The 55,511-nt window shown below is 71.1% G+C and carries 58 protein-coding genes, 1 tRNA gene and 1 riboswitch (2 of these 60 running past the window's edge); of the genes, 25 read left to right on the forward strand and 34 right to left on the reverse strand.

What is annotated here, in order from left to right; translation table 11 throughout:
• The 10 genes from AC1DX8_RS02830 to AC1DX8_RS02875 form a co-directional block, all read left to right on the forward strand.
• A protein-coding gene (locus tag AC1DX8_RS02830; protein WP_477628385.1) for a phosphoketolase family protein crosses the window boundary here: on the forward strand, window positions 1-356 show its end. It extends 2,092 nt beyond the left edge of the window; the window shows 356 of its 2,448 coding nt (coding positions 2,093-2,448); its start codon lies beyond the left edge, outside the window; the stop codon is at window positions 354-356.
• 9 nt (window positions 357-365) lie between these two features.
• Complete coding sequence (pta, locus tag AC1DX8_RS02835) at window positions 366-2,423, forward strand: phosphate acetyltransferase (RefSeq protein ID WP_477628386.1); 2,058 nt, start codon at window positions 366-368, stop codon at window positions 2,421-2,423.
• Entirely contained in the window at window positions 2,423-3,628 is a 1,206-nt protein-coding gene (locus tag AC1DX8_RS02840) for an acetate/propionate family kinase (protein WP_477628387.1), read from the forward strand. The genes pta and AC1DX8_RS02840 overlap by 1 nt, the downstream gene beginning before the upstream one ends.
• Before the next feature lie 10 nt (window positions 3,629-3,638).
• Entirely contained in the window at window positions 3,639-5,282 is a 1,644-nt protein-coding gene (locus AC1DX8_RS02845; RefSeq protein ID WP_477628388.1) for an amidohydrolase, read from the forward strand.
• A 78-nt stretch (window positions 5,283-5,360) separates the two neighbouring features.
• Window positions 5,361-6,950 (forward strand): lysine 5,6-aminomutase subunit alpha, encoded by a 1,590-nt coding sequence (gene kamD, locus AC1DX8_RS02850; protein ID WP_477628389.1) that lies wholly within the window; start codon window positions 5,361-5,363, stop codon window positions 6,948-6,950.
• Complete coding sequence (kamE, locus tag AC1DX8_RS02855) at window positions 6,947-7,702, forward strand: lysine 5,6-aminomutase subunit beta (RefSeq protein WP_477628390.1); 756 nt, start codon at window positions 6,947-6,949, stop codon at window positions 7,700-7,702. The genes kamD and kamE overlap by 4 nt, the downstream gene beginning before the upstream one ends.
• A complete protein-coding gene (gene kal / locus AC1DX8_RS02860) occupies window positions 7,702-8,112 on the forward strand; it encodes a 3-aminobutyryl-CoA ammonia lyase (RefSeq protein ID WP_477628391.1) in 411 nt (136 codons plus the stop codon). Before kamE ends, kal begins: the two co-directional genes overlap by 1 nt.
• 417 nt (window positions 8,113-8,529) lie before the next feature.
• The gene (gene lnt, locus AC1DX8_RS02865; RefSeq protein WP_477628392.1) at window positions 8,530-10,200 is read left to right on the forward strand and encodes an apolipoprotein N-acyltransferase; all 1,671 of its coding nucleotides are present in this window, start codon (window positions 8,530-8,532) and stop codon (window positions 10,198-10,200) included.
• A 25-nt stretch (window positions 10,201-10,225) separates the two neighbouring features.
• Window positions 10,226-10,996: a polyprenol monophosphomannose synthase gene (locus tag AC1DX8_RS02870; protein WP_477628393.1), complete on the forward strand. Its 771-nt coding sequence runs from the start codon at window positions 10,226-10,228 to the stop codon at window positions 10,994-10,996.
• The gene (locus AC1DX8_RS02875; RefSeq protein WP_477628394.1) at window positions 10,981-11,493 is read left to right on the forward strand and encodes an FxsA family protein; all 513 of its coding nucleotides are present in this window, start codon (window positions 10,981-10,983) and stop codon (window positions 11,491-11,493) included. The genes AC1DX8_RS02870 and AC1DX8_RS02875 overlap by 16 nt, the downstream gene beginning before the upstream one ends.
• Before the next feature lie 74 nt (window positions 11,494-11,567).
• Here the strand turns inward: AC1DX8_RS02875 and AC1DX8_RS02880 are convergent, their stop codons facing one another.
• The 4 genes from AC1DX8_RS02880 to AC1DX8_RS02895 form a co-directional block, all read right to left on the reverse strand.
• Entirely contained in the window at window positions 11,568-11,927 is a 360-nt protein-coding gene (locus AC1DX8_RS02880) for an RNA polymerase-binding protein RbpA (protein WP_056885115.1), read from the reverse strand.
• Window positions 11,928-12,098: 171 nt separating this feature from the next.
• Complete coding sequence (locus AC1DX8_RS02885) at window positions 12,099-13,661, reverse strand: MFS transporter (RefSeq protein WP_477628395.1); 1,563 nt, start codon at window positions 13,659-13,661, stop codon at window positions 12,099-12,101.
• 81 nt (window positions 13,662-13,742) lie between these two features.
• Window positions 13,743-15,089 carry a M15 family metallopeptidase gene (locus AC1DX8_RS02890; RefSeq protein WP_477628396.1) on the reverse strand — a complete coding sequence of 449 codons (1,347 nt, stop codon included), beginning with the start codon at window positions 15,087-15,089 and terminating at the stop codon, window positions 13,743-13,745.
• A gap of 77 nt (window positions 15,090-15,166) precedes the next feature.
• Complete coding sequence (locus tag AC1DX8_RS02895; RefSeq protein ID WP_477628397.1) at window positions 15,167-15,703, reverse strand: GNAT family N-acetyltransferase; 537 nt, start codon at window positions 15,701-15,703, stop codon at window positions 15,167-15,169.
• A gap of 64 nt (window positions 15,704-15,767) precedes the next feature.
• Here AC1DX8_RS02895 and cax point away from each other — a divergent pair, with 64 nt between their 5' ends.
• The 4 genes from cax (at window position 15,768) to AC1DX8_RS02915 (ending at window position 18,266) form a co-directional block, all read left to right on the forward strand.
• Complete coding sequence (cax, locus tag AC1DX8_RS02900; protein WP_477628398.1) at window positions 15,768-16,886, forward strand: calcium/proton exchanger; 1,119 nt, start codon at window positions 15,768-15,770, stop codon at window positions 16,884-16,886.
• A 108-nt stretch (window positions 16,887-16,994) separates the two neighbouring features.
• Window positions 16,995-17,354 (forward strand): single-stranded DNA-binding protein, encoded by a 360-nt coding sequence (locus AC1DX8_RS02905; protein ID WP_477628399.1) that lies wholly within the window; start codon window positions 16,995-16,997, stop codon window positions 17,352-17,354.
• Window positions 17,355-17,400: 46 nt separating this feature from the next.
• Window positions 17,401-17,850, forward strand: a complete 450-nt coding sequence (locus tag AC1DX8_RS02910) for a helix-turn-helix transcriptional regulator (protein ID WP_477628400.1) — start codon at window positions 17,401-17,403, stop codon at window positions 17,848-17,850.
• Window positions 17,851-17,855: 5 nt separating this feature from the next.
• Window positions 17,856-18,266: a VOC family protein gene (locus tag AC1DX8_RS02915; RefSeq protein WP_477628401.1), complete on the forward strand. Its 411-nt coding sequence runs from the start codon at window positions 17,856-17,858 to the stop codon at window positions 18,264-18,266.
• Between the two features lie 4 nt (window positions 18,267-18,270).
• Here the strand turns inward: AC1DX8_RS02915 and AC1DX8_RS02920 are convergent, their stop codons facing one another.
• Window positions 18,271-18,834, reverse strand: coding sequence for a dihydrofolate reductase family protein (locus AC1DX8_RS02920; RefSeq protein WP_477628402.1), 564 nt, complete (start codon window positions 18,832-18,834; stop codon window positions 18,271-18,273).
• Window positions 18,835-18,981: 147 nt separating this feature from the next.
• On the opposite strand from AC1DX8_RS02920, the gene AC1DX8_RS02925 reads away from it, so the two are divergent.
• Window positions 18,982-19,842, forward strand: a complete 861-nt coding sequence (locus AC1DX8_RS02925) for an aldo/keto reductase (RefSeq protein WP_477628403.1) — start codon at window positions 18,982-18,984, stop codon at window positions 19,840-19,842.
• A gap of 3 nt (window positions 19,843-19,845) precedes the next feature.
• On the opposite strand, the gene AC1DX8_RS02930 is transcribed toward AC1DX8_RS02925, so the two are convergent.
• Window positions 19,846-20,466 (reverse strand): L-threonylcarbamoyladenylate synthase, encoded by a 621-nt coding sequence (locus AC1DX8_RS02930; protein ID WP_477628404.1) that lies wholly within the window; start codon window positions 20,464-20,466, stop codon window positions 19,846-19,848.
• Between the two features lie 118 nt (window positions 20,467-20,584).
• Here AC1DX8_RS02930 and tdh point away from each other — a divergent pair, with 118 nt between their 5' ends.
• The 3 genes from tdh to AC1DX8_RS02945 are packed head-to-tail and all read left to right on the forward strand — an operon-like array spanning window position 20,585 to window position 23,407.
• Complete coding sequence (tdh, locus tag AC1DX8_RS02935; protein ID WP_477628405.1) at window positions 20,585-21,622, forward strand: L-threonine 3-dehydrogenase; 1,038 nt, start codon at window positions 20,585-20,587, stop codon at window positions 21,620-21,622.
• Window positions 21,623-21,625: 3 nt separating this feature from the next.
• Window positions 21,626-22,834 (forward strand): glycine C-acetyltransferase, encoded by a 1,209-nt coding sequence (locus AC1DX8_RS02940; RefSeq protein WP_477628406.1) that lies wholly within the window; start codon window positions 21,626-21,628, stop codon window positions 22,832-22,834.
• Window positions 22,835-22,843: 9 nt separating this feature from the next.
• Window positions 22,844-23,407, forward strand: coding sequence for a dihydrofolate reductase family protein (locus AC1DX8_RS02945; RefSeq protein WP_477628407.1), 564 nt, complete (start codon window positions 22,844-22,846; stop codon window positions 23,405-23,407).
• Here AC1DX8_RS02945 and AC1DX8_RS02950 read toward each other — a convergent pair.
• Genes AC1DX8_RS02950 through AC1DX8_RS02960 form a run of 3 tightly spaced genes read right to left on the reverse strand, consistent with a single transcriptional unit; the run spans window position 23,404 to window position 25,237 of the window.
• Window positions 23,404-23,853, reverse strand: coding sequence for an OsmC family protein (locus tag AC1DX8_RS02950; RefSeq protein ID WP_477628408.1), 450 nt, complete (start codon window positions 23,851-23,853; stop codon window positions 23,404-23,406). The genes AC1DX8_RS02945 and AC1DX8_RS02950 overlap by 4 nt on opposite strands.
• Window positions 23,853-24,392 carry a DUF1697 domain-containing protein gene (locus tag AC1DX8_RS02955; protein ID WP_477628409.1) on the reverse strand — a complete coding sequence of 180 codons (540 nt, stop codon included), beginning with the start codon at window positions 24,390-24,392 and terminating at the stop codon, window positions 23,853-23,855. Before AC1DX8_RS02955 ends, AC1DX8_RS02950 begins: the two co-directional genes overlap by 1 nt.
• Entirely contained in the window at window positions 24,392-25,237 is an 846-nt protein-coding gene (locus AC1DX8_RS02960; protein WP_477628410.1) for a PhzF family phenazine biosynthesis protein, read from the reverse strand. The genes AC1DX8_RS02955 and AC1DX8_RS02960 overlap by 1 nt, the downstream gene beginning before the upstream one ends.
• Window positions 25,238-25,262: 25 nt before the next feature.
• Between AC1DX8_RS02960 and AC1DX8_RS02965 the strand changes: the two genes are divergently transcribed.
• The gene (locus tag AC1DX8_RS02965) at window positions 25,263-25,895 is read left to right on the forward strand and encodes a histidine phosphatase family protein (protein WP_477628411.1); all 633 of its coding nucleotides are present in this window, start codon (window positions 25,263-25,265) and stop codon (window positions 25,893-25,895) included.
• A gap of 12 nt (window positions 25,896-25,907) precedes the next feature.
• On the opposite strand, the gene AC1DX8_RS02970 is transcribed toward AC1DX8_RS02965, so the two are convergent.
• From AC1DX8_RS02970 to AC1DX8_RS02980, 3 genes are all read right to left on the reverse strand, one after another.
• Complete coding sequence (locus AC1DX8_RS02970; RefSeq protein WP_477628412.1) at window positions 25,908-26,543, reverse strand: RES family NAD+ phosphorylase; 636 nt, start codon at window positions 26,541-26,543, stop codon at window positions 25,908-25,910.
• Entirely contained in the window at window positions 26,540-27,103 is a 564-nt protein-coding gene (locus AC1DX8_RS02975) for a hypothetical protein (RefSeq protein ID WP_477628413.1), read from the reverse strand. Before AC1DX8_RS02975 ends, AC1DX8_RS02970 begins: the two co-directional genes overlap by 4 nt.
• A gap of 101 nt (window positions 27,104-27,204) precedes the next feature.
• The gene (locus AC1DX8_RS02980) at window positions 27,205-28,686 is read right to left on the reverse strand and encodes a glutamate-cysteine ligase family protein (protein WP_477628414.1); all 1,482 of its coding nucleotides are present in this window, start codon (window positions 28,684-28,686) and stop codon (window positions 27,205-27,207) included.
• Between the two features lie 136 nt (window positions 28,687-28,822).
• Here AC1DX8_RS02980 and AC1DX8_RS02985 point away from each other — a divergent pair, with 136 nt between their 5' ends.
• Together AC1DX8_RS02985 and AC1DX8_RS02990 are read left to right on the forward strand one after the other, a co-directional pair.
• Window positions 28,823-30,007 (forward strand): exonuclease SbcCD subunit D, encoded by a 1,185-nt coding sequence (locus tag AC1DX8_RS02985; protein WP_477628415.1) that lies wholly within the window; start codon window positions 28,823-28,825, stop codon window positions 30,005-30,007.
• Window positions 30,004-33,093 carry an AAA family ATPase gene (locus AC1DX8_RS02990; RefSeq protein WP_477628416.1) on the forward strand — a complete coding sequence of 1,030 codons (3,090 nt, stop codon included), beginning with the start codon at window positions 30,004-30,006 and terminating at the stop codon, window positions 33,091-33,093. Before AC1DX8_RS02985 ends, AC1DX8_RS02990 begins: the two co-directional genes overlap by 4 nt.
• Before the next feature lie 3 nt (window positions 33,094-33,096).
• Here AC1DX8_RS02990 and gcvP read toward each other — a convergent pair whose 3' ends face one another.
• From gcvP to clsA, 10 genes are all read right to left on the reverse strand, one after another.
• Entirely contained in the window at window positions 33,097-35,979 is a 2,883-nt protein-coding gene (gcvP, locus tag AC1DX8_RS02995; protein ID WP_477628417.1) for an aminomethyl-transferring glycine dehydrogenase, read from the reverse strand.
• A gap of 72 nt (window positions 35,980-36,051) precedes the next feature.
• Window positions 36,052-36,158, reverse strand: a riboswitch (glycine riboswitch).
• A 74-nt stretch (window positions 36,159-36,232) separates the two neighbouring features.
• Complete coding sequence (locus tag AC1DX8_RS03000; RefSeq protein WP_477628478.1) at window positions 36,233-36,814, reverse strand: MerR family transcriptional regulator; 582 nt, start codon at window positions 36,812-36,814, stop codon at window positions 36,233-36,235.
• A gap of 172 nt (window positions 36,815-36,986) precedes the next feature.
• On the reverse strand, window positions 36,987-37,484 hold the full coding sequence (locus AC1DX8_RS03005) for a bifunctional nuclease family protein (RefSeq protein WP_477628418.1): 498 nt from the start codon (window positions 37,482-37,484) through the stop codon (window positions 36,987-36,989).
• 19 nt (window positions 37,485-37,503) lie between these two features.
• Window positions 37,504-38,205 carry a transcriptional regulator FtsR gene (gene ftsR / locus AC1DX8_RS03010; protein WP_477628419.1) on the reverse strand — a complete coding sequence of 234 codons (702 nt, stop codon included), beginning with the start codon at window positions 38,203-38,205 and terminating at the stop codon, window positions 37,504-37,506.
• A gap of 51 nt (window positions 38,206-38,256) precedes the next feature.
• Complete coding sequence (locus AC1DX8_RS03015; protein ID WP_477628420.1) at window positions 38,257-38,712, reverse strand: FHA domain-containing protein; 456 nt, start codon at window positions 38,710-38,712, stop codon at window positions 38,257-38,259.
• A 110-nt stretch (window positions 38,713-38,822) separates the two neighbouring features.
• The gene (gcvH, locus tag AC1DX8_RS03020; protein ID WP_477628421.1) at window positions 38,823-39,212 is read right to left on the reverse strand and encodes a glycine cleavage system protein GcvH; all 390 of its coding nucleotides are present in this window, start codon (window positions 39,210-39,212) and stop codon (window positions 38,823-38,825) included.
• A 53-nt stretch (window positions 39,213-39,265) separates the two neighbouring features.
• Window positions 39,266-40,048, reverse strand: a complete 783-nt coding sequence (locus AC1DX8_RS03025; RefSeq protein ID WP_477628422.1) for a DUF881 domain-containing protein — start codon at window positions 40,046-40,048, stop codon at window positions 39,266-39,268.
• Window positions 40,045-40,377 (reverse strand): small basic family protein, encoded by a 333-nt coding sequence (locus AC1DX8_RS03030; protein WP_056920954.1) that lies wholly within the window; start codon window positions 40,375-40,377, stop codon window positions 40,045-40,047. Before AC1DX8_RS03030 ends, AC1DX8_RS03025 begins: the two co-directional genes overlap by 4 nt.
• A complete protein-coding gene (locus AC1DX8_RS03035) occupies window positions 40,374-41,360 on the reverse strand; it encodes a DUF881 domain-containing protein (protein WP_477628423.1) in 987 nt (328 codons plus the stop codon). Before AC1DX8_RS03035 ends, AC1DX8_RS03030 begins: the two co-directional genes overlap by 4 nt.
• A complete protein-coding gene (clsA, locus tag AC1DX8_RS03040) occupies window positions 41,357-41,971 on the reverse strand; it encodes a cardiolipin synthase ClsA (RefSeq protein WP_477628424.1) in 615 nt (204 codons plus the stop codon). The genes AC1DX8_RS03035 and clsA overlap by 4 nt, the downstream gene beginning before the upstream one ends.
• A gap of 41 nt (window positions 41,972-42,012) precedes the next feature.
• Here clsA and AC1DX8_RS03045 point away from each other — a divergent pair, with 41 nt between their 5' ends.
• Window positions 42,013-43,155: a MalY/PatB family protein gene (locus tag AC1DX8_RS03045; protein WP_477628425.1), complete on the forward strand. Its 1,143-nt coding sequence runs from the start codon at window positions 42,013-42,015 to the stop codon at window positions 43,153-43,155.
• Window positions 43,156-43,166: 11 nt separating this feature from the next.
• Here AC1DX8_RS03045 and AC1DX8_RS03050 read toward each other — a convergent pair whose 3' ends face one another.
• Window positions 43,167-43,616 (reverse strand): YdeI/OmpD-associated family protein, encoded by a 450-nt coding sequence (locus AC1DX8_RS03050; RefSeq protein ID WP_477628426.1) that lies wholly within the window; start codon window positions 43,614-43,616, stop codon window positions 43,167-43,169.
• Window positions 43,617-43,649: 33 nt separating this feature from the next.
• On the opposite strand from AC1DX8_RS03050, the gene AC1DX8_RS03055 reads away from it, so the two are divergent.
• Entirely contained in the window at window positions 43,650-44,294 is a 645-nt protein-coding gene (locus AC1DX8_RS03055; protein ID WP_477628427.1) for a DUF2461 domain-containing protein, read from the forward strand.
• Window positions 44,295-44,303: 9 nt separating this feature from the next.
• Window positions 44,304-45,065, forward strand: a complete 762-nt coding sequence (locus tag AC1DX8_RS03060) for a class I SAM-dependent methyltransferase (protein ID WP_477628428.1) — start codon at window positions 44,304-44,306, stop codon at window positions 45,063-45,065.
• Window positions 45,066-45,200: 135 nt separating this feature from the next.
• On the opposite strand, the gene AC1DX8_RS03065 is transcribed toward AC1DX8_RS03060, so the two are convergent.
• From AC1DX8_RS03065 to xerD, 10 genes are all read right to left on the reverse strand, one after another.
• Window positions 45,201-45,274: transfer RNA gene (locus tag AC1DX8_RS03065), tRNA-Pro, on the reverse strand.
• A gap of 102 nt (window positions 45,275-45,376) precedes the next feature.
• Window positions 45,377-46,909 carry a ribosome biogenesis GTPase Der gene (gene der, locus AC1DX8_RS03070; RefSeq protein ID WP_477628429.1) on the reverse strand — a complete coding sequence of 511 codons (1,533 nt, stop codon included), beginning with the start codon at window positions 46,907-46,909 and terminating at the stop codon, window positions 45,377-45,379.
• Window positions 46,910-46,933: 24 nt separating this feature from the next.
• Window positions 46,934-47,659, reverse strand: coding sequence for a lysophospholipid acyltransferase family protein (locus tag AC1DX8_RS03075; protein WP_477628430.1), 726 nt, complete (start codon window positions 47,657-47,659; stop codon window positions 46,934-46,936).
• Window positions 47,656-48,360, reverse strand: a complete 705-nt coding sequence (gene cmk, locus AC1DX8_RS03080) for a (d)CMP kinase (protein ID WP_477628431.1) — start codon at window positions 48,358-48,360, stop codon at window positions 47,656-47,658. Before cmk ends, AC1DX8_RS03075 begins: the two co-directional genes overlap by 4 nt.
• A 28-nt stretch (window positions 48,361-48,388) precedes the next feature.
• Entirely contained in the window at window positions 48,389-49,471 is a 1,083-nt protein-coding gene (locus AC1DX8_RS03085) for a prephenate dehydrogenase (RefSeq protein WP_477628432.1), read from the reverse strand.
• 36 nt (window positions 49,472-49,507) lie between these two features.
• The gene (locus AC1DX8_RS03090) at window positions 49,508-50,461 is read right to left on the reverse strand and encodes a pseudouridine synthase (protein ID WP_477628433.1); all 954 of its coding nucleotides are present in this window, start codon (window positions 50,459-50,461) and stop codon (window positions 49,508-49,510) included.
• Entirely contained in the window at window positions 50,458-51,159 is a 702-nt protein-coding gene (gene scpB / locus AC1DX8_RS03095) for an SMC-Scp complex subunit ScpB (protein ID WP_477628434.1), read from the reverse strand. Before scpB ends, AC1DX8_RS03090 begins: the two co-directional genes overlap by 4 nt.
• Entirely contained in the window at window positions 51,152-52,132 is a 981-nt protein-coding gene (locus AC1DX8_RS03100; protein WP_477628479.1) for a segregation and condensation protein A, read from the reverse strand. Before AC1DX8_RS03100 ends, scpB begins: the two co-directional genes overlap by 8 nt.
• A 19-nt stretch (window positions 52,133-52,151) precedes the next feature.
• Entirely contained in the window at window positions 52,152-53,021 is an 870-nt protein-coding gene (locus tag AC1DX8_RS03105; protein ID WP_477628480.1) for a ParA family protein, read from the reverse strand.
• 163 nt (window positions 53,022-53,184) lie between these two features.
• Window positions 53,185-54,135: a site-specific tyrosine recombinase XerD gene (gene xerD, locus AC1DX8_RS03110; protein ID WP_477628435.1), complete on the reverse strand. Its 951-nt coding sequence runs from the start codon at window positions 54,133-54,135 to the stop codon at window positions 53,185-53,187.
• Here xerD and AC1DX8_RS03115 point away from each other — a divergent pair.
• Complete coding sequence (locus AC1DX8_RS03115) at window positions 54,134-54,757, forward strand: hypothetical protein (RefSeq protein ID WP_477628436.1); 624 nt, start codon at window positions 54,134-54,136, stop codon at window positions 54,755-54,757. The genes xerD and AC1DX8_RS03115 overlap by 2 nt on opposite strands.
• A gap of 120 nt (window positions 54,758-54,877) precedes the next feature.
• Here the strand turns inward: AC1DX8_RS03115 and AC1DX8_RS03120 are convergent, their stop codons facing one another.
• Window positions 54,878-55,511 carry the 3' portion of a 4-alpha-glucanotransferase gene (locus AC1DX8_RS03120; protein ID WP_477628437.1) on the reverse strand. Its footprint extends 614 nt past the window's final position, so only the last 634 of its 1,248 coding nucleotides appear in the window; its start codon lies beyond the right edge, outside the window; it ends in the stop codon at window positions 54,878-54,880.

A 55,511-nucleotide genomic window follows, 5' to 3' on the forward strand; every position in this document is an offset into this window, starting at 1 on the left:
ACAAGCACGTGGTCTTCGCGTTCCACGGTTACCCCCGCGCCGTGCACCAGCTGATCCACGGCCGCAGCAACCCCGGGCGGTTCCACGTGCGCGGGTTCAACGAGCAGGGCACGACGACGACACCGTTCGACATGGTCGTGCTCAACCGGATGAGCCGCTTCCACCTCGCCCTGGAGGTGCTGCGCAGAGCCGACCGACGGGTGGCCGGCTGGGATCGTCTCACCGAGCTGTGCGAGCGCCGGCTGGCCGAGCACCGGCCCTACATCGAGGAGCACCTCGAGGACCTGCCCGACATCGCGGAGTGGACGTGGCGTGGTCTGGACCGTCACGGCGCGACCACCGGGCCGGGCCGGTAGTTTCGACCCGTGGCCACCAGCATCTACATCGCCGGCACCGAGGCACAGTCCGGCAAGTCGGCGGTGGCCGTCGGGTTGCTCGACCAGCTGTCGCGCCGGGCCGGGCGGGTGGGCGTCTACCGACCCATCGTGCGCTCGGGCGTCGACGACGAGCTGGTGCAGACGCTGTTGTCGCAGCTGCCCGGCGACCTGACCGTCGCCCAGGCCTGTGGCGTCACCTACGACGAGCTGCACGCCGACCCCGAGGGGGCGATGGGGGTGATCGTGGACCGGTTCCACGACATCGCGCGCGCCCACGACGTGGTGCTGGTGGTGGGGTCCGACTTCACCGACGTCGCCGCTCCGACCGAGTTCTCGGTCAACGCGGCGGTGGCCGCCAACCTGGGATCCCGGCTGCTGCTCGTGGTCCCGGCCCAGGGCCGCGACGCGGTCGACGTCGCCACGACCGCCGAGATGGGCGTGCAGGCCGCGCGAGAGGCCCACGCACACGTGACGGGAGTGGTGGCCAACCAGGTCTCGCCCGATCGGCTGGACGAGACGCAGCGCGAGGTGTCGGAGCGGGTGCACGTGCCCGTCCAGGCCCTGCCCGAGACGCCCCTCCTCAGGGCGCCCACGGTCAAGGACCTCCTCGACGCGTGCGGGGGACGGCTCGTCCACGGCGACCCCCGATGGCTCGACCGTGAGTGCATGGGCCTCGTCGTCGGCGCGATGACGATGCCGCACGTGCTCGACCGGCTGATCGACGGCGGGGTGGTCATCGTCCCCGGCGACCGCGAGGACGTGGTGCTCGGCGTTCTGCTCGCGCACCGGTCCAAGACGTTCCCGAACCTCGCCGGGATCGTCCTCAACGGAGGCTTCCCCCTGCCACCCCAGGTGGAGCGGCTCATCGAGGGACTCGACGTCGTGCTGCCCGTGATCGCCACCGACGGCGGCACGATGACCACCGCATCGCGCCTCGGCGCCGCCCGGGGCCGGCTCACCCCCGACTCCACCCGCAAGCTGGAGGCCGCGGTCGCCATGGTCGAGCGCGGCCTCGACGCGGAGGCCCTCCTGGGCCCGGTGGCCACGGCAGGTGGCGGCGCGGTGACGCCGCTGATGTTCGAGCACCGGCTGGTCGAGGAAGCCCGCGCGTCCGGGGCCCACATCGTGCTGCCCGAAGGGGCCGAGGACCGCATCCTCCTGGCCGCCGACACGGTGCTCGCCCGGGGCATCGCCACGCTCACCCTCCTGGGGGTGGAGGAGACGATCCGCGCGAACGCCGCACGACTCGGCGTGGACATCTCGAAGGCGACGGTCATCGACCCCGCCACCAGCAGGCTGCGGGAGTCCTTCGCCAGCGAGTACGCCACCCTGCGCGCGCACAAGGGGGTCACCCTCGACCAGGCCCGCGACCGCGTGGTCGACCCGTCGTACTTCGGCACCATGATGGTGCACCAGGGCCTCGCCGACGGCATGGTGTCGGGCTGCATCACGACGACGGCACACACGGTCCGCCCGGCCCTCGAGATCGTGCGCACCGCCCCCGACGTGTCGGTGGTCTCCAGCGTCTTCCTGATGTGCCTTGCCGACCGGGTGCTCGTCTACGGGGACTGCGCCGTCAACCCTGACCCCACCGCCGAGCAGCTGGCCGACATCGCGATTTCCTCGGCTCGCACGGCCCAGCGGTTCGGGATCGAGCCGCGGGTGGCGATGCTGTCGTACTCGACGGGGGAGTCGGGGAGCGGGGCAGACGTCGACAAGGTGCGGGCCGCCACGGCGCTGGTCCACCAACGGGCGCCTGAGCTGCTCGTCGAGGGCCCGATCCAGTACGACGCCGCGGTCGACCCCCACGTGGCTGCGACCAAGCTCAAGGACAGCCCGGTCGCCGGACGCGCCACCGTGCTGGTGTTCCCCGACCTCAACACCGGCAACAACACCTACAAGGCGGTGCAGCGCAGCGCCTCCGCCGTGGCCATCGGACCAGTGCTCCAGGGCCTCAACCGGCCCGTGAACGACCTGTCCCGAGGGGCCCTGGTGCGCGACATCGTCAACACGATCGCGATCACCGCCGTGCAGGCCGGCGCCTGATGGCGGCCGCGCGCACGGTCCTGGTCGTCAACGCCGGCTCCTCGTCGCTGAAGTACCAGGTGCTCGACGCGGAGACGGGCGAGACCGCGGCGTCCGGGATCGTCGAGCAGATCGGGGGCGCGGGGCGCCTGCGCCACACGAGTGGCGGCCGCACCCACGAGTCCGACGTCACGTGCACCGACCACCGGGCGGCGCTGGAAGCAGCACGGTCAGCGCTGCGCGAGCATGGCCCCGACCTCGTGGGCACGCCGCCGTTCGCGGTCGGCCACCGTGTCGTGCACGGCGGGCCCCGGTTCACCGAGCCGGTCCTCATCGACGACGGCGTGGTCGCCGCGATCCGCGAGCTCGTGCCGCTGGCGCCCCTGCACAACCCAGCCAACCTCGAGGGCATCCTCAGCGCCCGGGAGTCCTTCCCCGGCGTGCCGCAGGTGGCGGTCTTCGACACCGCCTTCCACCAGAGCCTGCCCGCGCACGCCCACACGTATGCCGTCCCGATCGACTGGCGCGAACGCCACCAGGTCAGGCGCTACGGCTTCCACGGCACGTCGCACCGGTTCGTGTCGCGGCGCACGGCCCAGCTCCTGGGCCACAGCCCGGTCGACTGCAACGTCATCGTGCTCCACCTCGGCAACGGCGCGAGCGCCTGTGCGGTGCAGGGTGGCGTCAGCGTCGACACCTCGATGGGTCTGTCACCCCTCGAGGGCCTCGTCATGGGCACCCGGTCGGGCGACGTCGACCCTGCGCTGGGCGCGTACCTCGCCCGCGTCGCCGACCTGGATGCCACGGCATACGACGAGGCACTCAACAAGGCCAGCGGCCTCCTGGGCCTGGCCGGCGTCTCCGACCTGCGCGAGCTCGAACGCCGCCGCTGCGACGGTGACGCCGGCGCCGTGCTGGCGTTCGACGTGATGGTCTACCGGTTGCGCAAGTACGTCGGTGCATACGCCGTGGCGCTGGGACGCGTGGACGCCATCGCCTTCACCGGCGGCATCGGGGAGAACAGCGTCGCGGTGCGCGCAGCCGTGCTGTCGGGTCTGGAAGCACTCGGGGTCGCCCTGGACGACGAGGCCAATGCGCAGGGGCCCCCTGAACGGCTCGTCACCGCGGAGGACAGCCGCATCCCGGCCTACGTCGTGCCGACCAACGAGGAGCTGGAGATCGCCCGGGCCTGCCTCGCCGTGCTGGGGGAGGACGAGCCCGTCTAGGGTGCTGGGCGTGAGCACCCTCTACCGCGGCGGCTTCGTCTACAGCCCGATCGACCCGTTCGCGAACGCGATGGTCGTCGACGAGGCGACCGGCACCATCGCCTGGATCGGTGGCGACGACGCCGCCGCCGTGCACGTGGATGCGGTGGACCACGTGGTCGAGCTCGACGGTGCCCTGGTCGCGCCGGCCTTCGTCGACGCCCATGCGCACGTGTCGCAGACCGGTGCGGGGCTGCGTGGTGTCGACCTGGTCTCGACCCGCTCGGTCGTGGAGGCCCTCAGCCGGATCGAGGACGCTGCCCGGCGCGGACAGGGCCGACCCGTCTACGCCCCGAACTGGGACCAGGACCACTGGGCCGAACGCCGACCCCACACCGGGGCGGAGCTCGACCGGGCGACCTACGGCGGGGTCGTCTACTCGCCCCGGGTCGACGGCCACTCCGCCGTCATCTCCTCGGCGCTCGCCGCCGCCTCGGGCGCCCGTGAGCTGCCGGGTTGGGAAGGTGAGGGGCTGGTGACCCGCGACGCCCACCACGCGGCCCGGGAGGCCTTCAACGGAGCCGTCACCCCCGCCCAGCGACAGGCGGACATCGACCTCGCCCTCCGGACGGCGGCCGCCGCAGGCATCGGACTCGTCCAGGAGAACGGCGGTCGCACCCTGTCGGGCACCGACGACTTCGCCGAGGTGTTGGCGGCGGGGGAGCGGGGCGACGGGCCACAGACCCTCGGCTACTGGGCCCAGCTCGTATCCGACGAGGCCGAGGCCCGTGACGTGGCGACCGTGCGCGGTGCACGCGGGTTGGCTGGAGACCTCAACATCGACGGCTCGGTGGGCTCGAGGACCGCCCACCTGCGCGAGGCCTATGCCGACGCGCCCGGTCACACCGGCAACGCGTACCTCACGGTGGAGCAGGTCCGCGACCACGTGGCTGCGTGCTCCCTGGCCGGGCTGCAGGCCGGTTTCCACGTGATCGGTGACGCAGGGGTCGACACCGCGGTGGCCGGTTTCGAGGCCGCCGCCGAGCTCGTCGGCGCACCCGTCGTCACCCGGTGCCGCCACCGGCTCGAGCACCTCGAGATGGTCTCCCGGGAGGGGATCGAACGACTCGTCCGCCTCGGGGTCGGGGCGAGCGTCCAGCCTGCCTTCGACGCGTTCTGGGGAGGCGACCACGGCATGTATGCCACGCGGCTCGGCGCCGACCGCGTGCACGGCCGGAGCGGGGACGACTCCGCGCCGATGAACGCGTTCGCCTCGATGCTGGCCGCCGGCATGACCGTGGCCTTCGGTTCGGACTCCCCGGTGACCCCCTTCGCCCCCTGGGAGGCGGTGCGCGCCGCGGCGTTCCACCACGACGAGAGCCAGCGGGTGTCGGCCCGGTCGGCCTTCCTGGCCCACACCCGTGGTGGCTGGCGCGCGGCGGGATTCGACGACCGCGGCTATCTCGACCTCGGGCTGCCCGCCACCTTCGCCGTCTGGGAGGTGGGTGACCTCGTGGTGCAGGCCCCGGACGACCGCATCCAGACCTGGTCGACCGACCCACGCTCGGGGACGCCGGGGCTGCCCGACCTGTCGCCCGGCGAGCCGGCCCCGACCTGCCAGCGCACCGTCGTGCGCGGGCGGACCGTCTTCGACTCGGGCGCCCTGGGCTCCTGAGGTGCCATCGGGAAGGATGATTTGCGGCTCTACGCAAGGCTCGCCGGAAATCCTCTCTCCCACTGCTAGATTTGCCGCGTGTCTTCGCGCGTGAAACCACTCCTCGACCTCGACCCGGCTGACGTCCGCCGGGCCCGCTCGCTGGCCCGGAAGGCCGGCCGACCGGTCGTCAAGCTGGCCCAGAGCCACACGACGGTCAGCGTCGAACGCGCCACCCTGCGACTGGCCGGACTGTCCGGCGCCGACCACGAGCGCGTGCCGTGGGTCAACCACCTCGTCGACGCCGTGCGGTCCGAGGTCGGCCTCGAGCACGGCATCACCAGCCCGGTGTTCGACGCACTGCGCAGGGGAGAGGCCCCCGACCTGCTCACCCTCGCCCAGAAGGCGGCCAGCGGCTCGGTGCAGTTCCGGCTGCCCGAGGGCAAGGCCGCCACCGCGGCCGCCAAGGACGCGCGCCGCGAGGTCAGCCGCGGCATACGCACGATCGACCGGCAGCGGGCCACCCGCGACCGGCTCATCAAGCGCCACGGCGACCCCGAGCAGCGTCCCTGGATCTACCTCATCGTCGCCACCGGCGACATCTACGAGGACATCCCGCAGGCCCAGAACGCCGCCCGCGAGGGCGCCGACATCATCGCCGTGATCCGCTCCACGGGTCAGTCGCTCCTGGACTACGTGCCCGAGGGCGCCACCCGCGAGGGGTATGCCGGCACGTACGCCACCCAGGAGAACTTCCGCCTCATGCGCGCCGCCCTGGACGAGACCTCCAAGGAGCTGGGGCGCTACATCAGGCTGACGAACTACGCGTCCGGGCTCTGTATGCCGGAGATCGCCACGCTGGCCGGGCTCGAGCGGCTCGACATGATGCTCAACGACTCGATGTACGGGATCCTCTTCCGCGACATCAACCCGATCCGGACCTTCGTCGACCAGCGGTTCAGCCGCCAGATCCACGCCCGTGCGGGGATCATCATCAACACCGGCGAGGACAACTACCTCACGACCGCCGACGCCGTCGAGGCCGCGCACACGGTCACCGTGAGCCAGCTCCTCAACGAGTACTTCGCCAAGGAGGCCGGGCTCGAGGACTGGCAGCTCGGCCTGGGCCACGCGTTCGAGATCAACCCCGAGATCCCGGACTCGTTCCGGATGGAGCTGGCCCACGCGTTGCTGGCTCGCCAGCTGTTCCCCGACGCGCCGCTGAAGTGGATGCCGCCGACCAAGCACATGACCGGCGACGTCTTCCGGGGTTACCTCCTCGACGGGTTCTTCAACCTGGTCGGCGCCATGACCGGGCAGGGGATCCTCCTGGTCGGCATGATGACCGAGGCCGTCGTGACGCCGTTCCTGTCCGACCGTGACCTGGCCCTGCAGAACGTGCGCTACGTCCTCAACGCCGCGGGCGGCCTCACCGAGGACTTCCACCCCCCACGCGACGGCTTCATCCAGACCCGGGCCAGGGGCGTGCTCGGCGAGGCCATCGACCTGCTCACGACGATCACCGAGGAGCCGGGTCAGGCCCCGCTGCTGGAGGCGATCGCCGACGGCACGTTCGGCCTGATGAAGCGCCCAGCGAACGCCGGGAAGGGGCTCGACGGGGTGGTCCTGCGTGCCGACGGCTACGACAACCCGGCCACGACCCTCCTCGAGACGGGGGAGACCCGATGACGCCAGACATCGTGCGGCCGTACGGCGACACCACGGGTGACGGGATGGTGCAGGTCTCGTTCACCCTGCCCGTCCCCCACGACAAGCGAGCCGAGGGCGCGGCCCTGCAGCTCGCGGCCAAGATGGGCCTCGAGCCGGCCCTGCTGGTCCACGCGAAGGCGATGGGCCCGGACTTCACCTTCTTCGTGGTCTACGGCAGCGCGACGCACCTGGTGGACCTGCGCGAGGTCACCGTGGTGGAGCGCGAGTTCCCGTTGCTCAGCCCGACCGAGGTCAACAAGGCGATCAAGACGCGGCTGCGGCGCAAGCTCGTGGTGGTCGGGGCCTGCATCGGCACCGACGCCCACACGGTGGGGATCGACGCGATCCTCAACATCAAGGGCTTCGCGGGGGAGAAGGGCCTGGAGTACTACCGCGAGATCAAGGTGGTGAACCTCGGAGCCCAGGTGCTGGTGCCCGAGCTCGTCGCGCGGGCCCGGGCGGAGAAGGCCGACGCCGTCATGGTCAGCCAGGTCGTCACCCAGCGCGATGCGCACATCCACAACACCACCACCATGAGCGCGGCCTTCCGGGAGGCCTACCCTGCCGGGCAGGTCCCGTTGCTCGTCGTCGGCGGGCCGCGGTTCGAGGAGGGGTCGGCCCCCAAGCTCGGGGTGGACCGGATCTTCGGGCGCGGCACCACGCCCGGCGAGGTGGCCAGCTACCTCGTCCACGCCCTCGCCCCTGCGGCCCCCCGCTCGAAGGAGAAGTGATGACCGCCCCCACCGGAGCGACCGTCGGCCTGACCGTCACCCACCGCCGCTACGTGCCCTACAGCCACGCCCACTACGCGGGGAACCTCGTCGACGGCGCCTACTCCCTCGCAGCGTTCGGCGACGTCGCCACGGAGCTGTGCATCCGCACCGACGGCGACGAGGGCCTTTTCGCGTCGTACTCCGACGTCCAGTTCAAGGCACCCGTGCGCGCCGGTGACGTCATCGAGATCGAGGCACGTCTGATCAGGGCCGGCACCCGCAGCCGCGAGATGGAGTTCGAGGTCCGGGTCGTGGGACGCGGCGCTCCTGAGCGCGGGGAGTCCGCGGCAGACGTCCTGGACCCGCCAGTCGTGGCCACGACAGCGCGTGGGGTTGTCGTGGTTCCGCCACCGGCCCCGACCGCCTGAGCTGACGTCTCGGCGTGTCGCGCACGACACGCCGACCGTTCGCCGATTCATCACAGACTCCTTGCAGCACAAGGCTTTTGGCGGACACGCATGACCTGCGCAAACGCACGGCCATGCTGGTGAACTCCGGGTTGACACCGGCCGTCGCCGGGGTAAGTTGGCCCACGGTTGTTCACCGATGGGCCGTCGACCAGGGGGAAGCCAGGCCGGAGACACACGCATTGACCGGTGGCTAGCGCGCGCAGCCACCGCCTGCCAGCAGTGACGTGTGACCCGTACTGGTGCCCCGCCTCGAGGCGGTGGTGGACGGCGGCACGGCCCGCGCGCTTAGTAGACAACAGCAGGATGTCGGCACCCAGTCGGCCCCTTGCTGGTCCCAACGGCGGCGCGGGCCGTTCCGTGTCCTACCGTGGTCCCGTGCGCCTGTCGACCCAACCCCAGTCGACCCAACCCCCGTCGACCCTCACCCTGAGAGCAGGAGTACGCCTCGTCGTCGCGACGGCGTCCGGTCTCCTCACCGCCCAGGCCTTCCCGGAGCACAACGTCTGGTGGCTCGCCCCCGTCGGCGTCGGCCTGCTCTCCGCGGTCGTGCTCGGCACCCGCTGGCGCCTGGCCCTGGCGCTCGGCCTGGCCCACGGTCTTGGCTTCTTCCTGCCGACGCTTTCCTGGTCAGGGGTCTACGTCGGCAACCTCCCCTGGATCGCCCTGTCGACGCTCGAGGCCCTCTACGTCGCCGGCATGTGTGCCGTCACCACGGTGGTCCAGCGTCCACTCCTCCCGTCCCGCCTGCGACCACTCGCGTATGCCGCTGTGCCCCTGGCGTGGGTCCTGCAGGAGTGGGCCCGCGGCACGACGCCGTTCGGAGGCTTCCCGTGGGCCCGGCTCGCCTTCAGCCAGGCCGACAGCCCGCTGGCCCCCTTGGCCCGCTTCGGTGGCGCCCCCGGGCTCACCTTCGCGGTGGCGGCGCTGGGGGTGCTCCTGCACCTCGGAGCCCGGGAGCTGACCCACCGCCTGGGTCGTCCGCGGCACGCCCAGCCCGCAGCACACCGGCCACTGGGTGTCGCCTTGGCGCTCCTCGCGCTGGCACCGCTGGCTCTCGCCGTGGCGACGACGCCGCCCACCGACGGGCGGGCCGTGTCGGTGCTGTTCGTGCAGGGCAACGTGCCCAAGCCCGGTCTCGACTTCAACTCCGAACGACGCAAGGTGCTCGACAACCACGTGCAGGGGACCGTCCGGGCGGTGGCTTCCGGCCATCCCGCGCCGACCCTCGTCGTCTGGCCGGAGAACTCCTCCGACATCGACCCGCTGCTCAACCCCGACGCCGCGGCCGACATCCAGCTCGCCCTCGAGACGGCCAAGGCACCGCTGCTCGTCGGCGCGGTCCTCAACGGCCCGGCTCCGTACATCTCCAACGCCAGCCTGTTCTACCTGCCCGGTGGTGACGCGCCCCAGCGGTACGTCAAGCAGCACCCCGTGCCGTTTGCCGAGTACATCCCCTACCGCAGCTTCTTCCGGAACTTCAGCGACAAGGTCGACCTGGTCACCAGGGACTTCACCCGCGGTGACCGGGCCGGTGGGTTCGAGGTGCCGGTGGCGGGGGAGCGGCCCTACTGGATCATCCCGACCATCTGCTTCGAGGTGGCCTATGACGGCCTGATGCGCGACTCCACGCTCCAGCCCGGGCGGGACGCGAGCATCCTCGCGGTCCAGACCAACAACGCGACCTTCGGCTACACGGCCGAGTCCGAGCAGCAGTTCGCGATCAGCCGGCTGCGGGCGATCGAGCACGGTCGATCGGTCGTGCACGTCTCCACGGTCGGGGTGAGCGGCTTCATCAACCCTGACGGAACGTACGTCGACAAGACCTCGTTGTTCACCGCAGCGGCCCGCTACGGGTCGCCGGTGGTCCGCACCGAGGTCACCCCGTCCGACCGGTTGGGCCCGGTGCCGGAGTATGCCGCGGCGCTGGCCTTCGCCGGGCTGCTGGCCCTCGGCCTGTGGCAGCGTCGCAGGACCGCTAGGGTCGAGCGCGCCGAGGCCGGGCCACCCACCCCGGCTCACGAACGAAGGGATCCTGTCGTTGTCTGATCAGCGTGCGTCTTCTGACCAGCGTGTGTCGTCTGACCAGATCGACCGGGTGCTCGTCTGCATCCCGACCTACAACGAGCGCGAGAACCTCCCGCGCATCGTCGAGAGGGTGCGCTCGGCGGTCCCCTCGGCAGACGTCCTCGTCCTCGACGACAACTCACCGGACGGCACCGGGGCTGTGGCCGACGAGCTGGTCGCCGCGGACCCCCAGGTCCACGTCCTCCACCGGCCGGGCAAGCAGGGGCTGGGCAATGCCTACCTCGCCGGCTTCGCCTGGGGTCTGGACCAGGGCTACGGCGCGATCGTGGAGATGGATGCCGACGGCTCGCACCAGCCTGAGCAGCTGCCCTCCCTGCTCGCGGCCCTCCGGGGCGCTGACCTCGTCATCGGCGCCCGCTGGGTGCGGGGCGGCAGCGTCGTCAACTGGCCGCTGCACCGCAAGGCGCTCAGCGTCGGGGCCAACCTCTACACCCGCGCCCTGCTCGGCATGCCCGTGCACGACGCGACGGCCGGCTACCGCGTCTACCGCGCCAGTGCCCTGGAGACCATCGGCCTCGACCACGTCGCCTCGCAGGGCTACTGCTTCCAGGTGGACCTCACCCAGCGGGCCGTGCGGCTCGGGCTGCGGGTGGTCGAGGTGCCGATCACCTTCGTCGAGCGCGAGATCGGCGACTCCAAGATGAGCGGTGACATCATGCGCGAGTCGCTCCAGAAGATCACGGCCTGGGGCGTGTCGCACCGAGCCGACCAGGTGCGTCGGCTGGGGCGTCGGGAGCCCACGTGGCACCGGCTGTAGGTCGCACTCCGTTCGCTCGCCGGCGCCGCCCGCGCTGGCTGGCCGTCATGGTCGTCCTCCTGCTCGTCGTCCCGGTCCTGGAGATCGCGGCCATCATTGCCGTCGGCAAGGTGATCGGCGGATGGCAGACCCTGGTGCTGCTCCTCGTCGAGTCCGCGTTGGGCGCGTGGCTCGTCAGGCGCGAGGGCGCGCGCGCCTGGAAGGCCCTCACGACCGCACTCAACACCGGGCAGATGCCCAGCCGTCAGCTCGCGGACGCGGCCCTCGTGCTCGTGGGGGGCACGCTGCTGTTGACGCCGGGGTTCCTGACCGACATCGTCGGCTTCTTCTTCATCCTGCCGGTCACGCGTCCGATCGCCCGGACCGCGCTCGAGGCCGTGGTGGCCAAGCGCCTGCTCGGAGGCATCTTCGGCGGTGGCCGCGGACAGGGCCCGGACGGCCGCGGCCGTGGAGGGCCACCGCCTGGACCCGACGTGATCGAGGGCGAGGTCCTGTAGTCCGGCACGCGACATACCGACGCATGAGGAAGGCCGCGGCCCCGGGAGGGGACGCGGCCTTCGTGGTGGCTCGTTCAGGCGGTGCGCTTGCGCCGCGGCTTCTCGCCGCGGGACTCGCGCAGGAGGGTCAGCCGCTCCTCGAGCAGCTCCTCCAGCTCGGGGATGGAGCGACGCTCGAGCAACATGTCCCAGTGCGTGCGGACGTGCTTGACCTGCTTGGCCTCGGGCTCGGGGCCGTCGACCAACCGGGCCTCTTCGCCGCACCGGCATTCCCAGGTGGGCGGGATCTCGGCCTCGATCGAGAAGGGCAGCTCGGTGCGGTGCCCCAGCGGGCACACGTACGCGGTGATCTGGCGTTCGCTCGGGACGACGTGGTCGTCGGTCTCCAGGCTGTGCGAAACCATTCGGCTGCCCCGGAGGGTGCGTTCTGCCATGACGGGGTTCTCCCAACGTGCTTGGTACCCTGCCCGCTCGGGTGGGGGCGACAGGGATTCGTTACTGCCAACGCCGCGGATGGGTGCAATGTTCCGAGTCCGCGAGCGGTGTGTACCCCTGAAGACGAACCAGCACGCCCCTGCGTTGGCTGATGTGACACAAGTCACATCTCAGACGACCGCAGGGACCTCGTTGCCGGCGTCGACGATGCCCTGGCGCACGTCCACCTTGCGCAGCAGGACGTAGCCCACCACGAAGAAGACGATCAGCGCCACGATGGCGGGTCGGTAGGAGTCGGTCAGCTGGTGCACCAGACCGAACAGCAGCGTGCCGAACCACGACGTGCCGCGCTCCATGGCCTGGTAGAAGGCGAAGAACTCCGCCTCGCGGCTGCGGGGGACCAGCTGGCTGAACAAGGAGCGGCTCAGGGCCTGGCTGCCCCCGAGGACGATGCCGATCAGCACGCCGAGGGCGATGAAGGGGATGAACGCCTTCTCGGGGACGAAGAACGCCGCGATGACGATGAGCGACCACGCGACGAGCGACCCGAGGATGGTGCGCCACGCGCCGAACCGCCGGGCGAACCGCCCGAACAGCAGCGCGCCGCCGAAGGCCACGAACTGCACGAGGAGGATCAGGGCGATCAGCTGCTCCTGGGCGAACTTGAGCTCTTCGGCGCCGTAGAGGCTGCTCGAGGAGATCACGGTCTGGATGCCATCGTTGAAGAACAGGTAGGCGAGCAGGAACATCAGGGTGTGGGGGTAGGTGCGCAGGTCACGGAAGGTGTGGCCGAGCTGGGCGTAGCTGCCGCGCACGATTCCCGCCGACGGCTCCTCGACCCGGGCGATCTCGCCGCCGCGCAGGTTCCACAGCCCACGGACGGGGATGACCGTGAACAGGCCCCACCAGAGCCCGGCTGACAACATGCTGATCCGCACGGCCATGCCCTTGTCGATCCCGACGAGGTCGGGCTTCGAGACGATCACGAGATTGAGGGCCAGCAGGAGCCCGCCGCCCAGGTAGCCCAGTGCCCAGCCGCGGGAGGACACGTCGTCGCGCTCGTCGGGGGAGGCGATGCGGCAGAGGATGGCGTCGTAGACGACGAGGGAGGAACCGAGCGCGATCGTGGCCAGGATCATCATCACCGAGCCGAACCGCCAGTTCTCGCCGTGCAGGAAGAACAGCAGCGAGGCCGCGACGGCCCCGGCCCAGGCGAAGCCGCCGAGCAGGCGTGCGGGGCGGGGCGTGCGGTCGGCGATGGCCCCCACGAAGACCAGGAGGACGGCGCTGATGATGGTGGAGAGGGTGACCGTGTAGGAGGCCACCGACCCGGGATCGAGCGGAGCGGTGAGGACGAGCACGAGCGCGCCCACCGCAGCGACGGCCAGCGGGACCGCTGTGGGCAGCGTGGTCGGCCGGTTCCGGATCATCTGCACGACGGTGAGGACCAGGGCGGCCAGCCCCAGGAGGGTGAGCGCCAGCCCCACCTGCCAGACACCGCTGGGCAGGTCGGCGGCCGCCGGGATGACGTGCAGGTCCACGTGACAGGCGGCGTCGCTGTCCTGGCCCGGGCAGGCGGCTTCCTTGGCGACGGTCGTCAGGTACGGCGCGAAGAGGACCGTGCCGACCGTGGTGACGAAGGCGGAGTTGGCCCAGTCGTACCAGTACCAGGCCCTGCGGTGTGCCGCGTGTTCCGACGTCGTCGACCGGGACGGTGCCGCCTCAGTTGTCATGCGTGAAGGGTGGCACAGGCGTTGGTCCGGCAGATGGGTATTCGTACCCAAACCCGACGGCGAGTCGGGCTGGTCCGGTGACTACCCGGCATACTCCCAGTGCCACGGCTCGGGCAGTGATCCGGACGGCTCCGCCCAGTCGGGATGGAACCAGCCGTAGAGGGGCGCGTGCTGCTTCATCCACAGGTGGGCGGGGGTGCCGAAGCTGTTGATGCCGCCGCACAGGTCCACCGCGCGACCCATGCCGTGCTCGCTGGTGCCAGGGGTAGCCGCCCACTTGCCCTTGACCTCCTTGACCGAGATCTGCTCGGCGTAGGAGCGGTAGGAGTCGGTGACGCAGATGGGGGAGCCGGTGTCCTTCTGGTAGGCGATGCTCATGGCGTTGAAGGCTGCCGCGGCACCGGGGCGCAGGCTCTCACCGGGAGCCCCGAAGAGGGGGCACAGGGCGGAGACGGGGATCTTGCCGTTGGGGTACTCGCCCTCGTTGGTGCTGCAGGCCTTGACCGAGCCGTCGGCGAGGACGCCCGGGACGACCAGGGCGGCGCGCAGCCGTTTGGTCGCCTCGATCGCGGCCGGGTTGCCGCTCCCGAGGAGCAGCCCCGCGACGGGGCCGGCCTTGGCGACCTGCTCGGCGTGGAGCTGGCGGGTGGCGTCGAGCTGGGACTTCTGCTCCTTCACCACCACGTCGAGCTTGGCCTTGGCATCGGCCGCCTGGGCGGCGGCCTCGGTGGCTCGCGTGCTGGCCTCGACGGCCTTGAGGGCGACGGTGCGCTGGAGCTGGGTCTGGTTCTGGACGCGCTCGATCTGCCAGCTGCGCTGGTCGCTGAGGTAGGACAGCTGCGCGGCGGTGTCGCTCGCCTCCGCGGCGGGCTTGGCCAGGGTGTCGAGCAGGGTGCCCATGTCGCTGATGCTGCCCCCGCTGCCCGCGTAGGCGAGGTAGGCCCACTGGCCGAGGGCACGCCGGTCCTCGCCCAGCCGGGTGCTCAGCTGCCCGTAGAGCAGGACGTCGCGGTCGGCCTCCTCGCGGGCCGCGCGCTCGGCGTCACGGGCCGCGGCGTACTGCTGCAGGAGCGTGTTGGCCTCGAGGGCGAGCCGGTCCAGCTTGGTGGCCGCCGCCGCGATCCCGGCGTTGGAGGCGGTCAGGTCGGCCGTGAGCGCGTCGGCCGCAGCGATCTGCGCGGCCAGCTCGGCGGGGCTCAAGGTGCTCTCGCCGCCAGCCCCCGGGGTGGCCGTGGCGCCGGCGCTCGTGGTGCCGCCGCCAGTCGTCAGGCCATCGGTCGTCGCACCTGTGGTCGACGAGGAAGCGCCGGTCGGTGGGGGAGAAGCCGCTGTGGTGCTTGAGGAGGATGTGACTGCTGAGGTCGTGCCCGACGCGTGCGCCGGGGAGAGACCTGCCAGCGTCACGACCGCCACTGCACCTGCGACCACGCTGGCTCGCATACCGAGCCCGACCACGAATCCGCCCACTCCTTCGTCCGCCACCCCCCTCGGGCGGCCCTGCTACCTCAACGCAGACTAACCCCGGAAGGTGACGGTTCGTCTCGTGCTTTTGGCGGAGAACTCCTGGCCATCAGGCTGACCCGGTGTCCCGCCGGCCCGAGCCTGCCGACCTCCACGAACCCGCGCCGACGGTGGAACGCGAGGGACGGCTCGTTCGGTGGATCCACGTTGACCTCGAGCACGAGCCGCTCCCGCGGGGCGGCCGCGGCCTCGATCGCGTCGTAGACCGCGGAGGCGAGGCCTCGCCGCCGGAACCGGTCGTCGATGACGATCCGGTCGAGGTAGTCGAACCGGTCACCGAACCGCTCGGTGAACCAACGGTAGTTCTCCGAGTCGTAGTCGGTCCCCGGCGCGAACACGAGGACGAAGCCCGCCGTCCGGCCGTCGCACTCGATGACGTCGGCGCGCAAGGCCCACCCCCGCAGCCGGTCGAGGCGGTCACCGTCGAGGGGTGACAGCAGCTCCACGTGGTCGGCGTTGAGCTGCAGGACCGCAGGCACGTCGTCGTCGGTCATCGGACGCAGCACCCGGGGTGACTCCATGCGCCGAGTCTGCCATCGCCGAGCCGCCGAGCGCCCGCGGGCCTCAGGCACCACTATGACCACCATGACGTCGACCACGACCGCGCCGCCCGCGGGCAAGACCTTCATCCGCTCCGACTACGTCGTCCTCGGCGCAGGTGGTCTCGCCGTGCTCGCGGCGGCCGTGACCCGGTTCGCCGGTGGGGGAGCGGTGCTGCCCTTCGTCTGCTCTGCGGTCGCCGTCACCCTTCTGGCCTCGCTCGTGGGACGGTCGGTGGAGCAGCTCGGCGACCGGTTCGGGCCGGGGGCGACCGGGGTCCTGCAGTCCGCCCTGGGCAACCTGCCCGAGCTGTTCATCGCGCTGTTCGCCCTGAAGGCCGGCCTGGTCGCGGTGGTCCAGGCGGCCCTGATCGGTTCGATCCTGGCCAACCTGCTCCTGGTCCTGGGGCTGGCGTTCGTCGTCGGCGGCCTCAAGCACGGCACCCAGCGGCTCAACTCCGAACGGGCCCGGAGCATCATCGTCCTGATGGTGCTCTCCGTGGCCGCCATGGTCGTGCCGTCGCTCGCCCACTACGTGCACACGCCGGCAGCGGCGCACGAGAAGGCCCTTTCCCTGATCGTCTCGGTGGTGCTGCTCGTGCTCTTCGCGCTCACCCTGCCGGCCTCCCTGCGCAAGGGCTCCGGAAGCTCTTCGGAGGGGTCCGGCAGCGACGGTGCGGATGCCGGTCACGCCGAGGCGCCGCGGTGGCCGGTGTGGCTGGCCGTGGGCCTGCTGGCGCTCGCCGCTGCAGCGGCCGCCTTCGTGTCCGACTGGTTCGTGGTCGCGCTGGAGCCGGCCATGAACAGCCTCAACATCTCGGACGCGTTCGCGGGCCTGGTCATCGTGGCCATTGCGGGCAACGCGATCGAGAACGTGGTCGGAGTGCAGCTCGCTGCCCAGAACCGCTCCGAGTACGCGTTCTCGATCGTCATCAACTCACCGATCCAGATCGCGCTCGTCCTCGCCCCTCTGCTCGTGGTCCTGTCGGCCGTCTTCGGGTTCGCCTCCCTGACCCTGGTCTTCGCACCCATGTTGGTGGTCTCGGTCGTCATCGCCGTGATCCTCACGGCGTTCATCACCTTCGACGGTGAGTCCACCTGGATCGAGGGGGCAGCCCTGATCGCGGTGTATGCCGTGATCGCCACGTCGTTCTGGTGGGGCTGAGCCCCCGATCAGGGCGACTCGTCCACACCCACTCCCGTCGTCAGGGACTGTCCACAAGGTCTCGGCCGCGGGTGGTCCAGACCGGGGGAGGGGCAGCACCGTTGAGCCATGGACGACTCCAGGGAGTGGACGAACGAGGTCAGGCTGGTCGGTCGGATCAGCGTCGACGCGGAGGAACGCGAGCTGCCCAGCGGGGACCGCGTGGCCCAGCTGCGGGTGGTGGTCCCGCGGTCGACGGACACCGGCGTCGGGCGGGTGGACACCATTGACGTGGCCTGCTGGTCGGCGCGGACCCGGCGCAGCGCGCGAGGCCTCAAGGCACAGGACCTGGTCGAGGTGGTGGGTGCCCTGCGCCGCCGGTTCTTCCGCACCGGCACGGTGACGGTCAGTCGCTACGAGGTGGAGGCGTTGTCCCTGAAGCGGGTTCGCCCTGCGTCAGGAACTCCCCGGGCGGCTCGGGGGCAATGACGGTCACTGCTGCGCGGGGTGCGGTGGCCGTGGCACGATCGGTGGTGTGACGAGCAGCTCGCCCGGCAGCCAGCAGCTTCGCGACCTAGCCGTGTTGCGGCGGGTCCGAGACCGGATCGACCGGGAGTACGCCCAGCCTCTCGACGTCGAGGCCCTGGCCAGGGGCGCCCACATGTCGGCGGGGCACCTCAGCCGGGAGTTCCGCAAGGCCTACGGCGAGTCGCCGTACGGGTACGTCATGACCCGACGGATCGAGCGGGCGATGGCACTGCTGCGCAGAGGCGACCTCAGTGTCACCGAGGTGTGCTTCGCGGTGGGATGCCAGTCGCTGGGCACCTTCAGCACCCGGTTCACCCAGCTCGTCGGGATGTCTCCGAGCAGGTATCGCCGCGAGGCGGCACAGTCGATCGCGGGCATCCCGTCCTGCGTGGCCAAACAGGTCACCAGGCCGGTCAGGAATCGAGAAGCGCCCGGCGTGGCGCCGCAGCTAGCGTGAGCGTCATGGACATCACGATTCACTCGAGCTTCCTGCCGCACGACGATCCCGAGGCCGCCCTCGGGTTCTACCGCGACATCCTCGGGTTCGAGGTGCGCAACGACGTCGGCTACCAGGGCATGCGGTGGATCACGGTCGGTCCGACGGGACAGCCGGGCACCTCGATCGTGCTGCACCCACCGGCCGCCGATCCCGGCATCACGGACGACGAACGCCGGACCATCGTCGAGATGATGGCCAAGGGCACCTACGGATCGATCCTGTTGGCGACGGCAGACCTCGACGACACGTTCGAGCGCGTCCAGGCGAGCGGCACCGAGGTCGTCCAGGAACCCACGGAGCAGCCCTACGGCGTGCGCGACTGCGCGATCCGAGACCCGGCCGGCAACCTGATCCGCATCCAGGAGCGCCGCTGACGGCTCAGCGCCTGACCTCGTACGTCGCGAGGAGCACGCCATCAGGGAAGGCCCTGGTCTCCACGAGGCGCAGGTTCACCCAGTCATCCAGCGCCGTGAAGAACCGTTTTCCGCCGCCCACCAGGACCGGGTGGGTGACGATGGCGTACTCGTCGATCAGACCGGCCCGCATGGCCGCCCCGGCGAGGGTGGCACCGCCGACGTCCATGGGCCCGCCGTCCTCGGTCTTGAGCCGGTCGATCTCGGCGACCGCGTCGCTGGTGACCAGGCGCGTGTTCCAGTCGACCGCGAGCTCCGACGAGGAGAACACCACCTTCGGCATGGACCGCCAGCGATGGGCGAACTCGACGTCGGCCGGGGTGACTCCGGGCTGTTGGTCGGCGGTCGGCCAGTGGGAGCTCATCGTCTCCCAGAGTCTTCGTCCGTACAGCGCCAGACCTGTCGATCCGACCCGGTCGGACCACCACTGGAACAGCTCGTCGCTCGGCACGCTCCAGCCGAGGTCGTCGCCGGGTGCGGCGATGTAGCCGTCCAGGCTCAGGTTCATGCCAACGGTGAGTTTCCGCATGGCGTCAGCCTCCCGCGAGTCGGTGTTCACGTACAGACTTGGGGGCGCCCTAGGGACCGCCCGAAAACGCCGATAATCGACATTATGTCAAGTAGTGCATCGAGAACGCTCCCCCCACCCCGGTCCGGCCGCGGTTACGGTGGGCCCATGGCGAGCAACGACACCACGCACGGCGACAGCCCGGCATACCTGCTCAACGACGGCACCACGCTGCCGCCGATCGGTTTCGGCACCTACCCGCTCACCGGCGAGGACGGCATCGAGGCGATGACCAGTGCCCTTCAAGCCGGCTACCGCCTGCTCGACTCAGCGGTGAACTACGGCAACGAGGTCGAGGTCGGAGAGGCAGTGCGCCGCTCGGGGATCCCCCGTGACGAGGTCGCGGTCACCACCAAGATCCCTGGCCGGTTCCACGCGAAGGACGCTGCCCTGCAGTCACTGCGCGACTCGGCGAGCCGGCTGAAGGTGGACCGGCTCGACGTGGCGCTCATCCACTGGCCCAACCCCAGCCAGGACCTCTACCCCCAGGCGTGGGAGGCCCTCGTCGAGGCCCAGCGGGAGGGCCTCGTGCGCACCATCGGCGTCAGCAACTTCACGCACCTGCACCTGCGCCGGATCATCGACGAGTCCGGTGTCACGCCGGCCGTCAACCAGATCGAGCTGCACCCCTACTTCCCCCAGGCACAGATGCGCGCGGTCAACGAGGGTCTCGGGATCCGCACGCAGGCATGGAGCCCCATGGGCAAGCGGCAGGCGCCCTTCGACGAGCCCGCCGTGGCCGACGCAGCGGCTGCCCACGACGTCACCCCGGGCCAGGTCATCCTTCGCTGGCACGTCCAGCTCGGCTCCCTCGCCCTGCCCAAGTCGGCCACGCCGGAGCGTCAGCGGCAGAACCTCGACGTGTTCGGTTTCGAGCTGACCGGTGCGGAGATGGACGCCATCACCGCTCTCGGACGCCCGGACGGGCGCCTCTTCGGTGGCGACCCCGACACCCACGAGGAGATGTAGCGCTCACTCGAAGGGCGACGGGTCCCCCGCACCCACCCGGGTGACCTCGGGGGTGCCGTCGGAGTAGTCGACCACGGTCGTCGGGTCGGTGCCGCACTCCCCCGCGTCGATCACCGCATCGACCTGGTGGTCGAGCTCCTCCTTGACCAGCCAGCCCTCGGTCATGGGGGCCGTCTCGTCCGGCAGGATCAGCGTGCTCGACAGCAGCGGCTCCCCCAGCTCGGCCAGCAGAGCCTGCACGACGCGGTTGTCGGGGATCCGCACCCCGACCGTCTTCTTCTTCGGGTGCAGCAGCCGCCGGGGCACCTCCTTGGTGCCCGGCAGGATGAACGTGTACGGCCCGGGGGTCGCGGCCTTGATCGCGCGAAACACCCGGTTGTCGATGTGGACGAGCTGCCCCAGCTGGGCGAAGTCGGCGCAGACGAGCGTGAAGTGGTGCTTGTCGTCGAGGTGGCGGATCCGGACGATCCGTTCCTTCCCCTCCTGGTTGCCCAGCGCGCAGCCCAGCGCGTACCCGGAGTCGGTCGGGTAGGCGACCAACCCACCGTCACGGATGAGCTGGACCGCTTGTCCGATGGCTCGCGGCTGCGGGTCCACCGGGTGCACGTCGAGATAGCGGGCCATGCAAGGACTGTATGCCGCCCGGTCGCCGCCCGGTCGCCGCACGGGGGCGCGCCCGGGCCGCGCGGTGGCCACCACGCGGCATACCGGGGCCTGGAACGGGGCGACTATGTTGTTCGGCGTGCGAGCACTCGTGAAGACCCACGCCGGCCCCGGACTCGAGATGGTGGACGTCCCCGAACCGCAACCCGGCCCCACCGACGTCAAGATCCGCGTCCTCCGAGCGGGGCTCTGCGGCACCGACCTCCACCTCGAGCAGTGGGATGACTGGGCCGCCTCGACGGTGAAGGCACCCATGACGATCGGCCACGAGTTCTACGGCGAGGTCGTCGAGGTCGGTGAGGACGTCGACTCCGTCAAGGTCGGCCAGCGAGCCTCCGGCGAGGGCCACATCGTCTGTGGCACCTGCCGCAACTGCCGCGCGGGCCGGCGGCACATGTGCATCCACACCAAGGGAATCGGCGTGAACCGCGATGGAGCGTTCGCCGACTTCGTCGTCATCCCGGCCTCCAACGTGTGGGTGCAGCCCGACGACCTCGACCCCGACCTCGGCGCCGTCTTCGACCCGTTGGGCAACGCCACCCACACGGCGCTGTCCTTCCCCATGGCGGGCGAGGACGTCGTCATCACCGGCGCGGGACCCATCGGCGTGATGGCCGCCGCGCTGGCGCGCCACGTGGGCGCCCGGCACGTCGTGGTCACCGACCTGAGCGACTACCGCCTGAAGCTGGCCAAGGACGCCGGGGCCGACCTCGTGGTGAACGCCGGCACCTCCGACCTCGGACAGGCGATGCAGACGCTCGGGATGAGGGAGGGTTTCGACGTCGGCCTGGAGATGTCCGGGGTGCCGAGCGCGGTCGAGGACATGCTCGCCCACATGAACCACGGCGGACGGGTCGCGATGCTCGGCCTGCCCAAGGACCCGTTCCCCATCGACTGGGGTCGGGTCATCACGCACATGATCACCATCAAGGGGATCTACGGGCGCGAGATGTACGACACGTGGTACGCGATGAGCTCGATGCTCGGGAACTCCCCCGTCCTGCGGGACCGGATCGCGTCCGTCATCACCCACCGCCTCCCTGCCGAGCAGTGGCAGGACGCCTTCGCCGCAGCCCGTTCCGGGCAGTGCGGCAAGGTCATCATGGATTGGAGCTGAGCGATGTACGGCACCGTCAAGGACGAGCTGACCGCCACCCTGCGGGAGATCGAGGAAGCCGGGCTCTACAAGCGCGAGCGGCAGCTCTCGTCTCCCCAGTCGGCCCACATCAGGACCGCGCGCGCCGACGGGGTCAGTGCTGACGCACTCAACTTCTGCGCCAACAACTACCTCGGCCTCGCCGACCACCCCGAGGTCGAGGCGGCTGCGGCACAAGCCCTGCAGGACTGGGGGTTCGGCATGGCGAGCGTGCGGTTCATCTGCGGCACGCAGGAGCTCCACAAGCAGCTCGAGGGTGCTCTCTCGGACTTCCTCCAGATGGAGGACACGATCCTCTACTCGTCCTGCTTCGACGCCAACGGCGGTGTCTTCGAGGTCCTCTTCGGCGCCGACGACGCGATCATCTCCGACGAGCTGAACCACGCCTCGATCATCGACGGCATCCGGCTCTCCAAGGCCAAGCGGTTCCGCTACAAGAACGCCGACATGACCGACCTGCGCGCGCAGCTCGAGGCGGCCACCGCGGCCGGCGCCAAACGCAAGGTCGTCGTCACCGACGGGGTCTTCTCGATGGACGGGTTCCTCGCCCCGCTCGACCAGATCTGCGACCTGGCCGACGAGTTCGGCGCGATGGTGCTCGTCGACGACAGCCATGCAGTGGGCTTCGTGGGCGAGGGTGGCCGAGGCACGCCTGAGCGGTTCGGGGTGATGGACCGCGTCGACATCATCACCGGCACGCTCGGCAAGGCCCTCGGTGGCGCGTCGGGCGGCTACGTGAGCTCCCACCGCGAGATCGTCGACCTGCTGCGGCAACGGTCGCGGCCCTACCTGTTCTCCAACGCCGTCGCCCCCAGCGTCGCTGCAGGCTCGCTCAAGGCACTGGAGATCGCGGCCGGGTCGCAGGAGGCGCGCACGCGGTTGCAGACGAACTCGCAGCTCTTCCGCGAGCTGATGACCGAGGCCGGCTTCACCCTCCTGCCCGGTGAGCACGCCATCACCCCGGTCATGTTCCCGGGTGACGACGGGGCGCGACTGGCCGCCCAGGTGGCCGACGCCATGCTCGAGCAGGGCGTCTACGTGATCGCCTTCTCCTACCCCGTCGTGCCGCAGGGCAAGGCGCGCATCCGCGTGCAGCTGTCCGCCGGCCACTCCGAGGACGACGTCCGGGCCTGCGTCGCCGCCTTCGTGGCAGCGCGCGACCGGGTCGCCTGAGGGGTCACCGTGGCCAGGCTGCTGTACTCCGCGATCGCGTCGCTCGACGGCTACACCGTCGACGCAGCTGGCAGCTTCGCCTGGGCGGCCCCCAGCGCGGAGGTCCACGCGTTCATCAACGACCGTGAACGGACCCTGGGGACCTACGTCTACGGCCGTCGCATGTGGGAGGTGATGCGCTACTGGGCGTCGGACGACACCGCCGACGGCGACTCGGCGATCTCGGCCGACTACCGGCGGATCTGGCAGGCGGCTGACAAGGTGGTCGTCTCCACGTCCCTGACTGCTGCCGACACGCCTCGGACCGAGCTGGTGCGTGACCTCGATGCAGTGGGGCTGCAGCACCGCAAGGCGACCGCGGTCGCCGATCTCGGCATCGGTGGCCCGACCCTGGCGGCCGAGGCCTTTCGGGCCGGACTGGTCGACGAGGTCTCCCTGTACCTGCACCCGGTGTCGGTGGGCGGCGGGACTCCCGCGCTGCCCCTCGGCACGACCGTCACCCTGCGGCTGGCCGAGCAGCACACCTTCAGGGACGGCGTGGTGTTCCTGCGTTACGTGGTCGAGCCGACCTAGTCCTCGGCCAAGCCGCTGTCGATCGGGGTGCCGATCACCACGGTACGGCTCACGGTGCAGAGGCGGTCGTGCGACATCGCAATCGCCTTGGGCAGCATCTCGCGTGCCGCGTCACCGGCCTCGCCCTCGGGGAACCGCACGGAGAAGCGCACGGTGAGGTTGTCCAGGTGGTTGCCGTTGTCGTCCCTCACCTTGTCGCCCTCGGCCGTCACCGTGTAGGCCTCCGGCTCGGCGCGCTTGGCCGTGATGAAGTCGACGTCAGTGGCGCTGCAGCCGGCGATCGCCGCCAGCAACAGCTCCACGGGGGTGAACTCGGTGGAGTCCCCTCCCCCGCCCAGCAGCATCGTGCCGCCCCGCGCGTTGGTCACCTCGTACAGCCCCTTCTCGACCCGCGTCATGCTGATCGAGCGGTGACCGAGTCCCGTGCCGCCGGTCTCTTCTGCCATCAGGCACTCCACTTCTGCGCCAGCGCGCGGACGACGTTGATGTTCCGGGCGGTGCCCGGGACACCCAGGATCTTCTCGATGCGGGCACCGGTCAGCTTGGCCTCGTTGAACGGCACCGCGAACTCCATGAGCACATCCTTGCCGATCACCGTCGCACGCTCGCGTGCGGCCTCCTGCGCGTGGAGCTCCTTGGTCGCCGCAGCGGTGGGCGCGGTCGTGCAGAAGCTGACGTAGCGACTCGTCTCGCCCTTCACCTGCTCGGGTATGCCGTCCACCTCCTCGAGCAGTGCCGGCAGCTCTGCGGGCCTGCGGGCGATGGCGACGATGTCGAACCCGGCGTGGGCACCGAGGACCCGCCCCACCTCGGCCTCCAGCTCGGCCACGCTGCGCAGCGGCGACGTCACGAAGAAGTTGCCTGTCTGGATGTGCGACTCCACATCGCCGAATCCGCTGTCCGACAACACATCTCGCGCCTCTGCCATCTTGAGCTGCCGCTTGCCGACGTTGACGGCCCGCAGGAAGACGATGTAGCCGGCCATCAGAGCACGACCTCTCCCGAGCCCACGACCCGCACCAGTCCGCCGACCGTGACCGTCCCTTGGTCGGAGACGCCCAGGTCCAGGGACGACGGTCGCGAGACCTGCTCCCCCTGGCTCACCATCCACCGACCCGAGCGGCCCTGCGCGACCATCCAGGCACCCAGGTTGGAGCACGCCGACCCGGTGGCGGCATCCTCCGACACCGTTTGGCCATCGCTGATCAAGGCCCTGGCCACGATCCGCCCCTCCCCCGCCGGCGACCACACGTACACCAGCGTCTCGCCGCCGCGGGCTCCCATGCCGGCATACCCACCAAGGAGCTCGGGCCTCGCGCGGGCGCGCCGGACCGCGTCGACGGACGCGGCTTGGGCGATCAGCTGGGACGTGCCCACGCTGACCTGCTGCACCGGCCCGACCAGGTCGTCGGGTGCGAGCGACAGCGCCTCCCCCACCTCGTCCGATGGCAGGTCCGCCTCGATCTTCCCCGCGTTGGCCGTGAGGGTCCACCGGTCGCCCCGGGCCTCGACGGGGATCACGCCAACGGGCATCGACAGACCAAGTCGGTCACCGAGACCGTGCAGCTCGCGCGCGACGTGCGCGGTGCCGAGTGTCGGGTGACCGGCGAAGGGCATCTCGAAGGACGTCGTGAAGATCCGCACACCGACGTCGGCGCCCTCGGCCGGCGGCACGAGGAAAGTCGTCTCGGACAGGTTGAACTGCCGCGCCAGCCCGAGCATCTGGTCGTCGGAGAGCTCCGAGCCGTCCTCGAAGACGCAGAGCGGGTTGCCCGAGAACGGGTCGCCCTCGTGCGCGAAGACGTTGAGCAGCCGGTACCTCAAACGCATGCGCCCACTCTGTCAGACTGGCGCCGTGACCTCACCGACCACGCCACCCGATGGCCGACTCGTCCTCCTGCGCCACGGCGAGACGGAGTGGTCGAGGTCCGGGAAGCACACCGGTCGCACCGACGTGCCGCTGACCGAGCACGGCGAGCAGCTCGCCCGTCAGGCTGGGCGGCTCGTCGCCGACTACCACTTCGTCCTCACCCTCAGCTCCTCGTTGCAGCGCGCCAGACGGACGGCGGAGCTCGCGGGGTTGACCCCCGAGGTCGACGACGACCTCCTGGAGTGGGACTACGGGGGCTACGAAGGCCTGACCACGGCGCAGATCCGGGAGCAGGTCGGCTACGACTGGACCGTCTTCCGCGACGGCGTGCCACCCGGCACCACCCCCGGTGAGACGGTGGAGGAGGTCGCTGCGCGTGCCTCCCGCGTCATCAAGCGCGCCGTCGCCGCCATGGCCCAGGGAGACGTGGCACTCGTCGGCCACGGCCACTGCCTGCGCGTCCTGACCAGCGTCTTCCTGCGCCAGGAACCACGCCTGGGGGCGCAGCTGCTGCTCGACGCAGGGTCGGTCAGCGTGCTGCAGTTCGAGCGCGAGCAGCCCGCGATCCGCGTCTGGAACCACGGGCCCGCCGTCACCCGCCCTGACGGGGCCTGCTGACGACCCGACAGGTCAGTCGCGGGTCGTCCTCGTGCGCGGGGGACGCACCACGGTGAGGTCGCTGCGTCGCGGGTTCGGCATCGCCTCAGGAGCTCCCGGGACCTGTTGCGCCGCAACGGGATCGTGGTCGACGGGCCAGTCGGGAGCACCTTCGCCGTCGAAGAGGGCCAGGGCGCTCGAGTCACCGGGGGTGAACCGCGGCCCGTACCGCACTCCCCCGAACCCCGCCTCGTCGAAGGCGCGCGCCCAGGCCTGCGGCACGGCATACGGGACGGTCGACTCGAGCTCGCGGGTGACCCCGAACTCGGCCGCCCCGCGGTCCTGCACATCGGCCGCGTCGCGCGCCGAAGGTAGTCGCAGGCGGGAGACCACCGACTCGGCCAGGAGGCTCTCCGGGACCGCCCGCGACCCGCCCAGCACGGGGCCGAGTCGTTCGCGCAGGGCGCTGAGCGGGTCGAGCGCGACGTAGCAGGTGCCTCGCGGCGCCCGGAGGTCGAAGCGTCCCGCACCGTCGTTGCCGAACCACCACGGGCCGAGGCCCCGCCGGTGGGCGCGGAACAGGTCGGTGCCAGCGCCGACGGAGTATGCCGGGAAGCCGGCCAGGGAGGCAGGCGGAGGCCCGAGGGCGGTCCGCTCCCGCGCCGTCACGCGGCCCACTGCGCGGCGTCGGCCACGGCGGCCGCCGTCACCCGCGCCACCGAGGTGGGGGACGATCGGTGCACCACGAGGAAGTCGACCGCACTGTGTCCGTCGAACACCGCCGACGGCGTCGTCAGCCAGGCGCCGATCGACCAGCCGTCGGCTCCCTTGCGGACGAACGCACCGACGGCGTCCTGCACACCGGGCCGGACGGCACCGTTGCGACCGAACTGCAGTGACGGGTAGACGAGGTGACCGTCAGAGGTGCGGCAGGCCAGGACCGTGCCTCGGCGCACGCGGTCGAAGAGCGCCTGACGCGAGATTCCGAGCCACGCCACCAGCCCTGCGGTGTCGTAGAACGGCCCCAGCGGCTGGTCGAGCGGGTGGACGGTCGGGAGGGCAGCGACCATGCGGTCGGCGAGGGCCTCGACGTCACCGAGGTCGAGGCGGCGGCCCTGGGCAGACAGCTCGGCGGCCCGCTGCTCGACCCGTAGGCGCACGGCGGCGGTGAGCGCCTCGACGTCGGCGGTCGGCTGCACGTCGGTCGTCGTCCGGGTCCGTGGCTGCACCAGTCCTCCTGCGGGTCGACCTCGAGCCCAGGTCGATCTGCGTCAAGGGCGTCAAGGTTTTCCCACAGCGTAGCGCCCGTCCCGGACACTGCCGCGCGCCCTCAGGGCAGCGGCCAGGTGTGCACCGGCTCGTTGCTGTGCATGTGCTGGGCGTACAGCCGGAGCATCTCGGCCAGGGCACTCTGCCGGTCCAGGCCGGTCGCTTCGAGGCGCTCGACCGCGCCGGTCTGCCACGTCGCGCCGTTGGTGCTCGTCGTGCAGCGACCCTCGATGACGGACAGGTAGCGGTCCCGCACGGCCTGGGAGACCCCCCAGTCGGCCAACCCCTCGTGCGCCATCGGCAGCAGGTGCCGGAGCACCAGCTCCTCGGCCCGCACCTCGCCGAACCCCGGCCAGTAGAGCCGCGACTCGATGCCGTCGCGCGCGGCGTTGTGGAAGTTCTGTTCGGCCGCGGCGAAGCTCATCTTGGTCCACAGGGGACGGTCGTCGGACGCCAGCTTGCGGATGACGCCGTAGTAGAAGGCGGCGTTGGCCAGGACGTCCACCAGCGTCGGTCCGGCCGGCAGGACGCGGTTCTCGACCCGGAGGTGCGGCGTCCCGTGGACGATGTCGTAGATGGGGCGGTTCCAGCGATAGACGGTGCCGTTGTGCAGCCGGAGCTCGGGCAGCGAGGGGGCCTCCCCGGCGTCGAGCATGGCCACGGGGTCCTCGTCGCTGACCTCGGCGAGCAGGGCGGGGAAGTAGCGGACGTTCTCCTCGAACAGGTCGAAGATCGAGGTGATCCACCGCTCGCCGAAGAAGACCCGCGGCCGGACGCCCTGGTTCTTGAGCTCGATGCTCCGGGTGTCGGTGGCCTGGCTGAACAGCTCGATCCGGGTCTCGGCGTGGAGGCGCTTGCCGAAGAAGTAGGGCGAGTTGGCCGCCAGGGCGATCTGCGGGGCGACCAGGGCCTGGGCGGCGTTCCAGTGCGCGGCGAAGTCCTGCGGAGCAACCTGGAGGTGGAGCTGCACACTGGTGCACGCCGACTCGGGCGCGATCGAGTCGCAGTAGGTCGCGACCCGCTCCCCCGTCGGCCCCTCGATGTCGAGGTAGATGTCCTCCCCCCGGGCGTAGAAGATCGAGTCGTTCAGCGCCGTGTAGCGGTTGTTGGCGCTGATCCACTCGCCCTCGAAGTGCTCAGGCATGATCGTGGGCAGGATGCCGACCGCGACGATGTGGGCTCCGCGCTTCTCGGCCGCAGCGCTGGCGGCGTTGAGCGAGGCCCGCATCTCGTCCTCGAGCTCGATGGCCGAGTCGCCCGGGAGCGGACGCGGCGGCACGTTGAGCTCGATGTTGTACTGGGCGAGCTCGGTCTGGTAGCCGGGGTCGGCGATCGCCTCGAGCACCTCGGCGTTGGCGAACTTGGGCTGGTAGGCGTCGTCGACGAGGTTGAGCTCGATCTCCATGCCGGTCATCGGCCGGTCGAACTCGAACTGGCTCTGGGCGAGCATCCGTTCGAAGACGTCGAGGTTCTGGCGCACCTTCTCGCGGTACCGCTGGCGCTGCTCGCGCGTGTAGCTCTGCGCGGTGACCTCTTCGCCCACGGAACCTCCTCGGGAGTAGCCCCGGCCCCGACGCCGGTGCGGCGCCCTGCCTGAGGATGTGACGATGTGTGATGACCTAACCATGCGCAGGGCGCGCCTGCCAACGGCTGTCGGTCCGCTCTCCTAGCCTTCAAGGGTGCGGTTCCTCCACACCTCCGACTGGCACCTGGGGCGTTCGTTCCACCAGGTGGGGCTGCTCGGCGCCCAGGCGGCACACCTCGACCACCTGGTCGAGACGGTGCGCTCGGAGAAGGTCGACGCCGTGCTCGTCTCGGGCGACGTCTACGACCGCGCGCTGCCTTCCCCCGACACCGTCGAGCTGCTGTCGACGGCCGTCACCCGGCTCATCGACGCGGGAGCTGAGGTCGTCCTCTCCAGCGGCAACCACGACTCGGCGATCCGTCTCGGGTTCGCCAGCGAGCTGCTCTCCCGGGCCGGGCTCCACATCCGCACCTCGACCGCGTCGATCGGCGTCCCGGTGGTGGTCGACGGGGTGGCCGTCTACCCCCTCCCCTACCTCGAGCCGGCCGTCGCCGCCGACCAGCTCGGTGCCGCCGAGCGGTCGCACGCGGGGGTGCTCCGGGCGGCCATGGCCAGGGTCGACGCCGACCGGTCCGTGCGCGGTGGACCGTCGGTCGTGATGGCGCACGCGTTCGTCACCGGCGGGGCGACCAGCGACTCGGAGCGCGACATCTCGGTGGGTGGCGTGTCGGCCGTCCACCCCAAGGTCTTCGGCACCGTCGACTACGTGGCACTGGGCCACCTGCACGGGCGCCAGCAGGTCAAGGACGGCGTGCGCTACAGCGGGTCCCCGGTCCCCCTCTCCTTCAGCGAGGCCGGCCACACCAAGGGGTCGTGGCTGGTGGACATCGGCGAGTCAGGCATGCGCGCCGAACCGGTCGATGCCCCGGTCGAACGCCCACTCGCCGTCTTGCGGGGTGACATCGACCTGCTGCTCACCGACCCCGGGCTGACTCCTGCCGAGCGCGCGTGGTGCCAGGTGACGCTGACCGACCCCGTACGTCCGCTCGGGGCGATGGAGCAGCTCCGCCGACGCTTTCCGCACACCCTCGTGCTCCAGTTCGATCCCCAGGGAGCGCCCACCCCGGTGCGCAGCTACGCGCAGCGCACGACGGCCGAGTCCGACCTCGACGTGTGCTGCTCGTTCCTCGGCCACGTGCGCGCCGGCCACGGACCCTCCGAGGAGGAGCAGGCCGTGCTCGCGACCGCCGTCGAGGCCGTGCGGGTGCAGCGTGCCGGGCACGACGACGAGGGTCAGCTCCCGTTGGGCGTGCCCGCAGATCGCCGGGGTGTGGCGTGAGGCTGCACCAGCTGGAGGTCACGGCCTTCGGCCCGTTCGCGGGCACGGTCGAGGTCGACCTCGACGCTGCGTCGTCCGGCGGCCTCTTCCTGATCCGCGGCGCGACCGGGGCGGGCAAGACCAGCCTGCTCGACGCCGTGGCGTTCGCGTTGTATGCCGATGTGCCCGGTGCGCGCTCGAAGAAGCAGCTGCACAGCGACCACGCGGAGCGGGGTGCCGTGCCGTCGGTGACCCTCGAGTTCACCGCCGCCGGGCGTCGCCTCAAGATCCTCCGCTCGCCGGAGTTCCTGCGCCCCAAGGCGCGGGGCAGGGGCGAGACGAAGGTGCAGGCCAAGGCGGTGCTCTGGGAGCGACGGGGCGCCGAATGGGTGGCCCTGAGCACCCGGCACGACGAGATCGCCGATGTCGTCAAGGACGTCCTCGGCATGGGCCTCGACCAGTTCAGCAAGGTCGTGCTCCTCCCCCAGGGTGACTTCGCCGCGTTCCTGCGAGCCACCCCGGAGGAGCGCCGGTCGTTGCTCGAGCGGCTCTTCGACGTGTCTGCCTTTGCCGGCATCGAGGAGTGGTTCTCGGCCCAGCGCAAGGAGACCGCAGCGGTCGTGGCCGACCAGCGGGCGTCCCTCAACGCCGAGCTGGCCGTCCTGGCGGACGTGCTGGCAGACGCCCCAGACCTCGAGCGTGGCTCGCGCGAGTGGTCCGACCTGCCGCTCGGCGAGCTCCCCGCCGCCCTCGCGGAAGCCCGGCGAGCCCTCGACGAAGGGTCGACCGCGAGACTGGCCGCCGTCGACGCGACCCGCCTGGCCGACGAGGCAGCCTCGACGGCCCATGCCCTGGCTGCCGAGACCGTGGGGCGCCGCTCCCGCGGGGTCGCCGCGCGAGCGGCTCTGGCTGCGCTGGAGGCCCAGACCGACGCCCGTGAGACCGCCGCCAGCAGGCTCGAGCTCGCCGGGCGAGCCGCGTCCGTCGCCGGCGACCTCAAGGCGCTCGACCGGGTCACCGCGGTCCGTGCAGCAGCGCAGCGGGCAGTGGCCACGACCCTGCCCGACGTGGCCCGGTGGGCCCTCGATGGCAGCAGCCCAGCTGCTGTCGAGCACGTCGTCGAGCGTCTCGAGCTCGGTGGCCAGGTGCTGTCGACCGCCGAGCGCCTCCAGGTGACCGTGCGCGAGCGGGAGAGTGCCCTCACCCGTGCCCGGGCAGAGCTGGAGTCACGTGCCCGCAGGGTCGGGCAGAGCTCCCAGCGCGTGGCTGAGCTCACCACGGAGCTGTTGGCCGCGACCGAGGCCCTGGCCGCCGCAGAGCAGGGCGCCGCGCAGGTCGAGGCGGCCACCGCCCGGCTCGACCGTGCTCGAGCGGTCCTCGCCTCCCGCCGCAACCTCGACGAGACCCTCGATCGACAGACGACCGGCACGGCGTTGCTCGCCGACCAGCGCGCGAGGGCACAGGACCTCCGCGACGTCTACCAGGACCGCCGCCAGGCCCGCCTCGACGCCATGGCCGGTGAGCTGGCCAGCCGGCTCCGCGACGGCCTGCCCTGCCCGGTGTGCGGCGCCCCCGACCACCCGCACCCGGCGTCCTCCACCGATCTGGTGACGGCTGAGGAGGTGTCCGAGGCAGAGACCACGTGGCAGCACGCCGCTGACGAGGTGGCGGCCACCGAGCGCTCGTTGGCCTTCCTCGCCGCCACCGTGGTCCAGCTGCGCGATCAGCTCGGTGACGAGTCGGGTGACCAGGTCGCCCTCGCCGGGGCGGTCAGCTCCGCCAGTCAGCAGCTCGACGAGGTGACGGTCCTGGCGCGGTCCGTCGAGGGAGTGCGCGACCGGGTGGCCCAGCTGCAGAGCTCGACCGACACCCTGTCAGCCACGCTCGCGGACGACCAGCAGTCCTGCGCGACCCTGACGGCGAGGATCGCAGACTCCGCGGCCGAGCTGGACACCGAGCGCCTGGGCGTGGCCGAGGCGCTCACCGAGCACGCCGAACGCTGCCCCTGCGCCGAGACCGGCGTCCGAGGCACGTCACCGGGCACCGAGCTGCGCGACGCCGCCCGGCTCAGCACGATCCGGACCCAGCACGAGAGAGCCGTCACGGCGGCCAGGGCCCACGCGGCAGCCGTCCTGGAGCTCGACCGGGCCGAGCGCGACGCGGCCGCGGTGGCCACGGCGACCGACGACTCCTTCAGCGCTGCGGGTTTCGGCGGTCCCGACGAGGCGCGCGCCGCGCAGCTGCCCCCCGAGGAGGTGGCTCAGCTGCGTGCAGCCGTCGCCACCCACGACGAGGCCGTCGTCGTGGCCCGCACCACGCTGGCCGATCCGGACGTGCAGAAGGCCCTGGCGTCGGCAGAGATCGACCTCGCCGGGTTGGCCGCCGCACGCGAGGCCGCCCACGCCGCCCACACGGCGGCGGTGGCCGCAGACACGTTGGTGCGTCGCACCATCAGCGGGCTCGACCGCGTCCGCGGCAGCATCACGGCCAGGTGCGCGCGCATCACCGAGGCAGAGGCACACCACCAGGTCATCCGCGAGCTCGCCGACACGGTCGCGGGCACCAGCGCCAGCAACGAGCTGCGGATGCGGCTGTCGGCGTTCGTCCTCGCTGCCCGCCTCGAGAAGGTCGCCGTGCTGGCCAACGAGCGGCTGGCGCACATGGGCGAGGGCCGCTACCAGCTCCGCCACACCGACGGGCTCGCCGCGCGGGGTGCACGCAGCGGTCTGGGGCTCGAGGTGCTCGACCTGTGGACCGGTCAGGCGAGGGCGACGACCTCCCTGTCCGGCGGTGAGTCGTTCATGGCCTCCCTCGCCCTCGCGCTGGGGCTGGCCGACGCCGTCCGTGAGGAGGCCGGCGGCTTCGACCTCCAGACACTCTTCGTCGACGAGGGATTCGGCACCCTCGACGACGAGAGCCTCGAGCAGGTGATGGTCGTGCTCGACGGCCTGCGGGAAGGTGGCCGAGCCGTGGGGGTCGTCAGCCACGTCGCCGAGCTCCGCACCCGCATCCCCAGCCAGGTGGTGGTCCGCAAGACCGAGCGCGGCTCGTCGGTGCTGGTCACGAACGGGGCGACCAGCACCGACGAAGCCACGCCGGCGGCCTGAGCCTCAGCTCTCGAACGCCTCGGGCGGCGGGCAGCTGCAGACCAGGTTGCGGTCGCCGTAGGCCCCGTCGATGCGTCCCACCGGGGGCCAGTACTTGTCGGCTGCCTCGACCCCCACCGGGAAGGCCGCCGCCGAGCGCTCGTACGGGTACTCCCACTTGCCTGCGAGGGCCTTGGCCGTGTGGGGAGCGTTGCGCAGCATGCTGTCGGCGACAGCGACCTCACCGGCCTCGACCTCGGCGATCTCGTGCCGGATGGCGATCATGGCGTCGCAGAACCGGTCGATCTCGTAGCGGTCCTCGCTCTCGGTGGGTTCGACCATCAGCGTCCCGGCCACCGGGAACGACATGGTGGGCGCGTGGAAGCCGTAGTCGATGAGCCGCTTGGCCACGTCGTCGACCGTGACTCCGCTGCGTCGGGTGAGGTCACGCAGGTCGAGGATGCCCTCGTGGGCGACCACACCGTCGTGACCCGAGTACAGCACCGGGTAGTGCTCACGCAGTCGGGTGGCGATGTAGTTGGCGTTGAGGATGGCCACCTGGGTGGCTCGCGTCAGACCAGCGCCGCCCATCAGCCGCACGTAGGCCCACGAGATCGGCAGGATGCTCGCCGAGCCGTAGGGGGCGGCGGAGATGGGACCGACACCGGTCTCCGGACCAGCCTCCGCCGCCAAGGGGTGGTTCGGCAGGTGTGGCGCCAGGTGCGACCGCACCGCGACCGGTCCGACTCCGGGCCCTCCGCCGCCGTGCGGGATGCAGAAGGTCTTGTGCAGGTTGAGGTGCGAGACGTCGGCGCCGAACTTGCCCGGCCGGGCCAGCCCGACCAGTGCGTTGAGGTTCGCCCCGTCGACGTAGACCTGCCCACCGGCGTCGTGCACGAGCGCACACAGCTCGGTGATCGTGTCCTCGAACACGCCGTGCGTGGACGGGTACGTGACCATGATCGCCGCGAGCTCGTCGCGGTGCTGCTCGACCTTCGCCCGCAGGTCGTCCATGTCGACGTCCCCACCGGCGGCGGTCTTGACGACGACCACCTTCATGCCGGCCATCACCGCCGAGGCGGCGTTGGTGCCGTGCGCGCTGGCGGGAATGAGGCAGATGTTGCGCTGGGCCTGGCCGTTCGCCTCGTGGTAGGCGTGGATGGCCAGCAACCCGGCGAACTCACCCTGGGAGCCGGCGTTCGGCTGCAGCGAGACGGCGTCGTAGCCGGTGATCTCGCAGAGCCAGTCGGAGAGCTCGCCGATGAGGTCACGGATGCCCTCGGTCTGGTGCGCCGGTGCGAACGGGTGCAGGTGGGCGAACTCGGGCCAGGTCACCGCGACCATCTCGGTGGTGGCGTTGAGCTTCATGGTGCAGGAGCCCAAGGGGATCATGCCGCGGTCGAGCGCGAAGTCTCGGTCGGAGAGTCGGCGCAGGTAACGCAGCATCGAGGTCTCGCTGTGGTGGCTGCTGAACACGGGGTGGGTGAGGTAGTCGCTGGTGCGGACCAGCTCGGCCGGCCAGTGGAGGTCAGCGATCGTGACCTCGCCCGGACCGGTGGCGCCGAAGGCGCTCCAGACGGCTTCGAGGTCACGCAGGTCGGTCGTCTCGTCGACGCTGATCGAGACCCGGTCCGCGTCGACGCGCCACAGGTTGACCCCGCGCTGGGCGGCCTGGCTGAGCACCTCGTCGGCGCGACCCGGCACGGCCACCGTGACGGTGTCGAAGTAGACGGACGTCTGCACGTCGACGCCCGCCGCGACGAGACCCTCGACGAGGGTGGTCGCGTGGCCGTGGACCCGCCGCGCGATCGCGGCAAGGCCGGTCGGGCCGTGGTACACCGCATACATCGACGCCATGACCGCGAGGAGCACCTGGGCCGTGCAGATGTTCGAGGTCGCCTTCTCGCGGCGGATGTGCTGCTCACGGGTCTGGAGGGCGAGCCGGTATGCCGGTGCGCCCTCGGTGTCGACGCTGACGCCGACGAGGCGGCCGGGCAGCGACCGCTCCAGGCCGGCGCGCACACTCATGTAGCCGGCGTGCGGGCCACCGAAGCCCATCGGCACACCGAACCGCTGGCTGGTGCCCACGGCGACATCGGCGCCCCACTCCCCCGGCGCCGTTGCCAGGGTCAGCGCGAGCAGGTCGGCAGCCGCCGTGACCAGGGCGCCCGCCTCGTGCGCCGCGGTCGCCAGCGCACGCCAGTCGCGCAGCTCGCCGTCGGCACCCGGGTACTGGACGAGCACGCCGAACACGGCGCGCTCACCGGCCGCGGCGCGCAGCGTGTCGGCGGAGTCGACCCGCGCGAGGTCGGCGACCACCACCGCCAGTCCGAGCGGCTTCGCGCGGGTCTGCATGACGGCGAGGGTCTGGGGGAAGACGTGCTGGTCGACCAGCAGGACGGCGTCGGCGGGGGCCTTGCTGGAACGCCGCATCAGCGTCATCGCCTCCGCTGCGGCCGTGCCCTCGTCGAGCAGCGAGGCTCCGGAGGTGGTGAGGCCGGTCAGGTCGCTGACGACGGTCTGGAAGTTGAGCAGCGCCTCGAGCCGTCCTTGCGAGATCTCCGGCTGGTAGGGCGTGTAGGCGGTGTACCACGCGGGGTTCTCGAGGACGTTGCGCTGGATCACGGCAGGGGTCACGGTGCCGTAGTAGCCGAGCCCGATCATCGAGGTCATCACCTGGTTGCGGCGCGCGATGCCGCGCAGCTCCTCCACGACGGCGGCCTCGGAGGCAGCCGCGTCAACCCGCAGCGGGCCGTCGGTGCGGATGGCCCCGGGCAGGGCGTGGTCGACCAGCGCCTCGAGCGACGGGTGCTTCACCGCGGCGAGCATGGCATCGACGTCGGACTCGGACGGACCGATGTGGCGACCGGCGAACTCGGGCAGGTCGGTGGTGGGCTGGGCGGACATGAGGCTCCTGAACGTCGGATTGCTCGGATCGCCTCCCCATCTGTCACGCCGTGCCGGCCGCTCCAGAGGTGCCTGTCCCACGCAGTCCTGGCGCCTGAGAGGTTCCGGGGAGTTTGCCCCTTCGGCGCCCCGCCGTGCGCCCCTTCGGGTGCACGCGGGGACTCTCCCGCGCGGGATGTTCAGCGGTGCCAATCTACAACACGGCCCGCCGTCCTCGAGAGGACGACGGGCCGACGGTGGTGGAAGGGGCCGGTCAGGCCAGCCGGGCCGCCCGACGCTCGCGCAGCTCGTCGCCCGGGTGCTCGGCGGGAACCTCGTCGTCGGTGCGCTCGCTCGGCAGCTGGGCGAGCTCGCCCTCGACCTCGCGCCAGACGCGCCCGACGGCGATGCCGAAGACTCCCTGACCGCCCTGGACGAGGTCGATGACCTCGTCGGCGGAGGTGCACTCGTAGACCGACGCGCCGTCACTCATGAGGGTGATCTGGGCGAGGTCCTCGACGCCCCGCTCGCGCAGGTGGGTGATCGCCACGCGGATCTGCTGGAGCGAGACCCCGGTGTCGAGCAGCCGCTTGACGACCTTGAGGACGAGGATGTCGCGGAAGCCGTAGAGCCGCTGCGTGCCTGAGCCCGTGGCGCCACGCACCGAGGGCTCGACCAGACCGGTGCGTGCCCAGTAGTCGAGCTGGCGGTAGGTGATGCCGGCTGCCTTGCACGCCGTGGGTCCGCGGTAGCCGATGTCGTCGCTCAGCTCCGGGAGGTCGTCCGTGAACAACAGCCCCTGTGCCGCAGTCGGCACGCTCGTGTGGCCGTGCGGAGCCTCGTTGCTCGGGTTCACAGCACTCACCTCCTCTGGTGTAACTACACCGGTCGCATTACGGTCTGTGCCGAAGGTACGGTGGTGCGGAACCTGAGGTCAACTACCACTCGACCTTGGCCCTTCGGCGTGTCGCGCCTTCCAGGCCAACCCTCGATGTTCACTTGAGGTTCAGGGTGCTGAGCACGAAAACTCAGCCAGCTGTCCCGGTTTCATCCGGTTTGGTTTCGAAATCCTCGGCGGAGACGTGGTCCAGGAACTCCCGGAACTTCTCCACCTCGTCGTCCTTGTCCTCCTCGCCGGACATCGCGACCCCGGCCTCCTCGAGCAGCGACTCCCCCGCCACGATGGTCGTGCCGGTGCGCAGCGCGAGGGCGATCGCGTCCGAGGACCGCGACGAGATCTCGGTGGTGCCGTCGAGGATGAGGGCCGCGTGGAAGACACCGTCGCGCAGCTCGACGATGCGCACCTCGGTGAGGCGGTGGCCCAGTCCCTCGATGACGTTCTTCATCAGGTCGTGGGTCAGCGGGCGAGGCGGTTCGATGCCCTGCTGGGCGTACGCGATGGCCGTCGCCTCGGCGGCCCCGATCCAGATCGGCAGGTAACGGTCACCGTCTCGCTCGCGGAGCAGGACGATGGGGTGGTTGGTGGGCATCTCGACACGGACACCGAGGACCTCGAGGACCTTCACCCTCCCACCTTAACCCGGTTCAGCCGCGCTGGAGCCCGTCCCTGACCAGGGCCGTGTGCAGCGCGATGCACAACCGCAGCACGTCACCGGTGGGATCCTTCGTGGCACCCGCCCGCGCCCCCTTCCCGGACGTCGTCCGGTGCGGCGTCACGACCTGCTGCACGAGGCCGATCTCGCGGTCGGCCGCCGTGCGGAACGGCCGCAGGTGACGTGGTTCGAGACCGTAGGCCGCGAGCTCGGCCGCCGTGTGCGCCACGGTGAGCGCGGCGTCGCCGAAGTGTCCCGTGTCGTCGGCGTGCAGGAGCCCGAACGTCTCGAGGGCGTCGACGGTGGCGGCATCCAGGCCGGCGGAGGAGGCCAGCTCGGTGCGCGTCAGCCGCAGCGTGCCACCAGCGGTGACCTCGGCGGCCGTGGGCACGTCAGGGTCGGTCACCGGCACGGGGACCGAGGGACGCGGCATACCGGTCTCGTGGCGCTCGGGGGTCAGCCCGCGGTCCATCGCGTCGAGGGCTGCGGCGATCACCTTGAGCGGCCAGAAGTGGTCGCGCTGGGCGGTGAGGACATAGCGGAGTCGTTCGAGGTCGGCGGCGGAGTAGGTGCGGTAACCAGACCCGGTGCGCGCCGGCGTCACGAGTCCCTCGGCCTCGAGGAACCGGATCTTGGAGATCGTGACGTCAGGGAAGTCCTGCTTCAGCGCCTCGAGGACGGCGCCGATCGTCATGGGCTGTCGCGTCGTGCGAGCACTCACCGGTGGCCGTCGATCGAGCAGTCGTCAGGCCTTGCCGGCGTAGAACACGAGGCGGAACTTGCCGATCTGGACCTCGTCGCCGGTCTGGAGCGTGACCTCGTCGATCCGCTCACGGTTGACGTAGGTGCCGTTGAGGGAGCCCACGTCCCGCACCACGAAGGTGTCACCCACGCGGCGGAAGGTCGCGTGCTTGCGCGACACGGTCACGTCGTCGAGGAAGATGTCGCTGTCGGGGTGGCGACCGGAGTTGACCTCGTCGTCGTCGAGCAGGAACCGCGCACCGGTGTTGGGGCCCCGCAGCACCACCAGGAGGGCCGTACCGGGACGCAGGGCGTCGACGGTCGCCTGGTCGGCCTTGCTGAGGGCGACCTCGGCGTCGGCGCTGGTGTCGACCTGCTCGAGGTCGTGGATGCCGGGCAGCCGCATCGTCGTCGGCTCGTGGGGCCGGGACGTCTGCTCGTCGTTCTCGCTGCCGTTCATGGATCCGCACTCCCTCGTGGTGGTTCTGTCCGCCCCCCTAGCAAAGCACAAACCTAAAGGGGCGCCGGTGCCGTCCGCAGGCAATTCTGCGAACCGGCGGACGTGCGGGGTCAGCCGAGCTGGGCCTGGTATGCCGCCGGGTCGAGCAACGCATCGACGGCCGCGGCGTCGGAGGGGCGGAGCTCATACATCCAGCCCTCGCCGTAGGGGTCGGTGTTGACCAGCTCGGGGGTCGCGTCCAGCGACGCATTCACCGCGGTCACCTCGCCGGCCAGGGGCGCGTAGAGGTCGCTCACGGACTTGGTCGACTCGACCTCGCCACAGGCGTCGCCCGCAGCCACCGTGTCGCCCACCGCGGGCAGGCTGACGTAGACGACGTCACCGAGCGAGTCCTGGGCGAACGAAGTGATCCCGATCCGCACCGTGCCGTCGTCACCGGAGCGGACCCACTCGTGCTCGGCGGTGTAACGCAGGTCCTGGGGGTAGTCCAGGTCGCTCATGCTGCTCCTCGGTGGAAGGGGTGGCTGTTTCGACAACTGCAACCCGCTGGTGGTCAGGGCTTGGGTGCCGGGACGGGCCGAGCGTAACGAGGCTCGCTCAGACTGTGCAACGCGGTGATCGCGAGGTTGTCGGACTGCCGCACGGATGGGAGTGCTCCGTCACCACGGACCGACTCCGAGACGCCTCCGGGGATCTCCATCGCGGAGGCCATCGTGGCGCTGTCACCGATCGCGGTGATGACGTACGGGGGCTCGACCCGCTCGCCCCCGATCTCGATGGCACCGTCGGCGTCGGCGAACCACGTGTCGGACACCACGCGCACGTCTCCGATCTGCACCGCCTCGGCTCCGGCGTCGCGCAGCTCCTGGAGCGCGTCGAGCAGGCGTGCGGCGGTGACCTTGTGGTCGGGGTCGTTGATGTTGATGACGATGCCCGGCCCCGTGGCCGGTGCGGTGCCGGTCAGGATGCCGAGGGTGTCGAGCCGCTCCTGCGCAGACTTGAGGGCCTCCGCGCTGGAGTCGACACCCGACACGAGGCGGTCGCGGCTGGTCTCCAGCTCGCGCGTGTCGGAGGCGAGGCGGTCCTGCTCCTGGCTCACGTCGTCGAGGATGCGGACCAGCTCGTCCTCGCGCAGCTGCTCCAGGCCGCTCTGGTTGGTCTGCTGCACCTGGGTGGCGATGGCGAAGCCGAGCACGATGGCGAGCAGGGCTGCGAAGACGTTGGCGCGGGTGGCCCGGGGTCGCGCCATGCGCAGCAGCCGGTGCCACGAGCCCGTGGTGTCATCGGGGCCGCCGTCGGTGCCCCTGGGTCCTCGCCCGCCGCCCGCGTCGCTCATGCCTTGAACAGGTGCCTGCGGATGGAGGCGACGTTGGAGAAGATCCTGACGCCGAGGACGACGACGACTCCGGTGCTCAGCTGCGACCCGACACCGAGCTGGTCACCGAGGAAGACGATGAACGCGGCCACCACGACGTTGGCGAGGAACGAGACGACGAAGACCTTGTCGTTGAAGATGCCGTCAAGGACCGCACGCACCGCACCGAACACGGCGTCCAGGGCCGCGATGACGGCGATGGGCAGGTAGGGCTGCAGGGCGACGGGCACGTCGGGACCCCAGAGGAGTCCGACCAGCACGCCGCCGATCAGGCCGAGCAGGGGTATCACGGTGAACTCTCCGACGTGGACGGGGTGGGCTTCGTGGACGGGGTCGTCGTGGTGGTCGACCCGCTGGGCGTCGACCCGCTGGCCCGGGGCTTCGGCACCGTCGCCGCACGGACCATGAGCGAGGTCGCGGCCGGCAGGGACAGGCTCTTGGCCACGTCAATGGAAACACGGATGCCGTAGTTGTCCTGGAGGGCGCGCGCGTACGCGCCGCCGTCGTTGGCGGCGAACTCGGCCTGCAGGTCCTGCGGGTCGCCGATCACGCTGATCCGGTACGGCCTGGCCAGCGGGCGGTAGTTGACGAGGATGGCCTCGCCGGCGAACCGGATGGCCGACCTCGACGTGAGCCGCTGGCCGTTCACGGCGATCGCCTCTGCGCCTGCCTCCCACAGCCCGTTGACGACGATCTGCAGGTCCTTCGAGAAGACCTTGCCCTCGTCCTTGGCGGCGTCGGTGCGCGGGTTGCCGTCGGCGCTCGTGCCGTCGCTGCCGGGAGCGTTGTCGAGCTGCACGGTGAGGCCAGGTCCGGTGACGCCCTCGGCGCCGGAGGCGAGGGTGAGGGCGGCCAGCCTGGTCTGGAGCGAGGACTCGTCCTGCCCGAGCGCCTGCGACTGGAGCCGGTCCACCTCGGCCTGCACGGAGCGAAGGTGAGCCTCCTGGCGGTCCACCCCTGCGCGGCGGGTCTCGATCTGGCTCACCAGGTTGGCCTTTGCGCGGATCGCTGAGGTCGACGGCGTGCGCAGGGCCACCGCACCGAGGGTGAGCAGCAGGCCGGTCACCAGTGCGGCCACGGCCACCGTGACGGTGCGCGTGCCGGTGCTCGCGGGCAGTCCGGCGGCCTCGCGCTGGGCGGCGGCCGCGGCATACCCGGGGTCGAGGGGGCGCTCCATCATCGAGATGAGCAACGTCATGGACTCGTCGGGCCGTCGACCGGGGGTGGTGGTCGGCGGGGCGGCGTCGCGGTGCGAGGTCGGAGGTGTGCTCATGACGCCGGCACCGTGTGTGCGGCCACCACCTGCCGGGCCTGCACGATGTACATCACGCCGGCAACCCAGTACAGGACGGTGCCCCACCACGCGAACGCCCAGCCGATCGGCAGGGCCCACTCGGCGAAGGTGCTGGAGCCCTCACCCAGCAGCAGCAGGGGGAATGCGTAGAGGAGGTTGAAGGTGGCGGCCTTGCCGACGAAGTGCACGGGCAGCCCGGTCTGGCCGTAGCGCTTGATCCGCCACAGCACCCCGGCGAGGAGCAGCTCGCGCCCGACGAGGGCGAGGACGAGCCACCAGGGGATGATCTCGCGCCACGCAAGGCCGAAGAGGGTCGTCGCGATGTAGAGGCGGTCAGCGAACGGGTCGAGCAGCTGGCCGAGCCGCGACTCCATGCCGAACCGGCGGGCGATCTTGCCGTCGAGGTAGTCGCTGACCCCGGAGAGCATGAGGACGACCAGCGCGAGGACGTCGTGCTCGGACAAGATCGCCCAGAGGAAGATGGGCACACCGACCAGCCGCAGCACCGACAGCACGTTGGGCAGGGTCAGCACACGGTCGGACACGGCGGGCTCGCTGACGACCCTCCCCCGATCTCCTGGTGCTGACACGATGGCAGCCTAACCGCCAGCCCCCCGTAGAGTTCGCAGGCATGGACAACCCGCTGGTCGGCCCGGGTCTGGAGCAGCTGCGTGAGCGCCGCAGCGTCAAGTGGCGGCTGTACGACCCGGACATCCTGCCGTTGTGGGTCGCCGAGATGGACGTCGTGCCGGCCGAGCCGATCCGGCGTGCGGTGGCCGACGCCATGTCGAGTGGCGACACCGGCTACCCGTGGGCGGCCGACTACGCCGAGGCCTTGTCCGCCTTCGCTGCGAACCGCTGGGGATGGGAGCCCGACCCCGCCACGATGGAGATCGTCCCTGACGTGATGCTCGGCGTGGTGGAGGTCCTCAAGCTCGTCACGGACCCCGGATCGGCGGTGGTGGTCAACTCCCCCGTCTACCCGCCTTTCTTCCAGTTCATCACCCACCTCGGGCACCGGGTCGTCGAGGCACCCCTGGGGGAGACCGGTCGGCTCGACCTCGGGTCGCTGGAGTGGGCGCTCGGCGAGGCGGCTGGCGGGGGCGGCCGCGCGGCATACCTGTTGTGCAACCCGCAGAACCCGACGGGCGCCGTGCACACCCCCGCCGAGCTCACGGCAGCCCTCGAGCTGGCGGAGTCGTTCGGCGTGCGGGTGGTGGCCGACGAGATCCACGCGCCAGTGGTGCACGCGCCCGCGACCTTCACGCCGGTGGCGTCACTGCCCGCAGGGTCGCGGGCCATCGCGCTGATGTCGGCGTCGAAGGCGTTCAACCTCGCCGGGCTCAAGGCGGCGATGGCCGTGCCCGGTCCGGACGCCGTCGCCGACCTGGCACGCATCCCCGAGGAGGTCTCGCACGGAGCGAGCCACCTCGGGGTGATCGCCCACCGCGCGGCCTACCTCGACGGTGGGCCGTGGCTGGACGCGCTGCTGGCCGGGCTCGACGCCAACCGGCAGCTGCTGGCCAGCCTGCTGGCGGAGCAGCTGCCCGACGTGGGTTACCGGGTGCCTGACGGGACGTTCCTCGCGTGGCTCGACTTCACCGCGCTGGGCCTCGGTGACGATCCGGCGGCAGTGCTGCGCGAGCGCGCTCGAGTCGCGCTGCACCCCGGTCCCGGCTTCGGTCACGGTGGCGCCGGACACGCGCGCCTGAACTTCGGGACGTCGCCCGACATCGTCCGCGAGGCCATCAGCCGGATCGCGGCTGCGCTCTAGCTCGGGAGGGCTCAGCGCTCCGCCTGTGCCTGCAGCATCTCGACGGCCTTGTCGATCCGCCTCCGACGCGTCTCGGGAGCCTTCGCGCCGTTGATCGCGTCGACGTGGGCGCGCTGGTGGCTGAAGGACTGTCGGGCGAAGACGGCTTTCGCCTCCGGCACGACCTCCAACGCGGCGGCGAAGTCCTCGGGCATCTCCACCTCACGCGGAGCGGTGTCGAGTTCGAGCGTGACCTCGACGACGTCGCCGCCCGAGACCCCGGTCAGGGCGCGGTTCTCCGCACTGACGCCGACCAGGTGGCGGCCACCCATCGACGCAACGCTGCTGCGGTAGGTCTTGCCGTTGACGGTGACGCTCACCTTCGGTCGCTTGCCGCCGCCGAGCTCGTCGACGACCTCGTCGGGCACGACCAGGCCCGTGGTCGTCTTCCCCGTCTGCAGCACCTCGGCGGTGAACTTCATGCGGCCGAGTATGCCGCGTGCCACAGTGGGCGCATGGCTGACGGTGCTGGGTTTGGTGGCTTTCCCCCATGGGGCGTGACGTTCTACCAGGAGCTTGAGGTGACCAACACCAAGGAGTTCTGGGCTCAGCACAAGGCGCAGTGGGAGCGCGACGTGCGGGATCCGATGCTCGCCCTGGCCGATGCACTGGAGGACGAGTTCGGACCGGCCCGGCTGTTCCGCCCGAACCGCGACATCCGGTTCAGCCATGACAAGTCGCCGTACAAGAGCCATCAGGGTGCGTTCGTCGGTGTCGCCACGGGGGTGGGCTACTACGTGCAGGTCAGCGGTGACGGGCTGGCGGTGGGTGGCGGGTTCCGGGCGCACTCCCCCGCCGAGACGAGCCGCTACCGCGCGGCCGTCGACGCACCCACGTCCGGTGCCCGACTCGAGACGGTTGCGGCCGAGCTGGTCGCCGCTGGCTTCGCACTCGAGGGTGACTCGCTCAAGACCCGCCCGAAGGGCTTCGCGGCAGACCACCCTCGGCTCGAGCTCCTGCGGCGCAAGGAGATGATGGCCATCCAGCGCGTCGGCACCACATCGTGGCTGTCCACGCCCGAGGCAGTCGACCACGTGCGCGCCTCGTGGCGGCAGGTTCGCCCGCTGGTGGGCTGGATGTCCGAGCACGTTCACGAGTAGCGTCGGACGATGGGCTTCGAGGTGACGGCCGCGGCATACGGCAGCTTCATGGGGCGCTTCTCCGAGCCGCTGGCACCGGCGTTCGTCGAGGCCGCCGGGGTATCGGTCGGTCAGCGCGTGCTCGACGTGGGCGCCGGCCCCGGCGCGTTGACGGCGGTGCTGGTCGACCTGGTCGGCGCGGACCACGTCGCCGCCATCGACCCGTCGCAGTCGTTCGTCGCGGCTCTCCACGAGCGACTGCCGGACGTCGACGCGCGGGCGGGGAGCGCGGAAGAGCTCCCGTGGGACGACGGGTCGTTCGATGCCGCGCTGGCCCAGCTGGTCGTGCACTTCATGCGCGACCCGGTGACCGGGCTGCGCGAGATGGGCCGGGTGACCCGCTCGGGTGGGACGGTCTCGGCCTGCGTCTGGGACCACGCCGGCGGTGGCGGCCCGCTGTCGCTGTTCTGGGATGCCGTGCACGAGCTCGACCCGCTCGCCGGGGCCGAGCGCGGGTTGGCCGGGGCGCGCGAAGGTCACCTGGCCGAGCTGTTCAGGCAGGCCGCGCTGGTCGACGTCAGCGCGGGGGTGCTGTCAGTGGACGTGGCCTTCTCCGGCGTCGACGAGTGGTGGGAGCCGTTCACCTACGGCGTCGGTCCCGCTGGCGGGTACGTCGCCGACCTCGACGAGACGGGGCGGGAGGCGTTGAAGGCCGAGTGCGCCCGACGGCTTCCCGACGGCCCGTTCACACTGACCGCCTCGGCTTGGGTCGCCACCGGTCGCGCGCGCTGAGTCGCCTCCGAGATCCCAGCTCTCGGGCCATTCAGGGGTGCTGTGGGCCGAGAGGTGGGATCTCGGCACACACCAGCGCCGGAGCGGGGCGTGAAAACGGGGCCCGAAGTGTGTGGACAAGTCGGACCCCGTTCGTCGGGCTGACAGGATTTGAACCTGCGACCCCTTGACCCCCAGTCAAGTGCGCTACCAAGCTGCGCCACAGCCCGTGGCTTGCCCACGCGGAATCCAGCCGGAGCAGGACCGCGGGAGCGAACGAAACCTTAGCGCACGGCATACCTCCGCTTGAAATCGGTATGCCGTGCTGCCGGCTAGCGGCGCTTGCGCTTCTCGCGCACCCGGACGGAGACCTCGATGGGGGTGCCCTCGAAGCCGAACTCCTCACGCAGGCGACGCTCGAGGAAGCGCCGGTAGCCGGCCTCGATGAAGCCGGACGCGAAGATCACGAACCGCGGCGGGCGGGTCGAGGCCTGGGTGGCGAAGAGGATGCGCGGCTGCTTGCCACCGCGCACGGGGTGCGGGTGGGAGGCGACGATCTCGCCGAAGAACGCGTTGAGACGACCTGTCGGCACGCGGAAGTCCCACGACTCGAGGGCGCGCTCCAGCGCGGGCACGAGCTTCTCGACCGAGCGGCCGGTGCGCGCCGAGATGTTCACGCGGGGAGCCCACGGCACCTGCACGAGCTCACGCTCGATCTCGCGCTCGAGGTAGTGGCGGCGCTCCTCGTCGAGCAGATCCCACTTGTTGTAGGCGATGACGAGGGCACGGCCGGCGTCGATGACGTGCTGCACGACCCGGACGTCCTGCTCGGCGATGGGCTGCTCGGCGTCGATCAGGACGACGGCGACCTCCGCCTTCTCCAGTGCGGTCTGCGTGCGCAGCGACGCGTAGAAGTCGGCTCCGCGGGTCTGGTGGACGCGGCGACGGATGCCGGCCGTGTCGACGAAGCGCCAGGTCTTGCCGCCGAGCTCGATGAACTCGTCGACCGGGTCGCGGGTGGTGCCGGCGACGTTGTCGACGACCACCCGGTCCTCACCGGCGAGCTTGTTGAGCAGGGAGGACTTGCCGACGTTCGGGCGACCCACGAGGGCAACCCGTCGGGGGCCGCCGCGCTGGTAGGCGTCGGCGTTGGCGGAGATGGACGGCATCACGTCGAGGACGGCGTCGAGGACGTCGCCACTCCCCCGGCCGTGCAGGGCGGAAACCGGCCAGGGCTGCCCGAGACCGAGGTTCCAGAGGGCGGCGGCGTCGGCCTCGGTGCGCTGGTCGTCGACCTTGTTGGCCACGAGGATGACCGGCTTGCCGGAGCGGCGGAGCAGCCTGACGACCGCCTCGTCGTCGTCGGTGGCACCGACCGTGGCATCGACCACGAACATCACGACATCGGCGAGGTCGACGGCGACCTCGGCCTGCTCGGCGACCCGCAGGTGGATACCGGTCGCGTCGATCTCCCAGCCGCCGGTGTCGACGAGGGTGAACCGGCGCCCGGTCCACTCGCCGTCGTAGGCGACGCGGTCACGGGTGACACCCGGCACGTCCTCGACGACGGCCTCTCGGCGGCCGAGGATGCGGTTGACGAGGGTCGACTTGCCCACGTTGGGGCGCCCGACGACGGCGACGACGGGCAGCGGTCCCTCGGTGATCGCGTAGCCGTCCTCGTCGTACTCACCGTCGATGAGGGAGCGGTCCTCCTCGCTGAGGTCGAACTCCTCCAGCCCAACGCGCAGCGCGCGCTCGACAGTCGAGTCGTCGGTCAGGTTCTCGCTCACAGGGTTTCCTAGCGTCGTTCGTGGGGTGGTCGCGGACAGGTGTGCCGCGTGGCCGCCCACCATTGTCGCGCACATTTGGGGTCGGTCCGGACAACCGGTCTAGGCCTCGGTGCCCCGACGCTGCACGCCGTCGTCCTCGGGGAGGAACACCCGGTGTCGCTCCTGGGATTCCCTGACGTGCGTGGCCAGGGACACCCGCACGAGGTCGGTGGCGGTCGCCAGCCGCTGTCGCCCGGTCAGTGCGCCCGTGAGCGCCGGATCACCGGCGAGGTCCAGGGGTTCACCGAACTCGACCACCATGCGCGACCAGGGTCGCGGCAAGGAGCCCTTGGCAGCGCCGGTCGTCCGGGTGCCGAGGAAGGCCACCGGCACCACCTGGGCCCCGCCCTGCTGGGCCAGCCAGGCCGCGCCCTGCTGGACGGCGGCGACGTCACCCCGGCCACGGGTGCCCTCGGGGAAGATGCCGACCGCTCCCCCGGCGTGCAGGATCGCCACGGCAGCCGTCAGGGCCCGCCGGTCGCCCGAGTTCCTGGTGACGGGGATGTGCCCGATCCAGGCCAGGAACCAGCCCAGCAGCCCCTGGAACATCTCGCGCTTCACCAGCACCGAGGTCGGGCGCGGGGCGAGGGCGGGAAGCATGGGGCCATCGAGGAAGCCGACGTGGTTGGCCACGAAGACGACAGGACCCCGGCGCGGCACCCGGCTGCGGCCGACCACCGTGACGCGGTAGAGCACCCCGAAGAGCACCCGGCCGACGACCATGTTGATCCGCACCCGCCAAACCGGCGTGAGACCGCTCGTCGCAGTGGACGGCGCGTCGGTCACGCCGGGACCTTGTGGGGCACCTCGCGTCGGACGACGTCGAGCAGGGCCTGCACGCTCTGCCCGAAGTCCAGGTCGGACGTGTCGACCAGCGTCACGCCGTCGGCAGCCTCCATGAAGTCGGACACGGTGGAGTCGTCACGGTCGCGCCGCACGATCTGGTCGCGGGTGGCCTCGACCGCGTGGTCGGCGTCGTGCCCGTGCAGCTCCTTCGAGCGCCGCCGCAGTCGGGCCTCGACGCTCGCGGTCAGCAGCACGCGCACATCGGCGTCGGGGGCGACGACGGTGGTGATGTCGCGGCCCTCCGCCACGACTCCCCCGGTCTGCGTGGCGATCCGGTCGATGAGGTCGCGTTGCAGCTGCTGGAGGATCGGACGCACGAGCCGGTTCGTCGCGACCTTCGAGACCACCTCGCTGACCCGTGTCGTGCGGATGTCGTCCTCGATCTCGCGACCGCTGACCCGCACGCTCGGGGTGGTCGGGTCGGTGCCCATCTCGAGCGGGATGACCCGCGCAGCCTGGGCGACCGCCACGGTGTCGTCGAGGTCCACACCCTCCTCCAGGCACCACCAGGTGACGGCGCGATACATCGCACCGGTGTCGAGGTAGCCGACGCCCAGGCCCGAGGCGGCAGCCCGGGACACGCTGGACTTGCCCGAGCCCGAGGGGCCGTCGACCGCGACGACGAGGTGCTTGCTGTCCATGGCAGGCAAGACTAACGGCGGGTGCACCTCAGCCGTGAAGTCGCCAACCACGGGCCGTCAGCTCGTCACCGAGCCGTTCCGCGACGGCGGGCAGGACCGAGACCTCCGCCAGACCGAACGGCTGCCCCAGGCCGTGCTCGAGGTGCAGGTCCTCGAGGTTCACCCCCGCGTCTCCCACGTCGTGCAGGAGCCGGGCCAGCTCGCCGGGCCGGTCGGGCACGAGCACCACGACGACGCTGTATGCCGTCGGCGCAGCACCGTGCTTGCCCGGGATCCGTGCGTGGCCGGCGTTGCCCTGGGCCACGATCCGGGCGAGCACCTCACGGGCTCCGACTCCGTCGCCGTCGGCCAGCACGTCGAGGGCGTCGATCACCTCGGTGAGCTCGGCCTGCAGGTGTGCGAGCACGGAGCGCACTGCGGCGGCGTTGCCGGCCAGGATCTGCGTCCACAGCTGCGGGTCGCTCGCGGCCACCCGCGTGACGTCGCGGATCCCCTGTCCTGACAACGCGACCGCCGGGTCGGTGAGGTCCCGCAGGCGTCCTGCCACCAGCGACGAGGCCAGCTGGGGCACGTGCGAGACGACCGCCACGGCGGCGTCGTGGGCCGCCGGGTCCATGGTCGACACGGTCCCACCGGCGGCGGTGGCCAGCGCGGTGACAGCGGCGACCGCTGCCGGCGACGAGTGCTCGTGGGGCACGACCACCCACGCCCGGCCGTCGAAGAGGTCGCCGCGCGCGGCGACCGCACCGGAACGCTCGCGACCCGCCATCGGGTGCGACCCGGCATACCGGGTGAGGTCGGCGCCACGACGGCGCACGTCCTCGAGCACCGCGACCTTGACCGAGGCCACATCGGTGACGACGGCGTCGGGCCACGCGGCCAGCTCATCGGCCACGACGGCACCGGCGACGTCCGGGGGCGCGGCCACCACGACGACGTCGGGCGCCGGGTCGTCGGCGGCAGCCACCACACCGGCCCCGAGGTCGCGCGCCAGGGCGACGGCGGTCGGCGACGGGTCGGCCAGCACCACGGCATACCCGGCCCTCGACAGGGCGATGCCCAGGCTCGTGCCGATGAGGCCGGTGCCGACGATGCGGACGCTGGTGGTCACGACGCGAAGGCTACCGACGGGCGCGGGACGGCGCGCTCACATTCCAGCCGCGGTGTAGAGGCGGCCGACCTCTTCCTTGGTGAGCTTGCGCATCTTGCCCGGCTTGGTGTCGCCGAGGCTGATCGGTCCGACCTGCACCCGCACGAGGCTGAGGACGGGGTGGCCCACGGCGTCGAGGAGGCGTCGCACGATGTGCTTGCGCCCCTCGTGGAGGATCACCTCGACGAGCGCCTTGCCGGGCTGGGAGTCGACGACCCGGAACGAGTCGACCGAGGCCGGTCCGTCCTCGAGCTGCACCCCCTCGCGCAGCTGCTTGCCGATGTCGCGCGGCACCGGCCCACGGATCTGGGCGAGGTAGGTCTTGAGGACGCCGTACTGGGGGTGCTGCAGCCGATGGGCCAGCTCGCCGTCGTTGGTGAGGATCAGCAGGCCCTCGGTGTCGGCGTCGAGGCGCCCGACGTGGAAGAGCCGCTCGTGGCGGTCGCCGACGTAGTCGCCGATGTTGATCCGCCCCAGCTCGTCGTTCATGGTCGTCACGACGTTGAGCGGTTTGTTGAAGGCGAAGTAGACGCGTGTCTCGTCGAGCTGCACCTTCACCCCGTCGACGTGGACGGTCTGGTCGGGGCGGATGCGCACGCCGAGCTCGGTCACGACGTGACCGTCCACCTCGACGCGACCGGCCGAGATGAGGTTCTCGCAGACCCGGCGCGAGCCCACCCCGGCGGCGGCCAGGAGCTTCTGCAACCGGATGCCGTCGGGGTCGTGGACGTCGACCTCGGGTGTCTCCCGCTCTCGGGGCACCCGGGTCGGTTGGCTCTTCTTGGTCGTGCCGGAGCTGCCGCGCTGGGGCCGCTCGGGACGGCCTCCCTCGGACGCCGTGGGGCCCCCGCCTCGCGGTCCGCCGGTGCGTCCGGCGGAGCGACCGCCGTGTCCCTGGCTGCCGCCTGGGCGGCCTCGACCGGTGTTTCCTCTGCTGCGTGGGGGTGTCATCCGCGTCCCTGTTCTGCGATTTCGTCGAGCACGTCGACTTCGGGGAGGTAGGGCGCCAGGGCGGGCAGCTCGTCGAGGCTGCCCAGGCCGAGGCGCTGGAGGAAGTAGTCGGTGGTGCCGTAGAGGAAGGCGCCGCCGTCGCCATCGGACCCGAGCTCCTCGATGAGCCCGCGGTTGAGCAGGGTGCGGACGACGCCGTCGACGTTCACGCCACGGACGGCACTGACCCGCGAACGCGAGATCGGCTGGCGGTAGGCGATCACGGCCAACGTCTCGAGGGAGGCCTGGGTGAGCTTGGCCTGCTGCCCGTCGAGGAGGAACTTCTCCACGACCGGGGCGTAGTCGGAGCGGCTGTAGACCCGCCAGCCACCAGCCACCGACCGCAGGGTGAAGCCACGGTGCTGCGCGGCATACTCCGCCTCCAGGGCGGTGAGGTGCTCGCGCACGTCGTCGACGGGGAGCTCCAGCGCGGAGGCGAGCGAGATCTCGGTGATCGGCTCGTCGACGACCATCAGCACGGCCTCGATCGCGCTGCGCGCCCCGCCCGGGAAGTCGTTGACGTCGAAGGCGAACTGCTCGTCGCCAGCGCCGGACGGCGCCTCGACCCCTTCGGCGGTCGCATGGGAAGTCTCGTGGGCGGCCTCGTGGTCAGGGTCGTCGTCGGGCTGGTGGTCGGGCACGACCTCAAGGTCACTCATCGTCGCTCTTTCCCTCGTCGGTCGGCTGGGCTGGCTGGGCGTCGGGAGCTTGCTCGTCGGGCTCGCCAGCGTCGTCAGGCTCGTCAGCGTCGTCAGCGTCGTCAGGCTCGTCGAACTCGTCGCTGACCTCGATCTCGCCGTCATCAGCACCGGTCCAGCGCACCGTCAGCTCGCCCAGCGCCTCGGCCTGCTCGAACGCGATCGCGGCCTCCCGGAACAGCTCCAGCAGGGCGAGGAAGCGCGCCACGATGACGAGGGTCGAGTCGGCGTCGGCCACCAGCGCCCGGAACGAGCAGACCCGCTCGGACCGCAGCCGCGCGCCGAGGATGCCGGCCTGCTCGCGCACGCTCACCTGGGGGGCGTGCAGGTGGTCGAGGCCCACGCTGGGCGCGACCTTCGGCACCATCGCCCGCGCGGCGATCATGGCCAGCTGCTCCGGGGTGATGCCCATGACCAGCTCGGGCAGCAGCTTGGCGAACTGCGGCTCCAGCCCGGCCTGGCGCGGGGTCATCCGACCCGCCGTGGCCATCCGCTCGCCGAAGGTGAACGCGATGTCCTTGAAGGCGCGGTACTGCAGCAGCCGGGCGAACAGGAGGTCGCGCGCCTCGATCAGCGCGAGGTCCTCCTCGTCCTGCGCACCGGTCTGCGGGAGCAGGCGCGCCGACTTCAGGTCGAGCAGCGTGGCAGCGATGAGCAGGAACTCCGAGGCCTGGCCGAGGTCCCACTCGGTGTCGGACTTCTGCGCCGCCTTGATGTGGGCGATGAACTCGTCGGTGACCTGGGCGAGCGCGATCTCGGTGATGTCGAGCTTGTGCTTGCTGATCAGGCCGAGGAGCAGGTCGAACGGCCCCGAGAAGTTGGACAGGTGCACCTCGAACGGGGTCGACCCACCGCGGCGGGTGATCACTCCGCCCGGGGTCAGGCCCGCCTGTGCGTCGCCGGGTTGCACCGCGCCTCCCGGCGCAGTGGCGATGACCTCCTGACTCACCTCGTCAGGCCGCCCCACCACGGGCGATCAGCTCTCGGGCGAGTTGTCGGTATGCCGCGGCGGACGCGTGCGTCGGCGCGTAGGTCGTGATCGGCTCCGCGGCGAGGGTGGCGTCGGGGAACTTCACGGTGCGGCTGATCACCGTGTGGAAGACCTGGTCCCCGAAGTGGTCGACGACGCTGCGCACGACCTCCTTGCTGTGCAGGGTGCGCGAGTCGTACATGGTGGCGAGGATGCCGTCGACCTGCAGGCGCGGGTTCAGGCGGTCGGTGATCTTGTCGATGGTCTCGACCAGCAGCGCCACTCCGCGCATGGCGAAGAACTCGCACTCCAGCGGGATCACGACGCCGTGGGCAGCGGTGAGGGCGTTGACGGTGAGCAGCCCCAGCGAGGGCTGGCAGTCGATCATGATGACGTCGTAGTCGTCCATGACCGGTCGCAGCACGCGGGCCAGGATCTGCTCGCGCGCGACCTCACCGACCAGCTGCACCTCGGCAGCGGACAGGTCGATGTTGGCGGGGATGACGTCGAGGTTCTCCGTCGCGGTCTGCTGGATGACGTCGCGGACGTCGTGCCCGCGCTCGACGAGCAGGTTGTAGATCGTCACGTCGAGCTCGTTGGCGCGCACGCCGAGCCCCACGGACAGGGCGCCCTGCGGGTCGAAGTCGACGAGCAGGACGCGGCGACCGACCTCGGCCAGTGCGGCACCCAAGTTGATCGTGGTCGTCGTCTTGCCGACGCCACCCTTCTGGTTGCACATGGCGATGATGCGGGCGGGACCGTGGGCGGCCAACGGTGCGGGATCCGGGAACACGGGCATCGGTCGCCCGGTCGGGCCCTGCTGCCCGGCGCCGGCGGCTTCGGTGCCGGGCAGGTGGACGGGGTCGTGCCCATCGCCACCGGCGGCCGACTCGGAGGTGTCGCCCGAAAGGGTGGGCGGCGACGGCTCCTGGGTGGTCACCTCAGATTCCACAGGCGTTTCACTCCCGGTGAGTTGGCGTTCGTCGGTCAGCCTCGCGCTGATCGGCACGACCCTATCAGCGGGCACGGGGGTGGCTCTGGGCATAGACCTCACGCAGTCGCTGCACGGTGACCAGCGTGTAGATCTGGGTCGTGGTCACGGACGCGTGGCCGAGCAGCTCCTGCACGACACGGACATCGGCGCCGCCGTCGAGCAGGTGGGTCGCGAACGAGTGCCTCAGGGTGTGTGGCGAGAGGTGACCCCCGAGGTCGGCCCGGTCCGCGGCGGCGCGGAGCACGGCCCACGCCGACTGGCGCGACAGCCGACCGCCCCGCTGGTTGAGGAACACCGCCGGTGTCCCCTTCCCCTTCACGGCCAGGGCCGGCCTGCCCCTGACCAGGTAGGCGCCGAGCGCGTCCGCGGCATACGAGCCGAGCGGGACGATGCGCTCCTTGCTGCCCTTGCCGAAGAGCCGGACCACGCCCTCGCGCGTGTCGAGGTCGTCCACGTCGAGGCCGACCGCCTCCGAGATCCGGGCCCCGGCGCCGTAGAGCACCTCGAGCAGCGCGCGGTCGCGCAGCGAGGCGGGCGTGTCACCGACGCTGGCCGCCTGGAGCAGCCGCTCGACGTCCTCGATGCTGATCGCCTTCGGCAGCCTGGCCGGGGGCCGGGGCGGGGTCACGGAGCCTGCCGGGTCGGTCGCCACGTCACCCTCGAGCGCCAGGAACCGGTGGAAGCCACGCACCGCGACCAGGGTCCGCGCCGCAGACGACGCCGCGAGCGGCGGGTGGTCAGCGCTTCCCTCACGCAGCGTCGCGAGGAAGTCACTGACGTGCGCCTCGGTGATCCCCGTCGGGTCGTGGACCCCCTTCGCGGAGAGGTATGCCGCGTAGCGGGCGAGGTCACGCCGGTAGGACTTGAGGGTGTTGGCGGCGAGGCCGCGTTCGACGTCCAGGTGGTTCAGCCAGCCGCGGATCGCGCGCTCGACCGCGCTCGAGGGTGGCACAAATGGGAGTGTAGGCGGCATGAAGCTCTATGCAGACCTGCCGGGCCGCCGCACCCTCCAGATCCTCGCCGACGTCGGGATCGTCGCCTGGGTGTGCCTCTGGGCGTGGGTCGGACGCCTCGTCCACGACACGACGATGGAGCTCGCAGCCCCGGGGCGACAGCTGCAGAGTGCGGGCTCGGGGTTCCGTGAACAGATGACCAGTGCTGGCAACTCCGTGCGGGACCTGCCCCTGGTCGGCGACCAGATCGCGGCGCCGTTCCGCCAGGTCAGCGGTGCCGGGACGACCATCGAGCAGGCCGGCTCCGACCTCGTGGACGCCGTGACCCGGCTCGCGAACATCCTCGGGTGGGTGACGGCCCTCGTGCCGATCATCATCGTAGGTCTGGTGTGGCTGGTGCTGCGCGGCCGGTTCGTCCGCAGGGCGAGCGCGGCCCAGCGGTTCATCGACAACGCGGCCGACCTCGACCTGTTCGCGCTGCGGGCGATGGCCAGCCAGCCGATGCGCAAGCTGGCTGCCATCTCGGCGGACCCGACGGGGGCATGGCGTCGGGGTGACGAGGAGACGATCAGGTCGCTGGCCCTGCTGGAGCTGCGCGACACGGGGCTGCGTCCACCCGCCTCGGCCGAGCGCGCCGCCTGACCTCCGCCACAACCAGCAACCTTTGCTAGCAAAGATTGCTGGATCGTGGACAGGTTGCAACCTGTCCGCCAACGAGAAACCCCTGCTAGCAAAGGTTCCTCGGGTGGGTGGGAGGTGGGGTCAGCTCGGCAGGCGGCCGGTGGCCTCGGTCAGCGCGCGGAGCCGAGCCGCGTGACCCGAGGTGAGGGCTCCGGGCTCCATCTGCCACGACCAGCCGCCCTCGATCCCCGGGGCGTTCATCCGCGCCTGGGAGCCCAGGGCGAGCACGTCCTGGGCCTGCATCATCGACAAGCCGCACGGGCCTCGCAGGGCGAGCTCGATGAACCCCCAGGAGGGCTCGGCGTCGACGTCGGCGCCGACTCCCGCTGCACGGCAGGCCTCCCGGGCCAGCTGCCGCCGGTGGTCGGGCAGGTCCCACCACCACCCACAGACCGTGTCGTTGTCGTGGGTGCCCGTGTAGACCACCTGGTTGGGCTCGTGGTTCTGCGGGTCGTGCGCGTTGTACTGGTAGGCGGGCTCGAAGGCGAACTGCAGCACGGCCATCCCCGGGAAGCCCAGGGCCTTGCGCAGGTCGATCACCGGCTGGTCGATGTCACCGAGGTCCTCGGCGAGGACGGGCAACGGGCCGAGGGCCGCGAGCGCGGCGTCGAAGACCTCCCTCCCCGGGCCCTGCTCCCACCTGCCGTTGAGGGCGGTGTCGTCCCCGGCAGGGATGGCCCAGTAGGCCGCGAAGCCACGGAAGTGGTCGACGCGG

It is taken from the genome of Pedococcus sp. P2_A3, from assembly GCF_056405035.1.

Coding starts and splice junctions, on each gene's coding strand:
- AC1DX8_RS02840 (WP_477628387.1), top strand. CDS start 2,423: ATGGCGGCCGCGCGCACGGTCCTGGTCGTCAACGCCGGCTCCTCGTCG.
- kamE (WP_477628390.1), top strand. CDS start 6,947: ATGACGCCAGACATCGTGCGGCCGTACGGCGACACCACGGGTGACGGG.
- kal (WP_477628391.1), top strand. CDS start 7,702: ATGACCGCCCCCACCGGAGCGACCGTCGGCCTGACCGTCACCCACCGC.
- AC1DX8_RS02880 (WP_056885115.1), bottom strand. CDS start 11,927: ATGGCAGAACGCACCCTCCGGGGCAGCCGAATGGTTTCGCACAGCCTG.
- AC1DX8_RS02885 (WP_477628395.1), bottom strand. CDS start 13,661: ATGACAACTGAGGCGGCACCGTCCCGGTCGACGACGTCGGAACACGCG.
- AC1DX8_RS02895 (WP_477628397.1), bottom strand. CDS start 15,703: ATGGAGTCACCCCGGGTGCTGCGTCCGATGACCGACGACGACGTGCCT.
- cax (WP_477628398.1), top strand. CDS start 15,768: ATGACGTCGACCACGACCGCGCCGCCCGCGGGCAAGACCTTCATCCGC.
- AC1DX8_RS02905 (WP_477628399.1), top strand. CDS start 16,995: ATGGACGACTCCAGGGAGTGGACGAACGAGGTCAGGCTGGTCGGTCGG.
- AC1DX8_RS02915 (WP_477628401.1), top strand. CDS start 17,856: ATGGACATCACGATTCACTCGAGCTTCCTGCCGCACGACGATCCCGAG.
- AC1DX8_RS02920 (WP_477628402.1), bottom strand. CDS start 18,834: ATGCGGAAACTCACCGTTGGCATGAACCTGAGCCTGGACGGCTACATC.
- AC1DX8_RS02925 (WP_477628403.1), top strand. CDS start 18,982: ATGGCGAGCAACGACACCACGCACGGCGACAGCCCGGCATACCTGCTC.
- AC1DX8_RS02930 (WP_477628404.1), bottom strand. CDS start 20,466: ATGGCCCGCTATCTCGACGTGCACCCGGTGGACCCGCAGCCGCGAGCC.
- AC1DX8_RS02940 (WP_477628406.1), top strand. CDS start 21,626: ATGTACGGCACCGTCAAGGACGAGCTGACCGCCACCCTGCGGGAGATC.
- AC1DX8_RS02950 (WP_477628408.1), bottom strand. CDS start 23,853: ATGGCAGAAGAGACCGGCGGCACGGGACTCGGTCACCGCTCGATCAGC.
- AC1DX8_RS02955 (WP_477628409.1), bottom strand. CDS start 24,392: ATGGCCGGCTACATCGTCTTCCTGCGGGCCGTCAACGTCGGCAAGCGG.
- AC1DX8_RS02960 (WP_477628410.1), bottom strand. CDS start 25,237: ATGCGTTTGAGGTACCGGCTGCTCAACGTCTTCGCGCACGAGGGCGAC.
- gcvP (WP_477628417.1), bottom strand. CDS start 35,979: ATGTCCGCCCAGCCCACCACCGACCTGCCCGAGTTCGCCGGTCGCCAC.
- ftsR (WP_477628419.1), bottom strand. CDS start 38,205: ATGACGATCGGCGCCGTCCTCGAGGCGCTGAAGCAGGACTTCCCTGAC.
- AC1DX8_RS03015 (WP_477628420.1), bottom strand. CDS start 38,712: ATGAACGGCAGCGAGAACGACGAGCAGACGTCCCGGCCCCACGAGCCG.
- gcvH (WP_477628421.1), bottom strand. CDS start 39,212: ATGAGCGACCTGGACTACCCCCAGGACCTGCGTTACACCGCCGAGCAC.
- AC1DX8_RS03025 (WP_477628422.1), bottom strand. CDS start 40,048: ATGAGCGACGCGGGCGGCGGGCGAGGACCCAGGGGCACCGACGGCGGC.
- AC1DX8_RS03035 (WP_477628423.1), bottom strand. CDS start 41,360: ATGAGCACACCTCCGACCTCGCACCGCGACGCCGCCCCGCCGACCACC.
- AC1DX8_RS03045 (WP_477628425.1), top strand. CDS start 42,013: ATGGACAACCCGCTGGTCGGCCCGGGTCTGGAGCAGCTGCGTGAGCGC.
- AC1DX8_RS03050 (WP_477628426.1), bottom strand. CDS start 43,616: ATGAAGTTCACCGCCGAGGTGCTGCAGACGGGGAAGACGACCACGGGC.
- AC1DX8_RS03055 (WP_477628427.1), top strand. CDS start 43,650: ATGGCTGACGGTGCTGGGTTTGGTGGCTTTCCCCCATGGGGCGTGACG.
- AC1DX8_RS03060 (WP_477628428.1), top strand. CDS start 44,304: ATGGGCTTCGAGGTGACGGCCGCGGCATACGGCAGCTTCATGGGGCGC.
- der (WP_477628429.1), bottom strand. CDS start 46,909: ATGTGCGCGACAATGGTGGGCGGCCACGCGGCACACCTGTCCGCGACC.
- cmk (WP_477628431.1), bottom strand. CDS start 48,360: ATGGACAGCAAGCACCTCGTCGTCGCGGTCGACGGCCCCTCGGGCTCG.
- AC1DX8_RS03090 (WP_477628433.1), bottom strand. CDS start 50,461: ATGACACCCCCACGCAGCAGAGGAAACACCGGTCGAGGCCGCCCAGGC.
- scpB (WP_477628434.1), bottom strand. CDS start 51,159: ATGAGTGACCTTGAGGTCGTGCCCGACCACCAGCCCGACGACGACCCT.
- AC1DX8_RS03115 (WP_477628436.1), top strand. CDS start 54,134: ATGAAGCTCTATGCAGACCTGCCGGGCCGCCGCACCCTCCAGATCCTC.
- xerD (WP_477628435.1), bottom strand. CDS start 54,135: ATGCCGCCTACACTCCCATTTGTGCCACCCTCGAGCGCGGTCGAGCGC.